Origin of the sequence: Mammaliicoccus sp. I-M35, assembly GCF_022386455.1 — a bacterium.
GTDB classification, from domain to species: Bacteria; Bacillota; Bacilli; order Staphylococcales; family Staphylococcaceae; genus Mammaliicoccus; species Mammaliicoccus sciuri_A.
This window is the reverse complement of the sequence record NZ_JAJNIL010000011.1, coordinates 1-57671: the sequence shown is the minus strand read 5'-3', so window position 1 is coordinate 57671 and position 57671 is coordinate 1. Positions and strand designations below refer to the sequence as shown.

48 protein-coding genes, 9 tRNA genes and 1 riboswitch (1 of these 58 running past the window's edge) are annotated in these 57671 nt (G+C 32.0%); of the genes, 42 read left to right on the top strand and 15 right to left on the bottom strand.

All coding sequences use genetic code 11. The features are described 5' to 3' along the window. Together ppx and LQ679_RS12265 are read left to right on the top strand one after the other, a co-directional pair. Positions 1-1476, top strand: the 3' portion of a protein-coding gene (ppx, locus tag LQ679_RS12270; RefSeq protein ID WP_239763134.1) for an exopolyphosphatase. The gene continues 51 nt to the left of window position 1, outside the view; 1476 of the gene's 1527 nt are visible here — the last part of the coding sequence; its start codon lies off the left edge, out of view; the stop codon is at positions 1474-1476. Between the two features lie 71 nt (positions 1477-1547). Beyond that, the gene (locus tag LQ679_RS12265) at positions 1548-3713 is read left to right on the top strand and encodes an RNA degradosome polyphosphate kinase (RefSeq protein WP_037589727.1); all 2166 of its coding nucleotides are present in this window, start codon (positions 1548-1550) and stop codon (positions 3711-3713) included. 47 nt (positions 3714-3760) lie between these two features. Here the strand turns inward: LQ679_RS12265 and LQ679_RS12260 are convergent, their stop codons facing one another. Continuing rightward, complete coding sequence (locus LQ679_RS12260; RefSeq protein WP_191836404.1) at positions 3761-4582, bottom strand: RluA family pseudouridine synthase; 822 nt, start codon at positions 4580-4582, stop codon at positions 3761-3763. Positions 4583-4686: 104 nt separating this feature from the next. On the opposite strand from LQ679_RS12260, the gene LQ679_RS12255 reads away from it, so the two are divergent. The 10 genes from LQ679_RS12255 to yhaM all read left to right on the top strand — a co-directional run bounded on the left by LQ679_RS12255 (position 4687) and on the right by yhaM (position 17378). After that, positions 4687-6225, top strand: a complete 1539-nt coding sequence (locus LQ679_RS12255; protein ID WP_239763132.1) for a bifunctional GNAT family N-acetyltransferase/carbon-nitrogen hydrolase family protein — start codon at positions 4687-4689, stop codon at positions 6223-6225. 17 nt (positions 6226-6242) lie between these two features. Then, the gene (locus tag LQ679_RS12250) at positions 6243-7352 is read left to right on the top strand and encodes a GAF domain-containing sensor histidine kinase (RefSeq protein WP_037589724.1); all 1110 of its coding nucleotides are present in this window, start codon (positions 6243-6245) and stop codon (positions 7350-7352) included. Between the two features lie 18 nt (positions 7353-7370). Further along, a complete protein-coding gene (locus LQ679_RS12245; protein WP_037589723.1) occupies positions 7371-8000 on the top strand; it encodes a response regulator in 630 nt (209 codons plus the stop codon). A 159-nt stretch (positions 8001-8159) separates the two neighbouring features. Beyond that, a complete protein-coding gene (locus LQ679_RS12240) occupies positions 8160-9437 on the top strand; it encodes a dicarboxylate/amino acid:cation symporter (protein WP_025904808.1) in 1278 nt (425 codons plus the stop codon). Between the two features lie 162 nt (positions 9438-9599). Continuing rightward, positions 9600-10058: an XRE family transcriptional regulator XdrA gene (xdrA, locus tag LQ679_RS12235; protein WP_025904809.1), complete on the top strand. Its 459-nt coding sequence runs from the start codon at positions 9600-9602 to the stop codon at positions 10056-10058. A gap of 75 nt (positions 10059-10133) precedes the next feature. Then, on the top strand, positions 10134-11264 hold the full coding sequence (locus LQ679_RS12230; protein WP_239763130.1) for a DUF445 domain-containing protein: 1131 nt from the start codon (positions 10134-10136) through the stop codon (positions 11262-11264). A gap of 74 nt (positions 11265-11338) precedes the next feature. Continuing rightward, entirely contained in the window at positions 11339-11704 is a 366-nt protein-coding gene (locus LQ679_RS12225; protein ID WP_025904811.1) for a YlbF/YmcA family competence regulator, read from the top strand. A 613-nt stretch (positions 11705-12317) separates the two neighbouring features. Continuing rightward, complete coding sequence (locus tag LQ679_RS12220; protein ID WP_025904812.1) at positions 12318-13502, top strand: metallophosphoesterase family protein; 1185 nt, start codon at positions 12318-12320, stop codon at positions 13500-13502. Between the two features lie 4 nt (positions 13503-13506). Beyond that, positions 13507-16440 carry an ATP-binding protein gene (locus LQ679_RS12215; RefSeq protein ID WP_239763129.1) on the top strand — a complete coding sequence of 978 codons (2934 nt, stop codon included), beginning with the start codon at positions 13507-13509 and terminating at the stop codon, positions 16438-16440. Next, positions 16437-17378 carry a 3'-5' exoribonuclease YhaM gene (gene yhaM, locus LQ679_RS12210; protein WP_025904814.1) on the top strand — a complete coding sequence of 314 codons (942 nt, stop codon included), beginning with the start codon at positions 16437-16439 and terminating at the stop codon, positions 17376-17378. Before LQ679_RS12215 ends, yhaM begins: the two co-directional genes overlap by 4 nt. Before the next feature lie 59 nt (positions 17379-17437). Here the strand turns inward: yhaM and LQ679_RS12205 are convergent, their stop codons facing one another. Further along, positions 17438-18199, bottom strand: a complete 762-nt coding sequence (locus LQ679_RS12205; protein WP_204189191.1) for an IclR family transcriptional regulator — start codon at positions 18197-18199, stop codon at positions 17438-17440. Between the two features lie 162 nt (positions 18200-18361). Between LQ679_RS12205 and LQ679_RS12200 the strand changes: the two genes are divergently transcribed. After that, positions 18362-19492: a saccharopine dehydrogenase NADP-binding domain-containing protein gene (locus tag LQ679_RS12200; protein WP_239763126.1), complete on the top strand. Its 1131-nt coding sequence runs from the start codon at positions 18362-18364 to the stop codon at positions 19490-19492. Between the two features lie 98 nt (positions 19493-19590). Here the strand turns inward: LQ679_RS12200 and LQ679_RS12195 are convergent, their stop codons facing one another. The 5 genes from LQ679_RS12195 to LQ679_RS12175 all read right to left on the bottom strand — a co-directional run bounded on the left by LQ679_RS12195 (position 19591) and on the right by LQ679_RS12175 (position 22742). After that, positions 19591-20562 (bottom strand): peptidylprolyl isomerase, encoded by a 972-nt coding sequence (locus tag LQ679_RS12195; RefSeq protein ID WP_037589717.1) that lies wholly within the window; start codon positions 20560-20562, stop codon positions 19591-19593. 71 nt (positions 20563-20633) lie between these two features. After that, complete coding sequence (locus LQ679_RS12190) at positions 20634-21197, bottom strand: DUF3267 domain-containing protein (RefSeq protein WP_025904816.1); 564 nt, start codon at positions 21195-21197, stop codon at positions 20634-20636. 38 nt (positions 21198-21235) lie between these two features. After that, entirely contained in the window at positions 21236-21781 is a 546-nt protein-coding gene (locus tag LQ679_RS12185; protein WP_025904817.1) for an HTH-type transcriptional regulator Hpr, read from the bottom strand. A 96-nt stretch (positions 21782-21877) separates the two neighbouring features. Next, positions 21878-22255, bottom strand: coding sequence for a YtxH domain-containing protein (locus LQ679_RS12180; protein ID WP_025904818.1), 378 nt, complete (start codon positions 22253-22255; stop codon positions 21878-21880). A 64-nt stretch (positions 22256-22319) separates the two neighbouring features. Continuing rightward, positions 22320-22742 (bottom strand): HIT family protein, encoded by a 423-nt coding sequence (locus tag LQ679_RS12175; protein ID WP_025904819.1) that lies wholly within the window; start codon positions 22740-22742, stop codon positions 22320-22322. Positions 22743-22870: 128 nt separating this feature from the next. Between LQ679_RS12175 and LQ679_RS12170 the strand changes: the two genes are divergently transcribed. Next, positions 22871-23608, top strand: coding sequence for an ABC transporter ATP-binding protein (locus LQ679_RS12170; RefSeq protein ID WP_037589715.1), 738 nt, complete (start codon positions 22871-22873; stop codon positions 23606-23608). Next, positions 23601-24821, top strand: a complete 1221-nt coding sequence (gene ecsB, locus LQ679_RS12165; RefSeq protein WP_126477946.1) for an ABC transporter permease EcsB — start codon at positions 23601-23603, stop codon at positions 24819-24821. Before LQ679_RS12170 ends, ecsB begins: the two co-directional genes overlap by 8 nt. 59 nt (positions 24822-24880) lie before the next feature. Here ecsB and LQ679_RS12160 read toward each other — a convergent pair whose 3' ends face one another. Continuing rightward, positions 24881-25408, bottom strand: a complete 528-nt coding sequence (locus LQ679_RS12160) for an antibiotic biosynthesis monooxygenase family protein (RefSeq protein ID WP_025904822.1) — start codon at positions 25406-25408, stop codon at positions 24881-24883. 166 nt (positions 25409-25574) lie between these two features. On the opposite strand from LQ679_RS12160, the gene hemE reads away from it, so the two are divergent. The 15 genes from hemE (at position 25575) to LQ679_RS12085 (ending at position 32307) form a co-directional block, all read left to right on the top strand. Continuing rightward, entirely contained in the window at positions 25575-26627 is a 1053-nt protein-coding gene (gene hemE, locus LQ679_RS12155) for a uroporphyrinogen decarboxylase (protein WP_037589713.1), read from the top strand. A gap of 40 nt (positions 26628-26667) precedes the next feature. Next, a complete protein-coding gene (gene hemH / locus LQ679_RS12150; protein WP_025904824.1) occupies positions 26668-27588 on the top strand; it encodes a ferrochelatase in 921 nt (306 codons plus the stop codon). 32 nt (positions 27589-27620) lie between these two features. Continuing rightward, positions 27621-29015: a protoporphyrinogen oxidase gene (hemY, locus tag LQ679_RS12145; RefSeq protein ID WP_239763123.1), complete on the top strand. Its 1395-nt coding sequence runs from the start codon at positions 27621-27623 to the stop codon at positions 29013-29015. A 776-nt stretch (positions 29016-29791) separates the two neighbouring features. Next, positions 29792-29866: transfer RNA gene (locus LQ679_RS12140), tRNA-Glu, on the top strand. An 87-nt stretch (positions 29867-29953) separates the two neighbouring features. Beyond that, a tRNA-Met gene (locus tag LQ679_RS12135) sits at positions 29954-30027 on the top strand. Between the two features lie 14 nt (positions 30028-30041). Beyond that, positions 30042-30117, top strand: a tRNA-Asp gene (locus tag LQ679_RS12130). Positions 30118-30127: 10 nt separating this feature from the next. Beyond that, positions 30128-30200, top strand: a tRNA-Phe gene (locus LQ679_RS12125). Between the two features lie 20 nt (positions 30201-30220). Then, positions 30221-30296: transfer RNA gene (locus tag LQ679_RS12120), tRNA-His, on the top strand. 20 nt (positions 30297-30316) lie between these two features. Continuing rightward, positions 30317-30390, top strand: a tRNA-Gly gene (locus LQ679_RS12115). A gap of 7 nt (positions 30391-30397) precedes the next feature. Beyond that, positions 30398-30472: transfer RNA gene (locus LQ679_RS12110), tRNA-Asn, on the top strand. A gap of 3 nt (positions 30473-30475) precedes the next feature. Then, positions 30476-30547, top strand: a tRNA-Glu gene (locus tag LQ679_RS12105). A 42-nt stretch (positions 30548-30589) separates the two neighbouring features. Next, a tRNA-Ser gene (locus tag LQ679_RS12100) sits at positions 30590-30678 on the top strand. A 453-nt stretch (positions 30679-31131) separates the two neighbouring features. Then, on the top strand, positions 31132-31341 hold the full coding sequence (locus tag LQ679_RS12095; protein ID WP_239763121.1) for a hypothetical protein: 210 nt from the start codon (positions 31132-31134) through the stop codon (positions 31339-31341). A 137-nt stretch (positions 31342-31478) separates the two neighbouring features. Next, positions 31479-31913, top strand: a complete 435-nt coding sequence (locus tag LQ679_RS12090) for a Panacea domain-containing protein (protein ID WP_345772996.1) — start codon at positions 31479-31481, stop codon at positions 31911-31913. Then, on the top strand, positions 31900-32307 hold the full coding sequence (locus LQ679_RS12085) for a hypothetical protein (RefSeq protein WP_239763118.1): 408 nt from the start codon (positions 31900-31902) through the stop codon (positions 32305-32307). The genes LQ679_RS12090 and LQ679_RS12085 overlap by 14 nt, the downstream gene beginning before the upstream one ends. A gap of 36 nt (positions 32308-32343) precedes the next feature. On the opposite strand, the gene LQ679_RS12080 is transcribed toward LQ679_RS12085, so the two are convergent. Next, positions 32344-33423, bottom strand: coding sequence for a 3'-5' exonuclease (locus LQ679_RS12080; protein WP_239763115.1), 1080 nt, complete (start codon positions 33421-33423; stop codon positions 32344-32346). A 290-nt stretch (positions 33424-33713) separates the two neighbouring features. After that, positions 33714-34154 (bottom strand): NUDIX domain-containing protein, encoded by a 441-nt coding sequence (locus tag LQ679_RS12075; RefSeq protein ID WP_206180572.1) that lies wholly within the window; start codon positions 34152-34154, stop codon positions 33714-33716. Positions 34155-34535: 381 nt separating this feature from the next. Here LQ679_RS12075 and LQ679_RS12070 point away from each other — a divergent pair, with 381 nt between their 5' ends. Continuing rightward, positions 34536-35210: a type 1 glutamine amidotransferase gene (locus tag LQ679_RS12070; protein ID WP_037589709.1), complete on the top strand. Its 675-nt coding sequence runs from the start codon at positions 34536-34538 to the stop codon at positions 35208-35210. Between the two features lie 78 nt (positions 35211-35288). On the opposite strand, the gene LQ679_RS12065 is transcribed toward LQ679_RS12070, so the two are convergent. Then, a complete protein-coding gene (locus tag LQ679_RS12065; RefSeq protein WP_239763112.1) occupies positions 35289-36158 on the bottom strand; it encodes a DMT family transporter in 870 nt (289 codons plus the stop codon). Between the two features lie 20 nt (positions 36159-36178). Then, positions 36179-36610 carry a GNAT family N-acetyltransferase gene (locus tag LQ679_RS12060; RefSeq protein ID WP_204189173.1) on the bottom strand — a complete coding sequence of 144 codons (432 nt, stop codon included), beginning with the start codon at positions 36608-36610 and terminating at the stop codon, positions 36179-36181. Between the two features lie 363 nt (positions 36611-36973). On the opposite strand from LQ679_RS12060, the gene LQ679_RS12055 reads away from it, so the two are divergent. The 4 genes from LQ679_RS12055 to menC all read left to right on the top strand — a co-directional run bounded on the left by LQ679_RS12055 (position 36974) and on the right by menC (position 41632). Then, positions 36974-37813 carry a DegV family protein gene (locus LQ679_RS12055; RefSeq protein WP_037589706.1) on the top strand — a complete coding sequence of 280 codons (840 nt, stop codon included), beginning with the start codon at positions 36974-36976 and terminating at the stop codon, positions 37811-37813. Positions 37814-37954: 141 nt separating this feature from the next. Continuing rightward, positions 37955-39121, top strand: a complete 1167-nt coding sequence (locus LQ679_RS12050) for an MFS transporter (protein ID WP_191836731.1) — start codon at positions 37955-37957, stop codon at positions 39119-39121. A 116-nt stretch (positions 39122-39237) separates the two neighbouring features. Next, a complete protein-coding gene (gene menE, locus LQ679_RS12045; RefSeq protein ID WP_239763110.1) occupies positions 39238-40647 on the top strand; it encodes an o-succinylbenzoate--CoA ligase in 1410 nt (469 codons plus the stop codon). Next, the gene (gene menC, locus LQ679_RS12040) at positions 40634-41632 is read left to right on the top strand and encodes an o-succinylbenzoate synthase (protein WP_239763108.1); all 999 of its coding nucleotides are present in this window, start codon (positions 40634-40636) and stop codon (positions 41630-41632) included. Before menE ends, menC begins: the two co-directional genes overlap by 14 nt. 178 nt (positions 41633-41810) lie before the next feature. Here the strand turns inward: menC and yidD are convergent, their stop codons facing one another. Together yidD and LQ679_RS12030 are read right to left on the bottom strand one after the other, a co-directional pair. After that, positions 41811-42035, bottom strand: a complete 225-nt coding sequence (gene yidD / locus LQ679_RS12035; protein ID WP_025905546.1) for a membrane protein insertion efficiency factor YidD — start codon at positions 42033-42035, stop codon at positions 41811-41813. A gap of 10 nt (positions 42036-42045) precedes the next feature. Further along, on the bottom strand, positions 42046-42831 hold the full coding sequence (locus LQ679_RS12030; RefSeq protein ID WP_239763106.1) for a hypothetical protein: 786 nt from the start codon (positions 42829-42831) through the stop codon (positions 42046-42048). Positions 42832-42897: 66 nt separating this feature from the next. Here LQ679_RS12030 and ytkD point away from each other — a divergent pair, with 66 nt between their 5' ends. Both ytkD and LQ679_RS12020 read left to right on the top strand, forming a co-directional pair. Continuing rightward, positions 42898-43362, top strand: coding sequence for an RNA deprotection pyrophosphohydrolase (ytkD, locus tag LQ679_RS12025; RefSeq protein ID WP_037589701.1), 465 nt, complete (start codon positions 42898-42900; stop codon positions 43360-43362). Beyond that, complete coding sequence (locus LQ679_RS12020; protein WP_204258613.1) at positions 43346-44122, top strand: alpha/beta hydrolase family protein; 777 nt, start codon at positions 43346-43348, stop codon at positions 44120-44122. Before ytkD ends, LQ679_RS12020 begins: the two co-directional genes overlap by 17 nt. A gap of 21 nt (positions 44123-44143) precedes the next feature. On the opposite strand, the gene pckA is transcribed toward LQ679_RS12020, so the two are convergent. Next, on the bottom strand, positions 44144-45745 hold the full coding sequence (gene pckA / locus LQ679_RS12015) for a phosphoenolpyruvate carboxykinase (ATP) (RefSeq protein WP_239763104.1): 1602 nt from the start codon (positions 45743-45745) through the stop codon (positions 44144-44146). 182 nt (positions 45746-45927) lie between these two features. Next, a riboswitch (SAM riboswitch) is annotated at positions 45928-46039 on the top strand. A gap of 103 nt (positions 46040-46142) precedes the next feature. Here pckA and metK point away from each other — a divergent pair. The 5 genes from metK to LQ679_RS11990 all read left to right on the top strand — a co-directional run. Continuing rightward, positions 46143-47336, top strand: coding sequence for a methionine adenosyltransferase (gene metK / locus LQ679_RS12010; protein ID WP_025905541.1), 1194 nt, complete (start codon positions 46143-46145; stop codon positions 47334-47336). Between the two features lie 879 nt (positions 47337-48215). Beyond that, positions 48216-49127 (top strand): nuclease-related domain-containing protein, encoded by a 912-nt coding sequence (locus tag LQ679_RS12005; RefSeq protein WP_239763102.1) that lies wholly within the window; start codon positions 48216-48218, stop codon positions 49125-49127. A gap of 59 nt (positions 49128-49186) precedes the next feature. After that, the gene (locus LQ679_RS12000; RefSeq protein ID WP_204189161.1) at positions 49187-50569 is read left to right on the top strand and encodes an NAD-dependent succinate-semialdehyde dehydrogenase; all 1383 of its coding nucleotides are present in this window, start codon (positions 49187-49189) and stop codon (positions 50567-50569) included. A 28-nt stretch (positions 50570-50597) separates the two neighbouring features. After that, a complete protein-coding gene (locus LQ679_RS11995) occupies positions 50598-51440 on the top strand; it encodes an aldo/keto reductase (protein ID WP_204189157.1) in 843 nt (280 codons plus the stop codon). A 235-nt stretch (positions 51441-51675) separates the two neighbouring features. After that, positions 51676-57671, top strand: a 5996-nt coding sequence (locus LQ679_RS11990) for a putative Ig domain-containing protein (RefSeq protein WP_239763100.1), incomplete at its 3' end; no start/stop codon positions are given.

The following is a 57671-nucleotide window of genomic DNA, read 5'->3' as shown; positions in this document are numbered from 1 at the left end:
ATTTTTGAATACTCTAAAGATACAGGTTTAAATGAACTACAAAACGTTAAAACACCAGCACGTTTGAGTCAATATTTAGAAGAAGATAAAACAATGAATAAAGATGGAATCAATATTTTAGTAGAAACTTTAAATAGTTTTAAAAAAGTTGCCGAAAAATTTCAAGTGGAAGAACTTGTCCCTGCAGCTACAGCAGCAGTAAGACAATCTAAAAATATAAATGAAATTATTAAAAGTGTAAAAGACAAAACGAAGCTTGATATTGAAATTATTCCAGAACAAGATGAGGCGTTTTACGGATTTTATGCAGCAACACATACTTTAAATATAAATAATGGTATTACAGTTGATATAGGTGGTGGTTCAACAGAAATTACTTATTTTGAAGATAAAAAGTTAAAAGAGGCAATAAGTTTTCCTTTTGGTGTTGTAACTTTAGAGAAAATGTTTTTCGCTGATAAAGATCATAATGATAAAAATGCGATAAAAAAATGTGAGAAGTATGTTAAAGAACAGTTTGCATCTGAAAAATGGATAAAAGATAAAAACGTTCCTATTATTGGAATTGGTGGATCTGCCCGAAATAATGCGCGTATACATCAGTCTTTAAATAATTATCCAATTGCTGGTGTACATGGTTATGACATGACTAAAAAAGGGCTTGAAGAAGTGTTTGATGTATTGAAAAAATCTGATAAAAATGAATTAAAAGATTTAGATGGATTAAGTAGAGACCGTACAGATATAATTTTACCTAGTTCTATTGTTTTTAATACATTATACGATATCTCAGATGCAAAACGTTTTACGTTCTCAAGAAAAGGTCTACGTGAAGGTTTAGTGATGACAAGAATTAAAGAAGAATTTCCAAAGGCATTTAATAAAAATAATGTCACAAGTGATGCATTAAAACATATAGCAAATGAATATAATATCAATGCTTCAAATGGTAAACAGCGCATGAAATTAGCTGAAGATTTGTTAAACAAATTAGAAGAAATCACTAGCTTCAAAATTTCAAAAGAAGATAGAGAAATATTTAAAGAAGCGGCATATTTATATTATTTAGGTTCATTTATTGATGCAGATTCTAGTTCACAACATACGTATTATATTATAGCCAATTCAAGTATTAATGGCTTATCGCATAAAGAAAGGGTTAAATTAGCACTTTTGGCAAGTTTTAAAAACAAGACGTTATTAAAGTTTTACATAAAGGGGACGCCTTGGTTTGATGATGAAGAAATCGAACTTATTCAAAAGCTTGGTGGCATCATTAAGTTTGCCCATGCTTTAAATGTTTCCAACACCGATTGCATCGAATCAATGGCATTAATAGAAAAGAAAAATGAATTTGAATTAAGAGCCAAATATGTTACAGACCCAATCGCTGAAGAATATCAATCTGATAGACAGAAAAAACATTTAGAAAAGTTACTACCGAAAAAACTTAATATTATATTTACACAAGATTAATAAACTTACGTTTAAATGAAGTAGTGTGATTTTATAATCTTGATTGGAAATTTGTAAAGGGTGAGATAATTATGGAAGCACAAGCGGAACAATTTTATTTAGACAATCCAGAATATTACAACAACCGAGAATTAAGTTGGCTAGACTTTAATTATCGTGTTCTTGAGGAAGCAATTGATCCTAACAATCCTTTATTAGAACAGTTGAAATTTTTAGCAATTCATAGTTCTAATTTAGATGAATTTTTTATGGTTAGAGTAGCGGGGTTGAAAGACCAAGTTAAGATGAATTTTAATGAACCAGAGAATAAAGCGCAATTGACACCTAAAGAACAACTTATCGGCATTGAAAAGAAAAATAGAGTGAACGTCGAGCTTCAATATAAGCGATTTAATGAATTAAAAGATTTGTTAAAGAGCTATAAAATATTTATTACACAACCAGAAAGATTGCCAGAACCTTTAATTGAGCAACTTCAGCATCAATTTAACACTGAAATATTACCAACACTTTCACCGTTAGGGATAGATGCATACAGGCCATTCCCAAAATTAAATAATAAAATGTTGAATTTGTTTGTAGATATTAGGTTAAATGATGGTGAAATTAGATCGGCAATCGTACCCGTTCCAACATTATTAGATAGAATTATTAAGTTAGAACATGAAGGCGTTAAATATATTGTATTTCTTGAAGATGTCATTTCATTATTTATAGAACAATTATTTAAGGGATATGAAATGATTAATACGTACACATTTAGGGTGACAAGAAATGCAGATTTAACAATTCATGAAGAAGGTGCAGAAGATTTATTAATAGAAATAGAACGATTTTTAAAAGAAAGAAAAAGTGGTGCAGCAGTACGACTTGAAATTGATAGTAGACATATAGATTCAGAAGTGAAGAGTATTTTCTTAATGAATGAACTTGAGTTATCAAATGAAGATATATACAGAGTTAATGGTCCACTAGATTTAACAGTGTTATTCTCTCTTGTAGGACAATTAGAAGATTTATTCCCAGAACTATTATTTAAACCTTATACACCACAATTACCTTCCTCATTAAGTAAAAATAATGTTTTTGAATTAGCATTGGAAAGAGATGTATTTTTCCATCATCCATATGAATCTTTTGAGCCGATTGTTGAATTTATAAAAGAAGCTTCAGAAGATCCAGATACACTTGCTATTAAGCAAACACTTTACCGTGTGAGTAGTGATTCACCGATCATTCAAGCTTTAAAAAATGCAGCTGAAAATGGTAAACAAGTTACAGTACTTGTTGAATTAAAAGCGCGTTTTGATGAAGAAAACAATGTTCAGTGGGCGAGAATGTTGGAGGATGCAGGCTGTAATGTTATATATGGTATGACATTTCTTAAAACACATAGTAAAATTACGCTAGTTATTAAGAAAGTTAAAGGAAAAGTGACGCCTTTCGTTCATTTAGGAACAGGAAATTACAATGATAAGACGGCTAAAATATATACAGATATGGGTATTATTACGACAAACCCAAAAATAGGGCAAGATGCGATTAACTTCTTTAATTATTTAAGTGGATATTCATTAAAGCCTGATTATAATGAGCTAATCGTCGCACCATTTGAAATACGAGATTTCTTTGTTGAACATATTGAACAAGAAATGAAGTCTCATAAAGAACATGGTAATGGTCTCATTATCGCTAAAATGAATTCGTTAACAGATAAAAAAGTAATTAAAAAATTATTTGAAGCATCACAATGTGGTGTTAAAATCAAACTGATTATTCGTGGTATTTGTTGTCTTAAACCAGGTATTAAAGGTGTAAGTGAGAATATCGAAGTCATCAGTATTGTAGGTCGATTTTTAGAACACTCAAGAATCTATTATTTCTACCATAATGGACAAGAAAAAATGTATCTTTCTTCAGCTGATATGATGACAAGAAATATGATTAAACGTGTAGAAATATTATTCCCAGTATTAGATCCTAATTTAGTTAAACGTTTAAAAGGTATAGTTGATTTACAACTCAATGATGGATTAAAAGGACGTATTCAAAATAATGAAGGTGTATATCAATACAATGATGCAGGGAATAAACATATGAACTCACAAGAAATGTTAATGGATGAGGCAATGTTAGCAGGGAAAGAAATGAGAAAGTCTCACTTAAATATAGGGAGACCTGTAACGAGTAAAAGAAGTAACTTAATTAATAAATTTAAAGAAAGATTAAAGCGATAAATAGAAAAAGCCAACAAAGTTAAAGCTTTGTTGGCTTTTCGCGTTATTTAATCGTCTAACGTAACTGAAATCATTTCATCTTTAAATGGATGTTCGAATTCTATTTTATAGCTGTGTAATTTTAATTTTCTCAGTTTACTATTGTTATAGAGTGGGTCACCAACAACTGGATGTCCAATTTCTGCAAGGTGGACACGGATTTGGTGTGTTCTACCCGTATCTAATTTTAATTCTACTTCTGCCGTATGTTCATCAATCATATGACTTTCAAGTATATGTGTGATTGCACGTTGACCTGTAGGTGATACACGTCTTTTGTTTGGATGGAACTTGTCTTTACCTATTGGCATATCAATTGTTTGTGGTTTAAGTGGTAATAAACTATCAACTTGTGCTTTATATGTTCTTGTAATTTCTCTATCTTCTAACATACGATCTAGTATTTTTTTAGCGATAGGGTGTTTTGCGACTAACAATAATCCAACAGTTTCTTGGTCAAGTCTATGAACAGGTTCAGCATAGTCTGAATCTAACGTATAGATTACGTGATTCATAAGTGTGTTTGCTTCTTTTAAATCGTTTGGATGTGTCTTTACACCTTTAGGTTTAACGACAATTGCTAAGTATTCATCTTCGTATTTAATTTCAGCTAATCGGTAACTAGAAACATATTGGCTTGTTTCGTCAAATAATGGGATATTGAGTTTATCTCCGGCATTTACTGTATCTCTTAATGTACATGCTTCGTCATTTATCGTAAGTTCTTTTGACATTCTTAAAAGGTGAAGTTCTTTCTTTGGTAGATGTAAAGATTTAAACATCTCTTCGATTGTTTGACCTTCAAATTTTGATGGTATTGTAATTTGCATAGCGTCCTCCAGGAATATTTCTCTCAAAATCGGGAAAAATTATATTATAACAAAAAATAAGTTATAATTATTATAACAAGAAAAAGAGATAAGGAGTATGTTTCATGTCAAAATCAATCGATAATAATGAATTTAACGTTAGTATTAATACTAGACAGATGACTTTTGATGATATTGATGAAGTTATTGAATTACAGTCTAAATGTTTTCCAGGGATGGAACCGTGGGAAAGAGGTCATCTTGAAAGTCACTTAAGAATGTTTCCGAGAGGACAAATTGTTGTAGAATTTGAAGGTGAAATTATAGGTTCATGTTCTTCTCTTATCATCAATTTTGATGAATATGATGATAAACATACTTGGGATAGTATTACGAATAATGGTTATATTACAAACCATAATGATCACGGTCACAATTTATATGGTATTGAAGTTATGGTTCATCCTGATTATAGAGGGATGAAAGTTGGCGCAAGACTGTATGAAGCTCGTAGAGAAATTGCTTATGAATTAAATTTAAAGAGTATCATTATAGGCGGTAGAATTCCAAACTATCATCAATATAGTGATGAATTAACACCACGTGAATACGTACAAGGTGTTATTAAACATCGTATTAAAGATCCAGTATTAACATTTCAATTGATGAATGATTTTACGTTAATGCGTATTAATCCAAATTATTTAAATGATGATGTTAAAAGTATGAAATTTGCTACTTTGATGGAATGGAATAATCCTGATTACATAGCAAGAAGTAATGTTCATTTTAAAACAAGTGAACCTGTAAGAATATGTACAGTAAACTATATGATGCGTAAAATTAATTCATTTGAAGAGTTTGCAAACCAAATTGAATACTTTATTGACGTTGCATACGATGCGGATAGTGATTTTATCGTCTTTCCAGAATTGTTGACGACGCAATTAATGAGCTTTGATGAACAAAGTAATCCAGCAGAATCTATTAGAAAATTAACTACTTACACATCACAATATATTGAGATGTTCAATCAGTTTGCGATGAAATATAACATCAACATTATTGGTGGTTCTCATTTCGTTGAAGAAGGTGAAGATATTTATAATATTTCATATTTATTTAGACGAGATGGCTCTATCGAAAAACAATATAAAATCCATGTAACACCAAATGAAAGAAAATGGTGGGGTGTATCACCTGGTAATGGCGTTGAAGTATTCGATACTGATTGTGGTAAAATTGCGATTCAAATTTGTTACGATAGTGAATTTCCTGAAATGGCTAGAATCGCAATGGAAAAAGGTGCCAAAATTATATTTACACCATTCTCAACAGAAGATAGACAAAGTTATTTACGTGTAAAATATTGTTGTATGGCACGCGCTATAGAAAACCAAGTTTACACAGTAACTTCAGGAACATGCGGTAACTTGCCACAAACTGAGAATATGGATATCCAATATAGTGCTTCAGCAATATATTCTCCATCAGACTATGGTTTTGCTCGTGATGGTATTGTGAGTGAAACAGGTGAGAATTTAGAAATGGTTGCTATCGGCGAAGTTGACTTAGAAGTATTAAGAAGAGGTAGAGAAAACGGAACTGTTAGACATCTTAGAGATAGACGACATGACGTATATAATATTACGTATAATCAATAATAATAAAGGTGATTGATATGGAAAAACCGACGCGTACAAGCCTTTTAAAAGAAATTGCAGAATTTTTAAATGAAGAGACTGAAATGTATAGTATGATGCATGGCGCACTTAAAAAATTAGTAAGCGGCAGTAACTTTCATACAGGTTGGATATTTTTTATTGATGAAGAAGGTAAACATGAACTTGTTGCAGAAGAAGCGTTACCGCCCGCTTTAACACATAATAGTTGCCAATACATGACAGAAGGTACGTGTTGGTGTGTAACAGCATATCAAAATAAAAAACTGACGAAAGCTTCAAATATTATTACTTGTTCAAGAATTGTAAAAGCAACTAAAGAACATCATGACAAGACGGATGGCATTACACATCATGCAACTGTGCCACTTCGTTCTGGTAATGAACAGTTTGGACTGCTTAATATTGCGACACCAAATACGAAGCGATATTCAGAAGAAGATTTAGAATTGCTAGAGTCTGTAGCATTTCAAATCGGCTCTGCGATTAAACGTATATTATTAACGGATCAAGAAAAAGAGGCAGCTCGTATAAATGAAAGAAATAGGTTAGCGAGAGATTTACATGATTCTGTTAATCAAATGTTATTTTCTTTAAAAATCACTGCACACGCAGCGAAAAGTCTTGATGACCAAGAAGCGGCTAAAAAAGCTTTTCAAACAATTGAAGAAACGAGTCAAAGTGCTGTCAATGAAATGAGAGCACTAATATGGCAACTGAAACCGATAGGATTGGAACAAGGTTTAATTTCAGCTATTAAACAATATAGCCAGTTAATTCATATTGAACCTGAATTCGAAGTTGAAGGACTTATTGATTTGCCAAATACAATTGAAGAGAATGTTTATCGCATTATTCAAGAATCATTAAATAATATCCATAAACACTCAGGTGTAAATAGTGCGAAAATATTTCTAGAACAAAATAAAAAGACGTTTAAATTTAAAATTGTAGATAACGGTAAAGGATTTGAAAGCCAAGATTTAGACAACAAGCTATCTCACGGTTTGAGAAATATTAAACAACGTGTTCAAGGTATGAAGGGACATGTAGATATCAAATCAAAATTGAATGAAGGAACAGAAATTGTGATTTCTATTCCACTTTAAATGTTAGGAGTATCACACATGAGTTATAATATAATCTTAGTAGATGACCATCATATTGTGCGACAAGGATTAAGTTTCTTACTAGATACTGTTCCAGATTTCAATATACAAGCTGATTTCTCAAGTGGTGTGTTATTGCTAGAATACTTAGAACAACATGAATCACCAGATATCGTTCTTTTAGATTTAGTTATGCCTGATATGAATGGCATTGAAATCACAAGTATCATGAAGAAGAAATACCCAAACATTAAGATATTAGTCTTAACAAGCTTTTATGATGAAGAACATGTCATATCAGCGATTGATAAAGGCGCAGATGGTTATGAAATTAAAGATGTAGAACCTGATTCGCTTATTCAAACAATTAGATCTGTATTAAATGGTGAGAAGAAAATTCATCCAAAAGTACAGTCTGTTATTTCTGAAAGTGAACGGAAACCACATAGAGAAAATAAATTATCCAAAAGAGAACTTGAAGTATTAGCAGAATTGGTGAAAGGTAAAACCAATAAAGAAATTGCAGAAACACTATTTGTATCTGAAAAAACGATCAAAACACATGTCAGTCATATACTAAATAAATTAAAAGTATCAGACAGAACACAAGCTGCCGTTTATGCAATGGAACACCAATTATTAATTTAATTACAGATATAATATTTTTACGAGTAAGTATTGTCATATTCAATACTTACTCGTTTTTATGTAAAATTACAAAAATAAATTTACAAAATGAAAGCCCTTAAAGTATAATATGTTACATGGGAGAAATGATTTTACTTACTTTATAGGGGGTAGTTTAATATGAAAGTCAGGAAAAACTTAACTTTAAAAATTGTTATCGCTTTAGTACTAGGTATAACAGTTGGTTCTATTTTTAATATGTTTGCCGGAACGGGTTTCGTTCAAGGTACAAATCAATACGTATTTAATGTAATTGGTCAAATATTCCTTAACCTCATATTCATGCTTGTAGTACCAGTCGTATTTGTTTCAATTGTATTAGGGGTTATTGGCGTAGGTGATCCAAAATTACTAGGTGGTATAGGATTAAAAACCGTTACATTCTTCTTATGTACTACGGCAATTGCGATTACTATCGCAATGTTACTTGCTTTAGTATTTAAACCAGGTGTTGGTCAATCAGATTTATTAAATAGTGATGATGTTAAAAAATATGGTGCTGAACAAAAAGCTAAATCATCAGATCAAGCTGCACCAGAAAATCAAACATTTGATCAAACATTGATTAATTTGTTCCCACAAAATCCAATGAAATCTATGGTGGAACAAGATATGTTACCAATTATTACATTTGCAATCTTTATTGGTGTAGGAATGATTGCACTTGGTAGTAAGGTTGAAGCGGTGAAAAAAGTCTTCGAGCAGACCAATGATATACTCATGTATATCGTTACGATGATTATGAATTACTTCGCACCAATTGGTACATTTGGACTAGTTGCAACAGCTTTTACAAACGCAGGATTTGGCGCAATTAAACAACTTGGTATGTACTTCTTTGTTGTATTATTAGCCTTAGCAGTGCACTTCTTTGTGATCTATGGTGGGGCTGTTAAATTATTAGCAGGTAAGAATCCTTTCTGGTTCTTCAAAAAGTTCTTCCCAGCTATGACAGTTGGCTTTAGTTCATCAAGTTCAAATGCAACATTACCTATCTCTTTGGAATGTACTAAAGAAATGGGTGTGAGAAAAGAAATTAGTTCATTCGTACAGCCTTTAGGTGCTACGATAAATATGGATGGTACAGCTATTATGCAAGGTGTCGCAACGATATTTATAGCTCAAGTATCAGGTATCGATTTAACAATTATGCAAATGGTAACTGTTGTTGTTGTTGCCGTTATTGCTTCAATCGGTACTGCAGGTGTTCCTGGTGTTGGCCTTGTAATGTTAGCAATGGTACTGACTTCAGTCGGATTAGACCCCGCAGCAATAGGTATTATTTTAGGTATAGATAGATTGTTAGATATGACAAGAACTTCTGTAAATATTACTGGAGATGCTGCATGTGCACTAATTTTATCTGAAAGAGAAAAGTCAAAATTTGTAAAAGAATAAACAATTTAGTGTATTAAAGGGGTAAATTGATATTAAATTCAATTTACCTCTTTTAATTTGGTTAAAAATGTATTATGATGTTACTTGTGCTTGAAAAAATCGTGTATTTTTGCAACATATTAAATCAATTAATATAAATATTAAAAAGAAAGGTAGATATAGATGGATAAACAAACATTTACAACAATAATCCAAACAAAATTCAAAATGGTTCGTATTGAGGCTGGATACACTCAAGATACTATGGCGAACACAGTAGGATTATCTAAGAAAACTTTAGTGCAAATTGAAAAAGAGAGAGTATTACCTAACTGGACGACATGTGTATCAATTTGTGCATTATTCAGAGATTCAGATGTTTTAAATACTACTTTTGGTTGTGACCCATTAGAAGTTATTCAAATCATATCTCGTCATCATTGTGCATATCCAAACCATGACAATACTAGCGATATTTACTGGGTAACACTTGATGCTAAATCTGGCTATATTTTACAATCTAATAAAAAATCAGATCTTTACAGAGTATTAAACGAAGAACGTCAACCAATCTTCGGTACTGCGAAAAAACGTGAAGCAGAAACTTATTTCTTACGTAAAACGCAATCATTATTTGTTTAAAATTTGTATAATATTTGTTAAAAGCTACTTCTTGGATTATTCTAAAGAAGTAGCTTTTTTAGAAGGAGAATTTCCATGACAACAATTATAACCGTATTTAGTATGATGGTAATTGGTGCGTTAATAGGTGGATTTACAAACTTTATCGCAATTAAAATGTTATTTCATCCATATCATGAAATTAGATGGTTCGGATATAAATTACCGTTCACGCCAGGCTTAATACCAAAAAGAAGAAATGAATTATCAGAAAAAGTAGGTGAGATGGTTACTAAACATCTCTTAACGCCTGAAGTATTTAAAGAAAAACTTGTGAATCCAAGTACGAAGAAAGTACTTGAAGACACGATTAAAGTTCAATTTAATACTTTGAAAGAGAAAAAATATACGATTCAAAACTTTGTGGATCGAATTGATTATCCACTAGAAGAGAAATTAAGTGAAACGATTAAATCTACTATTAAAGAAAAGATTGATCAATATTATGCTTCTCATAAGAATGACGACATTAAATCACTCATTCCAGAAGAAATACTTGAACAATTAAACATTCAACTGAATCGTGTAACACCAGAAATTTTATCAAAAATTGATGAATATTTAGTTTCTGAAAAAGGCGAACAAGATATTCATTCAATGGTTGAAGAATTTTTTGAACAAAAAGGTAGAATGGTTGGCATGATTCAAATGTTTATGACAACGGAAGACATCGTATATAGAGTTAAAAAAGAACTTAGAAATGTCATTAAACAAGAAAAAATCAAAAATATGATTGATCTACAAGTGCATAATCAATACGACAAATGGATGGCTAAACCTTTACAAGAAGTTTTAACAGACGAAAGAAAAGAAAAAGCCAAAACGTTATTCGCAACAGAGATTACAGAATCTATTAATGTTAATAAATATTTAAATACACCTTTAGATGAACTCGTTCCAAACTTATTTGTATATATGGAAGGAAGAGGAACAGAAAGATTTATTGACTATATGATTGGTAAAGTTGGCGATAATATAAGCTTAATTTTAGAAAGAATGAAATTAGCAGAATTGATTAAAGATCAAATTGACCGATTTGAATTATCTTATTTAGAAAAATTAGTCATAGAAATCTCTAATAAAGAATTAAAATTAATTACATTATTAGGCTTTGTATTAGGTGGAATTATTGGATTATTACAAGGAATAATCGCTATTTTTGTATAAGACTTAGAATTATGATACAGTATTATTGGAATTGATTTTCTAATACATTTATTTATTATAGGAGCGAATTAATTATGGCAGAAGTAAACATTTACGACAAAGCGAATGAACTAGAACAAACTTTACGTGCAAGTGAAGAATATAACAAAATTAAAGAACAATATGAAAAAGTTAATGCAAACCCAGAAACAAAAAAATTATTCGATGAATTCCGTGAAATTCAATTAGAATTACAAACTAAACAAATGCAAGGCGAAGAAATTTCAGAAGTAGATATTGCTAGAGCTCAAAAATCTGCACAAGAAATTGAACAAAACGAAACAATCGCTGAATTAATGCAAGCTGAACAAGCAATGAGTCAATTAATTCAAGATTTAAACCGTGTTATAATGAAACCATTAGAAGATATCTACGGTAGCCTTGAAGAAAACCAAGGTTAATTAACTTTTATGAGTCGACAAAGTCATTCGATTTTGTCGGCTTTTTTTGTGGAAATTTTTATGACGGATTATATAGAGTGGGGAATGTTTATAAGTGGAGGTGTTATTAGCAGTTTTGATGAGAAGTGCAAATAGTGGGGGCGTTATTAGCAGTTTTGATGAGAAGTGCAAATAGTGGGGGCGTTATTAGCAGTTTTGGTAAGAAGTGCAAATAAAGAGTGCGTTAGTAACACTTCGGCCGAGTTTTGTAATTAAGAGCCCTGTTATGAACAAGTTTGGACGAAAGTGTTCACAAGACCCCCGTTATGAACAAGTTTGGACGAAAGTGTTCATAAGGCCCCAGTTATGAACAAGTTTGGACGAAAGTGTTCACAAGAGCCCCGTTACGAACAAGTTTAGCCGAAAGTGTTCATAACGAATCCATTACAATCTCCCAAATTAACAATTCATATGTCGCTTTTTTGTTGTTTAATCTTATATGTGCGATGTATCGTATACGCGCGGAATATGGTAAAATTAAAGCATTAAAAATCTTTATAAATCTGATTATTCTATTGGTTGAGCTTGAATATAATAATTAAGAAATGAGCTAATATTGAAAGAGGTTAGGTATATGATTAAATTTATACATTGTGCGGATTTACACCTTGATAGTCCATTTAAGTCTAGACATTATTTAAGCCCTTCTATTTTAAGCGATGTAAAACAAAGTGCATATAATAGTTTTAGAAAAATTGTTGATGACGCAATTAAAGAGCAAGTTGACTTCATCGTCATTGCAGGGGATTTATTTGATCAAAATAATAGAACTTTGCGTGCGGAAGTGTTTTTAAGAGAGCAATTTCTTAGACTACAAGATGAACAAATTTTTGTTTATATTATACATGGTAACCACGATCCTTTATCAGTCGGTGTCCATACAGTTTGGCCAGAGAATGTAACAGTCTTCTCTGATAAAGTTTCTACTTATCAACTTATTACGAAAAATGGGCAAGTTGTTTATTTACATGGTTTTAGTTATCAAAAAGATCAAAGTTATGAGAATAAAATTGATGAATATCCTGAATCTACAGGTAACAAAGGGATACATATTGGTGTGTTACATGGTACATACTCACAAGCTTCAGGTGTGAAGCAAAGATATACTGAATTCAATATTGAAGATTTAAATAGCAAATTATATCATTACTGGGCATTGGGGCATATTCACGAAAGAGCAATGATTAGTGAGTTATCTCAAGTCCATTATCCTGGTAATATACAAGCCCGTCATTTTAAAGAAAAAGGTGAAAAGGGTTATTTACTCGTTGAAGGTGATGAATCTAAATTACAAGCATCATTCAAACCAACTCAATATATAAGGTTTGAAAAAGCAGTCATTGAAACTCAAGCTAAAGGTAAGCATGCATTATACGAAGCGATACAAAAATTCAAAGATAGCGTGAGAACTGAAGGTAAGGCTTTTTATCAATTAGATGTTTATGTTAAGCATGATGAAATTTTAAAACAAGATGAAATTAACCAAGTTATACAATTGATTCAAGAGTATGAAGAGAATCAAACGAACTTTATCTTCGTTGAACAGTTGAATGTATTCTTTGATCAAGATTCTGAAGTTGCATTAGCGAATGAGTTCAATGATGATATTTTACAAGATGAGAACATTCTTGAAGAAGCACTCAGTGATTTGTACATGAATCCAAAAGCAAATCGATTTTTAGAACCATTTAGTGATGTTGATAAACAAGCACTTATTGAACGTGGGGAAGCAATTTTAAAAAGAAGAATGAGAGGTTAAAGCGATGAAAATTAAATCTTTAGAAATTTATGGCTATGGCCAACTCATGTCTAGAAAAATAAAATTTGATCAAAGTTTTATGCAAATATACGGTGAGAATGAAGCAGGGAAATCAACAATACAAGCGTTTATTCATTCTATATTATTTGGCTTTCCAACTAAAAAAGAAAATGAACCAAGATTAGAACCAAGACTTGGGAACCAATACGGCGGTAAGTTAGTGTTAGACTTCGATGGTCAAATTGTTGAAGTAGAAAGAGTTAAAGGTCGCGTAACAGGTGACGTTAAAGTATATCTTTCTAATGGTAAAGTTAAAGATGAAGAATGGCTGAAACAAAAGTTGAATTTCATTAATAAACGAACTTATCAAGGTATTTTCTCTTTTAATGTATTAGGATTACAAGATATTCATAAGAACTTAACTGAAGACCAACTTCAAATGTATTTACTTCAAGCAGGTGCACTAGGTTCAACTGAGTTCACAGGTATGAGCGATTTAATGCAAGTTGAGAAAGATGCATTATACAAGAAGAATGGTAAAAATCCAGTGCTAAATGTTCAATTAGAGCAGTTGAATGATTTAGAAATTAAGATCAAAAACGAAGAAAAGAAACTTTCGGAATATGAAAGACTTCAAGATGAACGCGATAAAACATCTCGTAGATTAAATCAATTAAAAGAGAATCTCGGCAAACTTACTGATAGGTTAACGAGTAAAGAAAAAGAAATTTCACTACATAACGAAGTGGTTGAATGGAAGAAGTTAGAAAGTAATTTAAATATAGAACCATATGAATTTCCTGAACAAGGGATAGAGCGCTATGAATCAGCTGTACGTTCAAATGAAAGTATTAAACGTGATTTAACGTTAAGAAATGAAAAGCTTGGACAAGTCGTACATACTTTAGAAAATGTTAAAGTTATGTCTGAACGAGATGAAAAAGCGCTCAATAGTATTAGACAAAGAGAATCTGATATTAAAGAGAAACATCAAGAATTAAAACAATTAAACCAGCAAATCGATAATGCTGAACGTGATAATGAATTACTTAGACAAGATATCGGTTGGAATGAAGAATTTTTAGATGTTGATACGTCAGACGCGATGAAGACACATATAGCTGAAGTTAATCGCATTAGAGAAGAAAATGTTGCAGAACGCGAACAAATTAAACGTTCGCTCAACCAATTATCAATTGAACAAGAGCGTTACACTAACAATGTTGATAAATTGCATAATGATCTCGTATCCGATGAAAACTATGAACAAAAGAAAGTATATAATCAAAAAGCACTAGAGCTTGGCGAAAAGAAATCACTATACAAAAAAATGGAAGAAAGCTTTAATAAGCAAAAAGAAGAAAGTGAAAAGAGAAGTAAGCAATATAGACTTGCTTCTGGTATTGGTGGCATATTATTAATCGCAATTGCCATTTACGCGTTTATCGCATCACAAATCGTATTTAGTGCTATATTTGCTGTTGTAGGTGTCGTATTAGTTGGATTAGCCTTTATGATTAAATCTAAAGAGTTAAATCATGATCAAGCATTTTCTAAAGAAATAGATGAATTAGAAGAGAAAGTTCAACACTTAAAGCAATTTTATGATTTAGACTTTAATCTTGATGAACAAACGAAAATTAGACAAGAATTAGAAAGTTATTATCAGTCTCAAGAGATTTTATCTACTAAGCAAAGTGAATTGAATAAAGAACTTGAACAAGTAGAAGAAATTATTGAGACTAAAGAAAGAGCACTTAAAGAAACTAAAGTAAGTTTACATGTATCTAATCAAATATCATCACAATTATTAAATGATGCATTGTCGACAATTAGAAAAATTAAACAAAATAGATTAGAAATTACACGCATTACTAAAATAAGAGATGAGAAACAAGCAGCTTTAGAAGCATTTTATAGAGAAGCGGATAGCATTGTGAGTCATGCTGGATTACATTATCAAGAGATTTCACTATTTCATGATGTCAAACAAGCTTTAGACGAACATCAAAAAGAATTTAATATTCAATCACGTAATAACGACCAACAAGCATTATTAACCAATGAAATAAATGCATTAAACGCGCGTTTAGAAGAAAATAACAATGTGATTCAATCATTATTTGACTTTATTAGTGTATATAATGAAGAAGCGTATTATCGTCATCATAAAGCCTATGTGTCTTATCATGAGGATTTAAAACGATTTAATTATTTAACAGATTTATTGAACAATCAAAATTACGATTACGATAAAAATACACAACTAAGTTATATGACAAAAACAGACCTAGAAAATGAACGTACTCAGTTAGAAGGTCAAGTTGATGAATATAATGATCGTTATTTAAATGTTCAAGCAGAATTAAGTGATTTAAATGCGCAAATCAATCATATGGAAACGGATGAAACACTTTCAGCTTTAAGACATGAATACCATTTACTTAAAGATAAAGTGAATGAAACTGCAAATGATTGGGCTGCATTAAGTTATTTACAAAACTTAGTCGAAGCACATATTAAACAAATTAAAGATAAGCGACTACCTTATGTTGTGAAAGATGCTACAGATATCTTAAAAGCATTAACAGAAGGTAGATATAATCAAGTTATTTATGAAGAACAAAATGTTCAAGTGAGACATGAAAATGGACAAATATTCCATCCTACTGAATTAAGTCAATCAACGAAAGAATTATTATATATCGCGTTAAGATTTAGTTTAATTAAATCATTACAAAAATATTATCCATTCCCAATTATCGTTGATGATGCATTTGTGCATTTTGATAAACATCGTAAAGAAATTATGATTAAATATTTAATGAGTATGAAAGATGATATTCAAATACTTTATTTCACTTGTAATAAAGATCAAAATGTACCTCAGAAACAAACAATTACGCTGACAAAAATAGAAGGAGCTAAGAGCAAATGAGAACTATAGAGACATTGAAACCAGGAGACTCAGTAGATCATTACTTTTTGATACATCGAGCAACTCAAGGTGTTACAGCTCAAGGTAAACCATATATGACACTTTATCTTAAAGATAAAAGTGGTGATATAGAAGCAAAAGTATGGACGGTAACAAATGAAGATATTCAACTACTCGTACCTGAAACGATTATTCGTGTGAAAGGTGACGTAATTGATTATCGTGGAAGAAAACAAATGAAAGTTAATCAATTTAGAGTGGCTGTAGATGAAGATAATGTGAAATTAGAAAACTTTTTAGAAGCGGCACCATTATCAATCGACGATATGTCAGAAGAAATTATGACGTATATACTTGATATTGAAAATGCTAAATTACAAAGAATTACACGTATATTACTTAAAAAATATCAAAAAGAGTATTTTACTTTCCCAGCAGCTAGTTCACATCATCATAATTTTGTTTCTGGCTTAAGCTATCATGTTGTAACAATGTTAAGACAAGCGAAGGCATTGTGTGATATTTATCCAATATTAAATAGAAGTTTATTATATAGTGGTATTATCTTACATGACTTAGGTAAAGTTAAAGAGTTATCAGGACCTGTCGCAACATCATACACAGTTGAAGGAAACTTATTAGGCCATATTTCAATCGTTAGTGATGAAATTGCACAAGTTGCAAAAGAGCACAATATAGAAGGGGAAGAAGTCCTCTTATTGAGACATTTAGTTTTAAGTCACCACGGTAAATTAGAGTATGGATCTCCAAAATTACCTATGGTTAAAGAAGCAGAAATTCTTCATTTTATTGATAATATTGATGCGAGAATGATGATGTTTGAAAAACATCTTAAAAAAGTAGATAAAGGTCAATTTACAGAGCGCATATTTGCTTTAGAAAATAGACAGTTTTATAAACCTGAAACTTTAGATTAATCAAAAAAAGCTATGAAGTAACGTTTAACGTTTCTTCATAGCTTTTTAATTTTAGTATATTATTTCCCTAATTCTTGTGTTATCTTTACCCCATATTGCTTTACCTGAGTCATTAGCTCATCCAAGTTGTTAAGCTTATCTTCAGTTTTCACTCCTGCAATTGCAAGAACAGCTATTATATCTCCCCATTTATTTTCAATTGGAACCGCTATACTTATTGCACCTTCAATAGGATCATCTATTCCAATTGATATTTTATTTTCCTTTACCTCTTTAATATGTTTTATATATTCCTTCTGATCCATTATTGATTTAGAGGCATATTGTTGTAATGGATATTTTTCTATCCACTTAGAGATATTATCTAAATCATTTTCTTTTGACAAAAAAACTTTACCAAAATTCCCGTATGTTATAGGGTATTTTTCTCCGGCTTTTGCATACACACGTAATTGTCCATAACCTTCAACTGTTTCAATCACTAAAATATTCTCATGATCAATAACAGCTAATTGTACTGTTTCTTTCGTAGCATCAGCAAGCTTTTTCATATGTTCTAATGCGATATTTCTTAAATCATTCTGTAGAGATAAATGAGTACTTAACTCTAGGATTTTATATCCTAATGTATATTTCTCTGTAGACGAGTCTTTCCGTACTAATCCTCTTATCTCTAGTGTTTTTAAAATTCTATGTAATGTACTTTTGGTTATTCCCAAATCTTCACCTAAACTTCTAATTGACTTATTATTTTCACGGGATAAAATTTCTAAAATATCAACTGCTTTTTCAATTGAAGAAATTGTGTTTTTCTCAGTCATTTATACACCTCTATTATGTCATAAGTATTAATGATAATTATACATAAAAAAGTATTCAATTGTATATTTTCTGAAAAATTTGATTATTATCTTGAAATCCAATCTACTTTTATGTAATATAATAAAAAACGGGACATTGTCCCGTAAAAAAGGAGAATTTATATGAGTAAAGTTATGATTTTCGGTCTGGGAGAAGTAGGTACACATATTCTTCATTTTCTTGTGAGAGATCCAAAGTGTCCAGAACTCGTTTTTTGTGATTTCAATAAAGAAATATCGGAGAAAATAATTAACAACGCTTTAATTGGAGCTGCAATTACAAGGAATTATCCTAAAATTACATTTGAACAAGCAGATTTAACCGACATTAATCATACTGCAAAATTAATATCAGAATATAAACCAGATGTTGTTATTAACTGTGCAGTACTTCAAACTTGGCATGTAATTAGACAACTTCCTGAAAAGGAATACCAAAGAATTAGTTCAGCTACTTTAGGTGCATGGCTTCCATGCCAACTTAGTTTGGCTTATCATTTAATGCTTGGTATCGAACAATCTGGTCAAAAACCACATGTCATTAATACAGCTTTATCATGTTTAACAAACCCTGTACTTGCTAAAGTAGGTTTGGCTCCAACTATAGGAATTGGTAATGTAGAATTAATTGAATCTGCTGTACGTTTGAATATTTCTAGAAAGCTTGGAGTATCAATGGATATTGTTAAAGTTTATCTCATTGCTCATCATTTATGGTGGGTATATCCACGTGAAGCAGGTTATGAAAAAGGACCGTATTATTTGAAAATACTTGTGAATGATGTGGAGGTGACTGATCAGTTTGATACAGATGAACTATTATATGATTCAATAAAGCTGTACCCTCCAGGGACAGAATTTACAACTACATCCGCTATTTCTACTATCAAGAATATGTATGCATTACTAAGTCCAACACCTATTTTTACTCATTCACCATCACCAAAAGGATTACCTGGTGGTTATCCAATACTTTTAAGTAACAAAGGAGCTGAACTTGCCTTACCAGAGGGAATTACTGAACTAGAAGCTATTAAGATAAATGAAGAATCTTCTAAAATGGATGGTATTGAACGAATTGAAGATGATGGAACAGTAATTTTTGCAGATTATGCACATGAAATTTTAAAAGATATGATAGGTTTTGATAGAAAATCATTCAAACCTGAAGAAAGTCATGAAGTGGCATTAGAGATGATGGATAAATATAAACAATATTTTAATAGGATGAAAAAGGAAGGTAAACTAGAGTAGGTTATTAAGGTAATAATATTTATATGATAAGCACTTGAATTGAATAATCAAAAAAAGCTATGAAGTAACGTTTAACGTTTCTTCATAGCTTTTTAATTTTAGCTTGCTGATGATTGTTGTGCTGCTTGCATTTGTTGTTGTTGTAATGCTTTTTCGTTTAAGATATTATCTTCGATTGCTTTTTTAATATCTTTATCTTTGTAGTCAACTTTGTATTCGTCTAATAATTTTTTGTAAGCATTGATGATGATCTTAGGTTCTTTTTGGATTTTTAGTTGACGATATTGTTCTTTAAGGCTAGCTTTTTCTTTCTTAGATGGTTCGCCTTTATCTGCTTTTATAATGTGGTAACCATATTGAGATTTAACAACATCTGAAATTTCGTCATCTTTTTTAAGTTTGAATAATGCTTTTTCAAATGATTCATCCATTTGACCTTTCAATACAAATCCTAGAGCGCCGCCTTTAGATTTAGTACCTTCATCTTGTGATTCTTTCTTAGCGATTTTTTCAAAGTCGTCTGGATTTTTCTTAATTTGAGCTAGTAATTTTTCAGCTTTTTTCTTAGCTGCTTTATCACTTAAACCTTCATCAGAATCATCTGATTTAACTTTGATTAAGATATGTGAAGCCTTTTTAGTATTTTCATCGATCTCTTTGTCAGAAACTTTTACGGCATCGTTGATAAATTCTTCTTGATATTTAGAAGTTTTTTGAGATTCTTTAAAGTCTTTTATAGTTGCACCTGGTTTTTCTTGTTGTAGTGCTTCTTCAAATTTCTTCTTACCACCGTATTGCTCGATTTGTTTATCAACTTGTTCGTCTAATTTCTTCGTATCAACTTTGTCTTCGTATTTATCTTTTAAGACTTTGTTAAGTACAATTTGAAATGCATTTTGTGCGACTTCGTTACTACCCATTTTGTCTAGCACGTCTTGTGAAGTTACGTTTCCGGCTTTAGTTTCTACTAAAGTTTCTCCAGAATTATCTGAACCATTACCACAAGCGCCTAAAGTTAATACTGATGCTGAAAGTGTTACAGGTAACACTATTTTTTTAATTGATTTCATAAATAGAACTCCTTTTGTAAGAATACAATGATAAATATAGCATATTTGCTATTTTAATTACAAAAAATAACCTATAAATGTTCGGCATCCAGTGAACGTTTTGTTAACAATTCGATACCATTTTTTCTTTCTTCAATATAAGTACCTTTTTTTGTAAATAAAATAATCTTCAAATAAAGTAAATCGATAATCGATATGCCAATATTGATAGACATGATAAATAAAATGTAATGTCCATATTGTGGAATTATATTTACGAGTGCAATGGATAGGGTAGTTATCGTAACGAGCGGGCAAATAAGTGCAAAACAAAATACAATCTTATTAACTGGTTGATCTACTCTAATATTATATAAAGGTAAAGCACGTTTAGCTTTAGTCGTTTTGTTCATTTTAAATGACTTACGATAATACATTAATACAATCAAATGCAACAATTTATGAATTGGATAAATTAAGCAAAGGACGAATAAGAATAGTATAAACTTATCGTCCTTTAATGGTTCTGTTTGTATATAATTGAATATTTCGTAAGTGACGATAAATGTTAAGAATGAAACTAAAGCACTAATTAATACAATTCTCTGCAATCCATAACGAGACTGTATATTAATTGATTTAGAACACAAAAACATGATTAATGTCACCTTCTAAGATATGATTTATCTTGATATTATGCATCATCCTCAGACTGTTCGTCAAGTAGATATTTTCTTAATTGCTCATGGTTTTGTTCAATGTGATGAATAAAGTCGCTACCATATATTTGACCAACGATATATTTCACATCTGTAAATTCTGGCATATTGTACATGACTTTCTCATAATCTGCAGCAATTTCATATAATCTGTTCGTATCATTTGAATAGTTTAAATATGTCTTTCTTAACACTGCAAGACCTTTATCCGTTAATTCTAAATAAGTCGTACGCTTATCGTGCTGACTTTTAGGCATTGTTAAATAACCGCGTTTTTCTAAATTTTTAGCGAAATTGAAAACAGTAGATACGTGCATGACACCATATTTACTCACTTCAGAAATTGTAGCTTCATTTAAGCTTCTAATAATAATTAAAATATGATGTTCATTAATATTTAAGTCGAAAGGCTTAATCCACTGCTGCCAATCTTTCTCGATTGTCTTCCATAAAGCTTTAGATAACTGTGAAACCTTATGAGTAAATAACATTTTTTCAATCATGTCCAATTCATTCGACATAGTTAAATCCCCCTTTGATTGTATAATAAAAGCATGATACTAATGTATCATGCTTAGTTATAACACTTTAATAATATAATAATTTTAACACGTTTTCTAATTTTTTAGAAATGGAAGCTTAGTATTTTGAATTTCTTTTTGAATTTCATTGCCACGATTGCTAATATTTTCAATATTTTTCTGTATTTGTTCAATATTAGGGTTAATATCAGCTTTAAATTCATTAATCATCGTTTTAATTTCTTCACTTAATGATTGAATGGCGATTTGGCTTTCGTCTTTCGTCTTTAATACATAATCTTTTATTTCAATAGCATTGTCTTTAATTTCACTTAATTGAATTTTAGATCCGTCAGCAGTTGATTTTAAATCTGTCTTTAAAGCATCACCAGAACGGTCTGTATTTAAAATGGCTGTTGTAAATCCTGTAACAAATCCTACACCAACGCCAATTGCGAGTCTTGAAAATTTCATAATTATCCTCCTTGATTTCTCTTACTTAAATATATACCCTGAATTTTTGTAAACATGCAGTGTATTAAAAATGCTGTTGAATTGTTTGTGCGATTTCTGCTTTTTTCTCATCATCTAATTGATCTTCATTCGTATTCCAAATATAACCGAAACCATCGATATCTTCTTTATATCTAGGGATTAAGTGGAAGTGGATATGGAATACAGATTGTGAAGCATACTCACCATTGTTTTGAATAATATTTAAACCATCAGGATTGAAAGCTTTCTTGATGGCATTCGCAACGATCGGTAAAGCTTCAGCTATATGTTTCATTGTTTCTGGGTCTGTTTCATAAATATTGGGTGAAGCTTTCTTTGGAATAAGTAATGTGTGTCCTTTACTTACTTGAGAAATATCTAAGAATGCATATACATAATCATTTTCGTAAACTTTGAATGATGGGATTTCACCGTCGATAATTTTGCTGAATATTGTTTCTGACATACTATCATCTCCTATGTAAATATTAGTTTTATTATATCATGCTCGTAATATCATCTCACTGATTAAGATAATATTTAATGAATGTAACATTGAGAACATGCTACAATATATTTTGGAGGTGTGTTCACGTGACAATTAAAGTGAATAATTTAACAGGTGGATACGGTAAAAAAGCTGTTATCCATGATATCTCATTTGAATGTAAACCAAGCGAAGTCGTAGGACTTATTGGATTAAATGGTGCAGGGAAAAGTACAACAATTAAACATATACTTGGCTTATTAACACCACAACAAGGTGAGATGTCCATTAATAATATAGATATTAAAGCAGATATAGAATCTTATAGAAGAAATCTTACATATATACCAGAAAGTCCAGTTTTATATGATGAATTAACTTTAGAAGAACATATTTACATGACTGCAATGGCATATGGTATTGATAAAGATACAGCACTTGAAAAAGCAATGCCGTTATTGAAAAGACTAAGACTTGAAAATGAATTAAAAGTCTTTCCGATACATTTTTCAAAAGGTATGAAACAAAAAGTTATGATTGTTTGTGCATTCTTAGTTGAACCGACGCAATATATCATAGATGAACCATTCTTAGGGTTAGATCCATTAGGTATACAAACAATGTTAGATTTAATAGTAGAAAGACGTAATCAAGGCTCTTCAGTATTAATGTCTACACATATACTTGCAACTGCTGAAAGGTATTGCGACCGATTTATTATATTACATCAAGGTCGTTTAGTAGCGATGGGCAATTTAGAAGAACTGAGAGAAAAAACTGGACTTACTAATGCAACACTAGATGATATTTATATACATTTAACACAAGGTGAAGCGTATGAATGATGTAAATACTTTATATAAGGTTAGACAAAGAGAAGAAGTATTAGAGAAAATGAATTACAATAAATTCATCTTTAATGGTCATTTCTTAATATTTTTAACCATTATGATTGGCGCATTTGCGTTAGGATATAGTAATTGGTTAAAGGACATTCCACAAAATATTAACTATCGTTTAATCTTTTCGGTTATATTATCTATTTGTTCGATATTTCCGATGAGGACTTTCTTTAGAGAAGCGGATAAATTATATTTATTACCATTTGAGAAACACTTAACGCTATATATTAGAAAAGCTCTAACATATAGTTATTTTAATCGACTATATTTACCAGTCGTGATATTAGTGATCGGTTTACCATTATTCTATCAATTAATGGGTGGTAAATTTTATTTATATATTACGGTAATGGTTTTGAGTTTCATCTTTCCAATTCTAGGACTGATGATGAAATGGTTCTGGTTAAAATATGGTTTAGAAATATGGGGAATTAATGTATTACTCTTTATCGTATATGCGAGTGGATATTACACAACTTTAAAAGTAGGGGCTTTATCAGGTCTATTATCTATTGTCGTATTGATTGCTTTAATTATTTTATTAGAAAATATCAATAGAGGTACTTTTTATCAGTGGGAAACATTAATCGCTATCGAACATAATCATAAGATGAATTATTATAAATTCGTTAATATGTTTACAGATGTAAAAGTATTAAATGAACGAACAGTTCGCAGAAGATATTTAGATGTCTTCTTAAAAGTTCCGAGTCCTAAGAAATTTAATCAAAATTATATGTATAAATTCTTATTTGTAAGAAGTTTTGCAAGAGGGAAAGATGCATTCTTTATCGTATTAAGATTATTGATTATCGGACTTGTATTAATTTGGTGGATTGATCAGCCAGTTATATCAGCCATATTAGGTGCTTTAATCATGTACTTGTTGATATTACAATTATCTCAATTTTATAAACAACAGGCATACGGATTGTGGCCACAAGTATGGCCGGTTAGTGAAGGACAAGTTGTTAAAGGCTATCATCAATTTTTAATTAATATCATGATTGTCTTAGGTATTATTTTATCAATCATATATATCTTGAAATTTGTTACAGCGATTTATTTCGTTATATTATTCTTCATTGTTGGTTGGTTAACAATAGATTCTTCCATTAAGAAAATTAAAAAACATCAAGAGCTACTTAGAGATTAATAACAATAAAAAAGAAGAAATGACTCAGTGAGAATCATTTCTTCTTTTTTATTTTATAATTATGCTTCTTCGTTTTCTGTTTCTTCATCTTCTTCAGGTCTATACCAATACTTTGTATAATTTGCTGTTGAATATTGTTCAGCACCAGAGAATTTACGAGTAGCCTCTCTTGAGAAATATTCCGCATAGAAAGATGATTTTGTGAAATCTTCATATAATTCATTTGAATCGAAACCTACTAATATCATATAAGTATCGCCTTTTCGAGGTTTAAGTAATCTAAATGATTCGAACCCTTCGAAATTATCAAATTGACTGTCGATATCTACATAATGATTTTCGAATCGATGTTGCATTTCATCAGATACAGGAATGTAGCTTGCTGCTATAAATTCATGATTGATAAAAACACCTTTTGATTCTAATATTCGATATTCTCTTGGTTGTGCAAATACTGTATCACCATTTGTTTCATGAATAAGTACTGTCGTATCTTGTCTCGTATAATGATGAATATCTTCATCTGGATGTTTCTTCATTATACTATGCAGAAAATGATACGTACCTGTTGTTATATAACATTTCATAATGATATACCTCCTATATCTCTTTAATTAGATTATAAACATGTAAGCGCTAAAATCAACCAATTCATGAAATCTTTTGTATAATTTATGAATTTTTGTACACATAGATGTCTTTATAATAGAATATGTTAAAATAGATTGTAATGATTATAATGAGGTGAAATAAATGAGTGTACCGTTTAACGATACAATTTTAAAAGCAGCAAAGGGAGAAAAAACAACTCATACACCAGTTTGGTTTATGAGGCAAGCAGGTAGATCACAGCCTGAATATAGAAAAATTAAAGAAAAGTATTCATTATTTGAAATTACACATCAACCAGAACTTTGTGCATATGTTACAAAATTACCAGTAGACCAATATAATACTGATGCTGCAATTTTATATAAAGATATTATGACACCTTTAACTGGAATTGGTGTAGATGTAGAAATTAAATCTGGAATAGGTCCTGTTATACATAACCCTATTAAAGACATTTCTGATATTAATCGATTAGGTCAAATAAATCCTGAGGAAGACGTGAAATATGTCTTAGATACGATTAAACTTTTAACAGAAGAACAGCTAAACGTACCATTAATAGGATTTACTGGCGCACCGTTCACGCTAGCGAGCTATATGATTGAAGGTGGACCATCTAAAAATTATAATAAGACTAAAGCGTTTATGTATAAACAGCCAGAAGCTTGGTTTAAATTAATGGATACATTAGCTGATATGGCAATTCGCTATACACATGCTCAAATTGATGCTGGATGTAAGATGATTCAAGTATTCGATTCATGGGTAGGTGCGTTAAATGCTGAAGATTATCATTATTTCATTAGACCATCTATGAATAAAATTTTTGCAGCAATTAAAGAAAAAAACGTACCTGTTACAACATTTGGTGTTGGAGCAAGCCATTTAATAGAAGAATGGAATCAATTACCGGTTGATGTAATCGGGCTAGATTGGCGCTTACAAATCAAAGAAGCAAGGGAAAAAGGTATTACTAAGACGTTACAAGGAAACTTAGATCCAGCTATTTTACTAGCACCATGGGAAGTTATCGAACAAAGACTCGTTCAAATATTGGATCAAGGTTTAGTAGACCATAATTATATCTTTAATCTTGGACATGGTGTCTTTCCAGAAGTGCAACCTGATACATTAAGAAGAGTTGCTAAGTTTGTGCATGATTATTCAGCAAAATATAAATCACAACAAAGATAGGTTATTAAACAGCTTAATTTTATTAAAGGGAGTATAGAAGATGAATAAAAAAGTGGGACTTTTAGTTATGGCATATGGTACACCTTATAAAGAAAGTGACATTGTACCTTATTATACACACATTAGACATGGTCGTAAGCCATCTGATGAACAAATTGAAGACTTAAAAGGGCGTTATAAAGCGATTGGTGGTATTTCACCATTAGCAGGTACAACAGAGAAACAAGCCGAAAGTTTACTTGGCGCATTAAATGAAGCATATGAAGATGTTGAATTTAAATTGTACATTGGTTTAAAACATATTCATCCATTTATTGAAGATGCAGTTGAACAAATGCATAATGATGGTATTGAAGAAGCGGTTACGATTGTATTAGCACCTCATTATTCTAATTTCTCAGTGGGAAGTTATAATAAACGTGCTCAAGAAGAAGCAGATAAATACGGCATTTCAATGCATCACGTTGAGCAATTCTACAATGAACCAGCATTTATTTCTTACTGGACAAACATGATTGATGAAACATTACAAACGATTCCAGAAGAAAGTCATGATGAAACAGTATTAATCGTTTCTGCACATAGTTTGCCTGAAAAAATTAAAAAAGCAAACGACCCATATCCTGATCAATTAGAAGAAACTGCTAAAATTTTAAGTGAAGAATCTAACATTAAACATGTATCAGTAGGTTGGCAATCAGAAGGTCAAACTGGAGAACCTTGGTTAGGACCAGATGTTCAAGATTTAACGAGAGACTTATATAATGAACATGGCTATAAACACTTTATTTATACACCAGTAGGATTTGTATGTGAACATTTAGAAGTATTGTATGATAATGACTATGAATGTAAAGTTGTTTGTGATGAATTAGGTGTGAAATATCACAGACCACCAATGCCAAATATTGATCCTAAATTTATAGAAGCAATGGTATCAGCAATTAAGAAAAAATTCTAATTCGATATTCGAATAAGAAAGAAGTGTTAAGTATGTCAAAACGAATTGCAATAATAGGGGCAGGGATAACTGGGTTATCTGCTGCCCATTATTTAAGAAGAGATTATCCAAATGCAGAAATTGATGTATATGAACAATCAGACAGAGTAGGCGGCAAAATCAAAACTTATCGTAAAGATGGTTATACAATTGAACTAGGGCCAGAATCTTACTTAGGTAGAAAGAAAATTATGACAGAATTAGCTGAAGAAATTGGGATTGCTGATGATTTAGTAACAAATAAAACAGGGCAATCATATATTTACAGCCATAATAAGTTATATCCAATACCAGGCGGTTCGATTATGGGTATACCGACAGAAATCAAACCATTTCTTAAGACACAATTGATTTCACCAGCAGCTAAATTAAGAGCAGGTTTAGATTATTTCTTACCTGTTAAACCGATGCATACAGATATATCAATTGGTCATTTCTTTAGACAAAGATTAGGTGATGAAGTATTAGAAAACTTAATCGAACCTTTAATGGCAGGTATATATGGTGCAAATATCGATAAATTAAGCTTAAAAACAACATTTCCTCATTTTAAAGAACAAGAAGAAAAAGAGGGCGGCTTAATAAAAGGTATGATAGCTCAAAAAGCTAAAAATAATGCCGATAAAAAAGTAACAGTAAAACCAAAAGGTCAATTTAAACAATTTAGACATGGCCTTGAATCATTTATTCAAACTTTACGTGATAGTCTTGAAGATAAAGGCGTTCAAATACATTTAAACGCTCCAGTTCAAAATTTAGTAGAAAAAGATAATAAAACAATTTTGACGATAAACAATGAAGAACATGAATATGATGGTGTAATCGTTACAATACCACACCAACATTTCGTTAAATGGTTTGAAGATGACCTTAAATTAGATTACTTTAACTATATGCCTTCAACAAGTGTGGCAACAGTCGTTATGGCATTTGATAAAGACCAAGTCGTGAATGATAAAGATGGAACTGGATTTGTAATTGCAAGAACAAGTGATACAGCCATCACAGCTTGTACATGGACAAACAAAAAATGGCCACATACAACACCAGAAGGAAAAGTCTTATTAAGAGCATATGTAGGTAAACCAGTCTCAAATATTATACATCATAAAGACGAAGAACAATTGAAACAAGTCGCTTTAAATGATTTGAATAAAATCATGACGATCAAAGGAGAACCAGAATTCTTTATCGTAACGAAATTACCACACAGTATGCCTCAATATGAAGTCGGTCATATCGATCGTATTCGAGATATACAAGAACATATCGATCAAAATTATCATAACCTAATCATAACAGGCGCGTCGTTTGATGCAGTCGGATTACCAGACTGTGTACAAATGGCTAAGAACGCTAGTGACAAGATGATAGAGTATTTGAAGTAGAAAGTAGTAAGTAGAAAGTGCGCGGAAGTGCTAGGAAGCGTATGGAAGCGCATGGAAAAGCGTGGAAGCGGGACAGAAATTCTAATTTAACATTAGAATTTCTGTTTTTTTGTTGGAGGGGGAGGCTGAATATTGCAAGTGGAGGATGACAAGCAATGTTGGAGGACTGAATATTGCAAGTGGAGCGTGACAAGCAATATTGGGAGGCTGAATGTTGCTAGAGGGGTGTGACAAGCAATGTTGAGAGGCTGAATGTTGCTAGTGGAGGGTGACAAGCAATGTTGGGAGGCTGAATGTTGCAAGTGGGGTGTGACAAGCAATGTTGAGAGGCTGAATATTGCAAGTGGAGGGTGACAAGCAATGTTGAAGGACTGAATATTGCAAGTGGAGGATGACAAGCAATGTTGAGAGGCTGAATGTTGCAAGACTGAGCAAACAAGCAACATAGAGATGCTGTAAGTTGCAAGACTGAGTAAACAAGCAACATAGAGCTGTCTATAAAACTTAATGCTTACTTTATTAAAAACGTGGAATTTTAATTCATCTTTTTCACAATGACTTCGAAAAAACTACTTTATGATAATTTTTTTCTATAAAAATCATGAATAAATGACACTTCTAAAGTTAAAAAAGAGGGTGTTTTGAATGATTATTTCTCCCTTTAGTGACAATTGTCACATAGATGTTAAAAGTTCAAATTTTTTATTAAGAAAAGTAAAGAAATAGCATTGACGTTCTTTATATTTCTATATATACTTAAGTAGTTCTCAATTAGAGGCCCCTTGGTCAAGCGGTTAAGACACCGCCCTTTCACGGCGGTAACACGGGTTCGAATCCCGTAGGGGTCACCATTTTCAATAAAAATTTATTGAAATTTTATTGACATAATATTAATGAATGTGTTATATTAATAAGGTAGCCAAATTACTTATTATTAGCGCGGGATGGAGCAGTTCGGTAGCTCGTCGGGCTCATAACCCGAAGGTCGGTGGTTCAAATCCGCCTCCCGCAATACTTTTTAATGATGGTCCCGTGGTGTAGCGGTTAACATGCCTGCCTGTCACGCAGGAGATCGCGGGTTCGATTCCCGTCGGGACCGCCATTTATATTTTGGCTCAGTAGCTCAGTCGGTAGAGCAAAGGACTGAAAATCCTTGTGTCGGCGGTTCGATTCCGTCCTGAGCCATACTTTTTTAAACAAGTATGGCGATTGTGGCGAAGTGGTTAACGCATCGGATTGTGGTTCCGACATTCGTGGGTTCGATTCCCATCAGTCGCCCCATATATATATTATTTACTTAAGCGGGTGTAGTTTAGTGGTAAAACCTCAGCCTTCCAAGCTGATGTTGTCGGTTCGATTCCGATCACCCGCTCCATTATTATTCCACAGTAGCTCAGTGGTAGAGCTATCGGCTGTTAACCGATCGGTCGTAGGTTCGAGTCCTACCTGTGGAGCCATAAGGCCCCTTGGTCAAGCGGTTAAGACACCGCCCTTTCACGGCGGTAACACGGGTTCGAATCCCGTAGGGGTCATATAATCAGAGGTGAAATATCGCTTCTGATTTTTTTGTTTGTGGAGAGTTGTCCGAGTTGGCCGAAGGAGCACGCCTGGAAAGTGTGTAGGCGCCACAAGCGTCTCGAGGGTTCGAATCCCTCACTCTCCGTTTGTACCTTAATAATCAACTAATCCAAGACGTTGATATTGCTGGGTTTTCTTGCAATTGGTAAGTTAATCCATATGAGCAAGTGTCAAAAAAGTGTCTAGAGAAAAATTCTCTTACTTTTTGATACTTGCTTTTTTTATGTTCATATAGAAGTTGCGAATAAATTCCTAAAGTAATTGCTATATTTTAATGATCTGATTTAATGCCAACGAGCATGTTATTTTGGTGTTTTTAACGCCAACGTCAACATAAATTACATTCCATGACTAGGGAGAGAAGGGGATTACTATATTATAAACAAGAGTTTGTTAATTTTAACATTCTATATTGTGCCCAATTTGATTTTGTTGTAATATATACTTAATTAAACTAGAGAGTGGGAGTATATAAGGGGGTGCTTTTATTAATAGTGAATATATTACAAGATCAGAATTTCAGCAGCATGTAATAAATATGAATAATAGATTCGATGAAATCAATGATAAAATTTCTTTAACTAAAGACGTTTTATCAGGAGAAATAAAAAATGCTGTTTCCGAGTTAAAAAATGAAATAAGCGATAATAAATTTACATCAAAACGTTTCTGGATAGGTATTAGTATACCAACTATTTTAAGTCTCTTATCATTGATTATCACTATACTAGTAGCATTACTATTTTAACTTAAACTTACCTTGCAGCTAAAATATTATATTATAACTGAGATAGGAGTGATTTTAATGGCAGATGTAAAAGATGTTGCTAATTACCTTATATACTCATATGAACTTAAAACTGGTACTAAGTTTGAAAATAACGAATTAAACTGCAAAAGTTAATTTATTTTGCACAAAGAGAATCTTTAGCTTTAACGGGCGAAGTTCTATTTAATGATAGAATTGAAGGGTGGAAATTTGGTCCGGTTATACCTAAATTAAGGTATTATTTAGATGAAATGTATGAACCAAGCGATACTGATAAATTAAATGATACTGAAAAATATGTAATTAATAATGTTATCTCTCAATATGGCATGTATTCTGGTTGGTATCTAAGAGAACTATCCCATCATGAAAAATGTTGGAAAAAAAGTAGAATTAACTTGAACAATAATGAGGTAGGGAATAGAGAAATAACGCCAGAGGATATAATCGAAGATGCTAAAAGCGTTAGGCTATACGATCATGTTTATGATATGTACATAGATGAATTTGAAGATTTAAATGAGGAGGAAGTTCATCTTGGATTTAGTTAATACTCCTCGTGATTTAATTAATAAAATAGTATATGCAAGTTTTCCATATTTTGATTTAAAAACAAATAAAAAAGGCTATAAATTATGGCCAGTATTAATCATTGGTGCCGAAAAAGATTGCTTTGAATGTGATTTAACGATGTTACCAATATCTACTGTTTCTAATAAAGTGAATTTACATCCTATTTATGATGTAAATATTGGATTGCTTGAATGTCCAAGTCTTCATAGCATCTATAAAGAAATTTGCTATGTTAGAACACACAAACAATCCACTGTTTATTCTAAAGATATTGTTACTTCAAAAAAATTTGATGACTTATCAATAACTTATCAGGAGAAACTTGAAGAAATTAAATTTAAAGTATCGGAATTCAATAAGACTTTATTTTAACTCCAAAACGCTTTTTATATACTACTACTGTTATAATCACTGTCTACTCATCAATAGTAATAGTAAGTTCCCGGTTGCTCTACAGTCATTAATTGCGTTATGTGATTCGCCATCGTCTAAATTGAAATGTTCTTTTAAAGTTTGAAGTTTATGATTAGGTGTTTCTCTGATTAGTTTTCTTGAAAAAGTGAGTGTGTCAATAACTCTCAATTTCTCATATTCTATATTATTAATTTGAAGTTGGTAGAGTAAGAACTTCATATCAAATGGTGCATTATGTGCGACTATCGTTCTTCTTCTAATGATATTATATAATTCCTCTAATTTATCCTTTCCTAAACTAGGTTTATCTTCTAAAAACTCATTTGTAATACCTGTGATTTTTTCTATTCTTTTACTTATTGGTTTACTTGGTTTGAAGTATTCATTATATTCATTAATGATTTTTCCATCTTCATATTCAATAATCCCACACTGAATAATTTCGTTTTCGTTATATTTTAAACCTGTCGTTTCGAAATCTAGAACGATAAAGGAATCTGTTAATTTACTAACTTTTGTATAACTTAAATCTAGTAAATTATTTGAACGATTATAAGTTCTTCTTGGCGCACGATAGGGTGATGTATAAGATTTTTGATTTTCCATATTATCAAGAAGCGCGCGATTCTCTTCATTTAATTTATTAATTTCATTTCTTAATTGAAAATTTTCTTTAATCAATTGTTCATTTTTATGTTGAAGTGCTTTTATATCATCATTGTTAAAATGATTAATCTCTCTTTCTAACTTTAAAGTTTTGTAAAATACTTGAATTGCATGAACTGGATCACTCGATGTAAAAGAAAATGTTAACATTCGATTTTCACCATAATCTAAAATTAATTTACTAGAAATAAAGTTTTCTATTGTATCTAAAGAAACAACCTCTGACCATGGGATTTGAAAAGTTAAATTCGCTTTATGCTGCACTAATATAATTTCTTGTATTGTCACAAAAATTGAGCCTATTACATACTCTTTATCAATCTTAGTTGAAGTTTCAGATTCAAGTAAGACCTCAACTTCAGGGAATTTAGATTGAAACAACATTTTATCCATTTTTTTAGCTTTCAATTTCATTTCACCCTTTCTAATTATATAACGCTAGTAAACAAGAGTATTTATAAAATCATGTCAGTTTTCTTTCTTTTTAATACTAAAAATTAATAAAACAAGTGGAACACTAAACATTACAGGCATTATAAAAATAAGTGGCAAAGTCATAAGAGCCATGTATAAAAATGTGCTGTCTAATGTGTATTTGGACATGTGTATCATTCCTTTGAAATTAAACTTTTTTATTTTTCGTGATAAAATTTTTGTAAAATTGATTATGTATGACTTATATATGAATAAATAATGATTTAAAACCTCAAATCATCAATAAAATAATACTCTTTTTTGTCTTTAAATAAATAATTTTGTAAAGGGATTAAAATGTCTTCGCTGATTATATAATTTTGAATTTCGTTAAAGTTGACCCATTTTAATTCTACAATTTCATTGTCAGGATCATTAATTGATATTTCACCGTTGAAATTTAAGCACTTAAAATAAGTTACTAAACAATGAGCATTCTCATTAGGTATGTTATTTTCAGCTATATATGCTAGTTCATATTGATTTATAGTTAATCCTGTTTCTTCAAATACTTCTCTAATTAAAGATTCATATAAAAACTCACCTTGCTCAACTACGCCTCCAGGTAAACTCCATAAATATTCATTATTATATTCATTTTTAACTAATAAAATAGTATTTTCTTTAATTAAAATAGCATTTATGACTCTATAGAAATTTGTCAAAATTATCACTCCTTTATTTCTTAAATATATTATAATAAAGTTGTTAAAGTATGATAATTCAATGTGATAGATAACAGATAAATTCGCTAAGATCATACGTAATATAAGATTTGGAGTTGATCACATTGTCAAATATTACAAAAATTAGGATCAGAACGATTTTGAACTATATCACTGGTATAGCATTACTTGGTTTAACGTTTTATTTACTATTTTTATTGTAACCTTGTTACGAAATATGGGCAAAACAAAGGCTAGGACTTTTTACATAAGTCCTAGCCTTTGATTTTTCTAAAATAAAAGATTTTCACATTATTTTGCTTAAATGACTTATAATATAGTTATTAGAATTTGTTAATTATATAAGGAGTTGCTTATTTTATGAGAATAAATGTTTTACAACATACGCCAAATGAAGGTGTTGGATCAATAGGTGATTGGGCTAAAGAAAGAGGACATGATTTGTATATTTATCATCCGTATTTTTATAATGGTGTAATACCTTCTGCTGAAGAAACTGATTTACTAATTATTTTGGGTGGTCCAATGAGTCCGAATGATACAGATGATTGGATTTTTAAAGAAAGAGAGTTAATAAGAGAGTTATTGAAAGCTAACAAACCAATGTTTGGAGCTTGCTATGGTGCCCAACAAATAACAAAAGCAATAGGTTATACAGTGGGTAAATCACCAGTAAAAGAAGTGGGCTGGGATAAAGTTTATCTTGAAAGTGATACTATACCGGATCTACCGAAAGAATTAATGGCATTACATTGGCATGAAGAAACATTCCAAATTCCTAAAAATGCAGAATTGTTATTTTCAAGCGAGTACTTAACAAACCAAGGATTCTTATTGAAAGATAATGTTATTGGCTTACAATTTCATTTTGAACCTGGACCTTTTGATGTTAAAGAAATTGTTACGAATGACTTTTCTTATGCAGTAGATTCTGTATTGAATCAAACACCTCAAGAAATAATTGACTATGAAGTACCTAAAGAAAATAAAGATGTTATGTTTAAATTATTAGATTTTATAACAAAAAGTAAATAATATATTTATTAATATCAAATCAAAACAAAGGCTAGGACTTTTTTACATAAGTCCTAGCCTTTATATATCTTCATATTTTCACGTCACTTCAGTTTTCTGTGCTTTTAAGAAGAAATACACGCCTACGAGTACGATAATGATACCTAGTATTTGTACGTATTCTAAGTATTCTTTCAAGATAAATATTGCTAATATTGATGCGCCTACGGGTTCTAGTAGCATGCTCATTGATATGGTTGTTGGATTTATGATATTTAAGAGATAATTGAATATGACGTGCGCTATTGTTGGGAAAATGGCCAATGATATAAATAATAGCCATTCTTTCATTGAATAGTTTACTAATGTAGCATGCGTGATGATGTTATAAATGAGTAAAAAGACGCCTGCGAAGAAGAACACGATGATGCTATAAACCCAATGTGTGAGTTTGAGCATTGCATTCTTTCCTATCATTAGGTAACACACTATTGATATAACACTTAATAAAGATAATATATTACCAATCATTGCAGTTAAGTCAGTTATATTAAAGTCGCCCCAACTTACGATTACAACACCGATAAACGATATTAAAATTGTACTCAAAACTTTTAGTGTTATTTTTTCTCTATAAAATAAGAAACTTGCAATAATCGCAATAATGGGTTGTAAAGATAATATGACTGTTGAACTAGCAACGGTTGTTAATTTTAATGAACCAAACCATAATCCGAAATGAAGTGCTAAAAATAGACCAGCTAATACAAGATATAGAAAATCTTTAAGATTTAATTTGAAGATTTCTTTTTTATATCGATATGCAAAGGGTACTAGCAAGATGACTGCTATAAACATTCTGTTCATGCTTATTACGCTAGAAGGGGCGTTTGATAGCTTTACTAATATGGCAGCTAGTGAAATTGCAATGATTGAAATAAGTAATAACATATTTGTCTGTTTATTCATAAGCAAAACCTCAATTTAAATTATAATTTTAGATGTATGATTGGATAATCTCTTCCTTGTCCATCATGTGAAGATTCTTTATATGGTTTAAATCCATTTTTCATATAAAAGTTCAAGGCTTGCTCGTTATCTTTGTTTACGTCAACTTTTTGGATATGATCTTCTGTTAACAAGTGTTGAAGTATTTCAGTTCCAAATCCTTTTCTGAAATGTTCTGGATCTATAAATAACATTTCTAAGTTATCTTCGTTGATACCTGAAAAGCCAACAGCTTCTCCATCGTAAAGCCATAAATTTGCATCTACGTATTTAAAGTAGGTTGGTATTTCTTTTTTTAATGCAATTCTGTCTTCTTCTTTTAAAAAGTGATGGGTTGCGAGTACGGAGCGTTCCCAAATTTTTAATGCAAGTGGATAATCTTTCTCTTGTAGTTCAGTTTTTAATAAGCTCATTGTTATGACTCCTAATTAGATGTGAATATTAGAATGATAGCATATGAAGGTTAAATGCGTATAGGTTATTATGAATTTTTTGATAAACTTATTAATCTTATGATTGGTATATTTTAATAGTAAATTTCAATAATTTTTATAGAAATATCATTCGATTCATTGTTATGAAAGTATTGTAATTTCAGTATATCTATCTATTTATTATACTAGAATGATATTTGCGGTATTTATTATATGATTGCTTTAACTTATCAGTTCTTTTTTTAATTGTTTCAATATTGATTATATGTTATTAATTAAGTTAGGTTAAAAATACTTAGTTATAAAGTGAATGCATTTATTGTATATACAATGGAGGAAGTAATGAAATTAGCGTGGTTAATTGATACAACAACTTATATTGATCAAAATATGGATGATAAAGATTTATTTGTCGTTTCTTTATCTACAATTATTAATGACAAACCTTATAAAGATTCACAATTTGAAAGTTCAAAGTTATTTTTTGATATGTTAAAAGAAAATGGTAATGGTGCTAAAACAGCTCAACCTACACCTCAAGATTTTATAGAGACGTATGAGCAAATTCAAGAAGAAGGTTATACGCATGTTATTGCGGTTCATCCTTCTAGTAGTTTATCAGGCACATATGCATCATCGCTATCAACTGCACAATCTTTCCCAATGGAAATTCATGTAATTGATAGTGGAACAGGAAGCTTTCCTCAAAAAGAATTAGTCGAGTATGGTAGAAAACTTTATGACGAGGACTATTCATTTGAAGAAATCGTTAATAAGTTAGAAGAAGTTAAACATACAAGTGAATTATATTTGTTGCCACGAAACTTACAACAATTAAAGAATAGTGGAAGGGTTTCGAATAGCAAATATTTATTAAGTAGCTTACTTCATATTAAATTATTATTGAAATTAGAGAATAGTACAATCGACTTAGAACTTAAGTCTAGAGGCAATAAGAAAATAGAAGCTTATTTAATCACACATATTAAAGAAATTATTGATAAAGGTGTTACAAACATTGGTGTGTTACATGCTGGAAATGAGCAAGAAGCACATGTATGGAAAGAGCGCATATTAACTTTAAATAAAGATGTTAATGTATATGTCGAACCTTTAGTTCCAGTAGCATCTGTTCATACGGGATATGGCACGATTGGAATAGGTTGGATACAAACTCAATAATGAAAACGTTTAAAAATCTGAGAATTTAATTTCTCAGGTTTTTTTATATACAAAATTCAAAAAAACTCTTGTAATTGCATAGCAAAAGTACTAATATGGTTAAATCTGATTAAAATAATAAGATTAAAGGAGCGTTGAGACATGAAAAAATATCCTTTAGCGATTTGGATACTAAGCCTTGGTGCTTTTGCGATAGGTATGACTGAATTTGTAATCATGGGTTTGTTACCTAATATTGCAAGAGATCTTGATGTAACCGTATCTGATGCGGGTCAATTAATTACAGGTTATGCATTGAGTGTTGCAATAGGGGGACCGATTATAGTGTTAGCGACTTATAAATTACCTCGAAAAAATTTACTCGTCTTATTAATGGCTATTTTTATAATAGGTAACGGGATAGGTGGTATTGCACCTAATTATGGTTCGCTTATGTTAAGTAGAATTATTGCCGCTTTAGCACACGGTTCATTCTTTGGTATTGGATCTATACTAGCAGCAAGTATGGTACCGCCTCATAAAAGAGCAAGTGCAATGGCATTAATGTTTATGGGATTAACAATGAGCAACATCATTGGTGTACCTTTTGGAACATTTGTAGGGCAAATATTTGGCTGGAAAATGACATTTATTATTATTAGTGTTCTAGGACTATTAACATTAATAGGTATTATTCGATTTGTACCTAACCAAAAAGATACACAGCCGATTTCAATTAAAAATGAATTGAGTGTATTAAAAGATGTTAAACTTTGGTTGACACTAGGTGTAACACTGTTCGGATTCAGTAGTGTATTTGCTTATTTCACGTATATTTCTCAAATATTAATCAATGTTTCGCATATAGAAGAACGCTGGATTTCATTTGTCCTTATTATATTCGGTGTTGGTGTAACATTTGGTAATATTATTGGTGGGAAATTAGCAGACTGGAATTTAAATAAAGCACTGAATACGATATTTATCGTCTTCCCAATATATATCTTTATGATGTACTTTATTCAAAACTATAGCTTGTTAATGGTTGTCGGTATTTTTGTATTTGGTTTGATTGGCTTTAGTATGAGTCCATCATTACAATTTAAAAGTATGGTCATTTCACAAGATGCACCAATGCTTGCTAGTACGATGAACCAATCAGCATTTAACATCGGTAATGCGCTTGGTGCGTTCATCGGCGGTATCGTAGTAAGTCAATTAGAAGTTAAGGATCTAGCGTTAGTTGCACCATTTTTAACACTTATAGGTCTTGTCTTCTTATTACTTGAACGATTTGTTACGCAAAGAAGAGAAAAAGAAGCAATCTAATATGATGGAAACCTAGGTGAATTGATCGCCTAGGTTTTTTGATATTATAAAGCATTTTTTATGTTTAAATTCAAAAATATCGTTATAATGAATAATGGTATAAGGAGGTCCAAACGATGAAACATTGGATTGAACAGCAGGTGTTACGTGCACCACATAAAATTGCAATTCAACAAGGTGATGTTGAATTAACTTATGAACAACTATTTAATGATTCTAAAAATAAAGCACATTACATTAAACAACTTCAATTGAAAAGAGTTGGATTATATATCAAGAATGATATTAAACATGCATCACTTATCATTGCAGCTTGGTTAGCAAATGTAGAAGTGGTTATGATTAATACGAAGTTAACACCAGTCGAAATTGAACAACAATTGGACAGTATTGGCGTTCAAACGGTCTTTACGTTTAAACCACTAAATATCAAGCAAAATTGTATTGATATTGAGGATATTTATATAGACGACAGTAAACATGTGGATCATGATTTTACGTTTAATATGGATGATATCGCGACGATTATGTTTACTTCTGGTACAACTGGTCCTGCAAAAGCTGTTCCACAAACTTTTTCAAATCATTATTTTAGTGCAATGGGTTGTAAAGAAAGTCTTGGCTATGATGAATCAACGAGATGGTTGTCCGTCTTACCGATTTACCATATTTCAGGTTTAAGTGTGTTAATACGTAGTTTAATAGAAGGTTTTACACTTATTTTAGAATCGAAATTTGATGTAAATCGCGTAATGCATTTAATTAAAAATGAGAACATCACACATATTTCATTAGTACCTCAAACATTACAATGGTTGATGCAAGATACGTTAACACAACCATATCAATTAGAAAAAATATTATTAGGCGGCGCAAAGTTATCTGAAACGATGATTAATAAAGCGTTAGACTATCAATTACCGATATATAATTCGTTTGGTATGACTGAAACATGTTCTCAGTTTGTGACAGCAAGTCCAGAGATGTTACGTGAAGCACCAAGTACAGTAGGGAAAGTACCTTCAAATGTTCGCCTCAAAATTTTAAATCAAAATGAAGAAGGACATGGGGAAGTCGCTGTATATGGTGGCAATGTGATGAATGGTTATTTAACAGGTAGTCAGAATTCAGAAACATTTGAAGATGGTTATTTTAAAACAGGTGATGTTGGATCAATAGATGATGCCGGTTATGTATATATTTATGATAGAAGAAAAGATTTAATCATTAGTGGTGGAGAAAATATTTATCCATTTGAAATTGAACATGTGATATTGAATCATCCGGACGTTCAAAATTGTGTTGTTGTACCAGTTGATGATGAAAAGTGGGGGCAAGTACCTGCATTAGTGTATGAAGCGGAACAGACTATCCAAGATGATACATTTAAAAATATACTCAATTCAAACTTAGCAAAGTATAAACACCCAAAATACTTTTATAAAATAAATGAAATACCAAGAACTTCGACAGGTAAACTTTCAAGATACAAAGTAAAGGCGTGGGTCATGAATGAGAAAAAATAGTTTGCATTTCTATAGATTCAAAGCACCTTTCAGAGTACCGATACGAACACCTTTAGTAGAATTAAATGAACGAGAAGCATTAATTGTAGAATGGCAAGACATGAATGGGTCTACGTATTATGGTGAATGTAATGCGTTTAATAGTGACTGGTATCATTTCGAGACAATAAATAAAGTTGAAGAAACTCTATTAAAATGGTTCGAAAAACATGAATTTGTTGATTTTAATAGTTATCCATTATGTTGTGAATTAATAGATGAACTCATTGAATATCCGAATGCACGTAGCGTTATGTCTATGATATTCTTTCAGAAATTTCATGAGTTAAAGCCGATAGAAGTAGCATATGGTGCAACTATTAATCAAAATATTGAACAATATTTCAAGCAATATAATGGTGAATTACCGACGAGAATTAAATTAAAATGGCATGAAGAAGTTAATCGAGATATAGATTTTTTAACAGAACATTATCCGCAAATACAAAGAGCAATTGATGCAAATGGTGTGTTAAATCATGAGCATGTGTCTTTATTAAATACATTTAAAGATGAACAATTTATATATATTGAGCAGCCATTTTCTAAATATGAACACTATATAGAGCATGTTAGTACGCTCGAGTTACCAGTATTTATTGATGAAAGTGCTCTAAATTTAGAGCAAATTATTCAATTTAATCAGCATAATCTGATTGATGGCGTTGTGATTAAACCTTCACGTGTTGGAGGGATAGATAAAGCACTTAAAATTATTGAATATTGTCGCGAACATCACCTTAAATATGTCATAGGTGGAATGTATGAATTTGGGCTTAGTAGTTACTTTACTGCATACTTAGCACAGTACAGTTCATATCCGAGTGATGTGACGCCGAGTGATTATTACTTCACGGAAGATTTCGTTGTTGATAACGCAAAGACTGATGGTCATCTCATTAAATATGTGCCACCAATCGTTGATAAAGATAAATTAACAAAATAAAAGGGGAGCGGGACAGAAATCTAATTTGTATAAAAAGATTTCGTAGTCCCGCCCCGACAAGGATGACTAGAGTTGAAAAAAGCTTGGTACAAGCGCATTTTCAATTCAGTCATCTACTGCCAAGATACTATAAGAGGCTAAGACATTACATTATGTCCCAGCCTCCTTTTAATAAATGTTATGAATCTTTTTTAGGTGGAACAGGGTCGTAGCCGCCTGGATGAAATGGGTGGCATTTTAAGATGCGTTTCGTACCTAACCATGTCCCTTTAATAACCCCATATTCTGAAATAGCTTCAACTGCATAGTTAGAACATGTAGGTTGGAACCTGCATGTAGGTGGTGTCAATGGGGATATATATCGTTGATAAAGGCGTATTAATTTAATAAATACTTTTTTCATAGCAATGCTCCTATTTGTAATTGTTTTTCGTTAAGTTCTGGTATGGTTTAACATCAGTGGAATTGAATTTATAGAAATCTGTTGTCTGTTTCATATGGATGTTAATCGTTTCATTTTTAATTTTTCCAGTTGCTTTAATGTTAAAGGTTAACGTTTTTGGTAATGTTTTGTCTTTTTGGAATGTAAGCTTAAACTTACCACTTTTAATTTTTAAGTCGTTAATATTACTTAATGACGCTTGATCTGCCAATGGTGATTGACTAAACCCTAGTTGATAGAGATATTCCATAACTTTACCTGTACCTTCATATGAAAGGGTATCGTTTTCTAAAGTGACATCGTCTTCAATAGGTTTTAGTAAACTTTGATTAAAAGTCGTTAAATCGAACCAATCTTGTCCAATTTTTTGATAATAATCTATTTCGGCATTCTTTGCATGATAATTTAAATACTTAGATTTAGGTGAGGATTTGATTTCGTTTGAATCAATCCAAACACTTTTATTATGCACTGGAAATTGTTTTGTATTACTTTCTTGTTCGACATTAAATGTAAGTTTATCATGGTGGTTTGTTCGGCCATGTGACAGTTGTTTAAGCGTTGTTTTTTTATCTTGAAAATCAACTGTTGTCTCGTTACTAGATTTAATCGAATGTGAATCTACTTTTTTAATGTTTTTTTGAAAAGCTTCGATAGCATCGCTACTATCATCAAATTTATTTTGACCTTCTGGACTACAACTTGCTAGAATAAGAGTAATTGTTAATACTAAGGTCGTTAAGGTTAACTTTTTCAATATCTTCTACCTTCCTAATAATATGTATATACAGTTTATCATAATTGAAGAAAGAGGTCGTGTATCATGCGCTACAAAGATCCAAATGGATTGGATGTTGATTTAGCATATAAATGTCCAACAGATCAACAAAATGCGAAACATGTTCTAGGTATTCCGATTTTTAATAATGAATATGTGTTAACGCATCATAAGATAAGAGGTATTGAATTTCCTGGTGGGAAAGTTGAACCAAATGAAACGAATAAAGAGGCTGTTCAGCGTGAATTATATGAAGAAACAGGTGCGATCGCTAAAAATATAACGTTTATAGCTTCATATACTGTACATGATACAATCCCGTTTAATAAAGATGTCTATTTTATTGAAGTCGAATCTATGGATAGCAATAAAGCGTATTTCGAAACTTATGGACCCGTTATTGCTAAAGAAATCAATGATATACCTGAAGAAGAGAAGAGTTTTCTTTTAAAAGATACAGCAATATTAAAGTGCGTTGAAAGGGTGTATAAACTTGGATTTCTACAGTAAGAAAAAAATGCCAGTTTTCTTTAATCATCATCTAACTGAAGAAGTGATATATGAAGTGGATGAATTGAAAGTCAGAGGCATGTTGATGACACCAAATGAACGTGTTAATCGCATCGTTGTATATTTACGTGGTGGTAAAGGACAAGTAGGTAGAGTGAGGCCAGGTCGTATGGCGCAATTTAAAGATAAGCATACACTTGTCTTTGCACCTTATTACAGAGGTAGTAACGGTAGTGAAGGTAGAGATGAATTTTGTGGTGATGACTTACATGATGTTATAGAAGGGATAGAAATACTCAAATCACAATACCCAAATGTTCCTGTTCATATGATTGGATTTTCTAGAGGTGGTATTCAAGGCTTGCTTACGTACCAAAAAGTGAAAGCAACGAGTTATATTATATGGGGTGGCGTTTCAGATTTATTGATGATGTATGAAGAACGAATTGATCTAAGAGGAATGTTAAAAAGAATGGTCGGTCATCCTAAAAAACAATATGAAGCTTATGCACGTAGAAATGCATTGCAATCTATTCATAAAGATAGTCCGCCTATATTAATCGTACATGGTGATGAAGATAAGCAAGTTAATATTAATATGGCATATCATCTAGAAGAACATTTAAAGCAAGAAGCGGTAGATCATCAAACAATCTATTTAAGTGGAGAAGGTCATGTTTTAAGACCAGAAATAGAAAAACAAACATTGTTACAAATTAAAGAATGGATGTATAAATGTGAAAAGAGCTTGGACCAATAAGGCCCAAGCTCTTTTTGTATTTTATAAGCGGTTATATGTGAATCCGCCTTCTTCTTGAATATGCTCAGAAGACTCACCGAATTTACCGAAGTTTTCTTTAAAGTTCTTAGCAAGTAATTTTGCTTTTTCGTCATATGCGTCAGAAGATACCCAAGTATTACGAGGATATAATATTTCTGAAGGTACACCTGGTACATGTTTCGGAATATTAAGACCAAAGATTTCATCTTTAACAAATTCTGAATTCTTAATTTCTCCACTAATTGCACGACGAATCATTGAACGTGTATGTTTCAAGTCCATTCTTGAACCTACACCGTATTCGCCACCAGTCCAACCAGTGTTTACAAGATAAACGTCTACATTATGTTCATCGATTAGTTTACCAAGTAATTCAGCGTATTCAGTCGCATGTAATGGTAAGAAAGGTGAACCGAAACATGTTGAGAATACTGGTTGAGGACTTGTTACGCCTCTTTCTGTACCTGCTAACTTAGAAGTGAAACCACTTAAGAAATGGTACATAGCTTGAGATTTATCTAATTTAGAAATAGGTGGTAATACGCCAAATGCATCTGCAGTTAAGAAGATAATAGTATTTGGGTGACCAGCTATTGATGGTGTAATAATATTATCGATAAAATCTATTGGGTATGCAGCTCTTGTATTTTCAGTTAATGTAGTGTCGTCATAATCTACTGAACCATCAGGATTTACAGTAACATTTTCTAAAACTGTTCCATAACGGATAGCATCATAAATTTGTGGTTCTTTTTCACGGCTAAGACTTACTGTTTTAGCGTAGCAACCACCTTCGATATTGAAGACACCATTTTCATTCCAACCATGTTCATCGTCTCCGATTAATTTTCTATTAGGATCTGCAGATAAAGTTGTTTTACCTGTACCTGATAGACCAAAGAATAAAGCAACATCTTTGTTATAACCTACGTTTGCTGAACAGTGCATACTCATAATGCCTTTTTTAGGTAATAAATAGTTCATTACTGAGAATATACCTTTTTTCATTTCACCAGCGTATTCAGTACCACCAATTAATATGACACGGTGTTTGAACGAAGTAATAATGAATGTTTCAGAATTAGTGCCGTCTTTTTCTGGATCAGCTTTAAATCCTGGTGCACTAATAACAGTGAAATTAGGGCTGATATTAAGTGCTTCTTCTTTAGTTTCTGGGCGGATAAACATGTTCTGTGCAAATAAATTATGCCAAGGTAACTCATTAATAACACGTAAATCTAAACGTGATGATTCATCTGCACCTGCATATCCATTAAAGACATAAAGTTGTGATTTTTGGTTTAAGTAGTCAATAACTTGATCATATAAATTTAAAAAGTTACTTTCTGAGATAGGTTGGTTGATTGTTCCCCAATCAATATCTTGTTCAGTATCTTCCTCTTTAACGATAAATTTGTCTTTAGGAGAGCGACCTGTGTATTTACCAGTTTCCATTCTGATTGCGCCAGATTCTGTTAATACGCCTTCTCCTGCTTCTAGAATGTGATTGTACAATTCAGTTCTAGAAAGTTGCTGTAGTGTAGTGTCCTTCTTTAAAAGGTTTGAAAGTTCGATTGATTCGGTAATTGACTGTATTGCCATAAATGACGACCCCCATGTCTAATATTAATGTTGTAAGCATTTTCATGGAATTAGTATAACACATTAAAATATATAGTCTATACTAATGAGTAAATTTGTTATAAAATTTTTTTAGAAATTTGAATGTGTTTCGTTCCATTGACATATTATGAAAACTTTAGTATTATCATTTCTGACGGATTCTCTTATCCTGAGTGGTGGAGGGACATGGACCCAATGAAACCCAGCAACCTCTTTCTAATGAAAGAAAGGTGCCAAACCGTTTGCAGACCAATATTGTCTGAACGATAAGAGCGAATGGACGAGTGTGCCTTCTCTCTATATCTTTATTGAGAGAAGGCACTTTTTATTTGCGCTGAGGAAGAGACCGTACAACTTTATTTAAAGGAGATTTTTTATGTCAAAGAATAGAAGACTCTTCACATCAGAATCAGTAACAGAAGGGCATCCAGATAAAATTGCGGACCAAATTTCCGATGCTATTTTGGATGAATTATTAAAAGGCGATCCTAAAGCAAGAGTCGCTTGTGAAACAACAGTAACAACTGGTATGGCTTTAATTGCAGGTGAAATTTCTACTTCAACTTATGTAGATATTCCTAAAGTAGTTAGACAAACAGTAAAAGATATAGGATACACAAGAGCGAAGTACGGTTATGATTTCCAAACGATGGCGATTTTAACAGCTATTGATGAACAATCACCAGATATCGCACAAGGTGTAGATTGCGCATTAGAAGATAGAGATGATTTATCAGATAGAGAAATAGAATCAATTGGTGCAGGTGACCAAGGTCTTATGTTTGGTTTTGCTACAAATGAAACTGAAACATATATGCCTTTACCAGGTTATTTAGCTCATCAACTTGCGAAGAGATTAACAGATGTACGTAAAGACGGTACTTTAGAATATTTACGTCCAGATGGTAAGACACAAGTAACAGTTGAATATGACGAAAATGATAAACCAGTAAGAGTAGATACAATCGTTATTTCTTCACAACATCATGAAAAAATTGAATTAGAAAAAATTCAACAAGATATTAAAGATCATGTTATCTATCCAATCGTACCTAAAGAATTATTAGATGAAGAAACTAAATTCTTTATTAATCCAACAGGTAGATTCGTAATCGGCGGACCACAAGGAGATGCTGGATTAACAGGTAGAAAAATCATCGTAGATACTTACGGTGGTTATGCAAGACATGGCGGAGGATGTTTCAGTGGTAAAGATCCTACAAAAGTAGATAGATCAGGAGCATACGCTGCAAGATATGTAGCTAAGAATATAGTAGCAAGTGGATTAGCAGATAAATGTGAAGTCCAATTAGCATATGCAATTGGTGTAGCACAACCAGTATCCATTTCAATAGATACTTTTGGTACAGGTAAAGTAGAAGAAACTGTATTAGTAGAAAAAATAAGAGAAGTATTTGATTTAAGACCAGCAGGCATTATTCAAATGTTAAACTTAAGACAACCAATCTACAAAAAGACAGCAGCATACGGTCACTTCGGTAGAACAGATGTTCAATTACCATGGGAACAATTAGATAAAGTAGATTTATTAAAAGACTTATTAAAATAAATGATGAAGCTCTGTATTTAATCTTGCGGGATTTATGCAGAGTTTTTTATTTTAGGTTTGGTGGAAGTTGGGTCGTTATTAGCAGATTAGGCGAGAGGTGCAAATACTGGGGTCGTTATTAGCAGATTAGGCGAGAGGTGCAAATACTGGGGTCGTTATTAGCAGTTTAGGCGAGAGGTGCAAATACTGGGGTTGTTATTAGCAGTTTTGGTTAGAGGTGCAAATACTGAGGTTGTTATTAGTAGTTTTGGGTGAAAGTGCAAATACTGGTACCGTTAATTACACTTCTGAGTAGTTTTGTAATTAAGGTAGTCCATAGTAACATTTCAGCTGAGTTTTGTAATTATGGCGGTCCATAGTAACACTTCGACCTAGTTTTGTAACTATGGCTATCCTTAGTAACACTTCGGGTGAGTTTTGTAATTAAGGCCCTCGTTATGAACAAGTTTGGGCGAAAGTGTTCACAACGCCCCCGTTATGAACAAGTTTGGCGAGAAGTGTTCACAACGCCCCTGTTATAAACAAGTTTGGCGAGAAGTGTTCACAACGCCCCCGTTATGAACAAGTTTGGCGAGAAGTGTTCACAACGCCCGCGTTATGAACAAGTTTGGGCGAAAGTGTTCACAACGCCCCCGTTATAAACAAGTTTGGCGAGAAGTGTTCACAACGCCCCCGTTACGAACAAGTTTAAGTCAAGTTGTTCATAATGAACTGAATTTTTATAAAATATTTACTATTAAAGTGTGGTTTAACTACTCAAATGTATGAAGTATAAGAAATTACGTTATATTATCAATATATTTCATGATATATACTGAATTTATTTGTAATTTTTACTATAATGGAATTAATACATATGAAAGGGAGCGATCTACAATTATGAGTCAATTAGAACCGATTCATTATGGATTAATCGCAGCGATCGTTATTGCGATACTATTTATTATATTATTCTTTGTTTCATTAAAACAGAAACAAAAATCTTTGAATAAGATTCAAGAAGCTCATAAAAAAGAAAATGAGACGCTTAAATCTGAACATAAAGAAAAGTTAGATCATGAAAGAGTTGAAAATAAAAAGGTTCTAACGAAACAAGAAGAAACTCATCAAGAAGCAATTTCACAAAAAGAAAGAGAAATTGACTCATTAAAGTTATTTTCTAAGAATGAAGGGGAATATATAACTGATAGACATTTATTAGAGTTGAGAGACCAACTTGTTAACGAACGTAGAATTAGACCTGAAGATATGCATATTATGGCAAATATCTTCTTACCTAAAGATCCATTAGGTAAAGTTCGACAAATTGATCATTTAGTCTTAACAAGAACAGGTATATACGTAATTGACTCTAATTTAGTAAGTGGTCATATCTATCACGGTATTACAGAACAGCAGTTTAGTGATTTTCCAGTATTAGGACTAGTCTTTGAAACATTGGATTTAAACCCAAACAAAGAACAAACGTTATTACTTGAAAAACAATCAAATAATAAAACTGCAGCATTCCATTCATATACTGACGAAGTTAAAGAAGTTGATAATACAACTGAAGAATTACAAAGACAGTTAGAACTTAAATATACACCGACACCAATTATTTACTTCCATCCAAATGAAGTAAGTGAAGCAACTATCAGTAATTATTCTCAAGACCCTAACATTAAAGTGTTAGTTGGTGAAAAACAACTTCAACACTTCTTTAATAAATTTGTTTTCCATGGTAGATTCCAATACAGTGTGGAAGACCTTGAGAGAATTATGGATGAAATTGAAAAGTTTAACCCGTAATAACTAAGCGCTGCATTTTATGTAGCGCTATTTTTATACTAAAAAAGGTGGTTATAAGTATGGTAAAAGAAAATTTTGAAGTTAAAAATCCTGCAACTGGTGAAGTAATCGAAACGATTAAGAACAATACGGAAGAAGATATTAACAACAAGATTGAACAGGCACACGATGCTTTTCAAACATACAAAAAGAAACCGGCTCATGAACGTAGTGCATTGTTATATAAATGGTATGAATTGATTCTTGAAAATAAAGAAGAAATTGCTTTAATTATGACAAAAGAAAGTGGTAAACCATTAAAAGAAGCTTTAGGCGAAGTTAAATATGCGACAGATTATATATTATGGTTTGCTGAAGAAGCAAAACGTACTTATGGAAGAACCATTCCAGAACATGTTGATAACAAACGACTTATCGTTACACGTGCACCTGTTGGCGTTGTAGCAAGTATAACACCTTGGAACTTCCCAGCAGCAATGATGACTAGAAAAGCAGCACCAGCATTAGCAGCAGGGTGTACGTTTATATGTAAGCCAGCACAAGATACACCACTTACAACTATGAAATTAGTTGATCTTGCACATGAAGCAGGATTTGATCGTAGTGTTATCCAATACGTAAATGGTTCAGGTAAAGACGTAGGTGCAATTTTCACAAAGCATCCTTTAATTTCAAAAATAACTTATACAGGTTCAACACCTGTAGGTAAGCAGTTAATGGAACAATCAAGTTCAACATTGAAGAAAGTAACACTTGAATTAGGTGGTCATGCACCATTAATTGTTCACGAAGATGCAGATTTAGATAAAGCAGTTCAAGGAACAATTGCTTCTAAATTTAGAAATGCAGGTCAAACATGTGTATGTGCAAATAGAATTTACGTACATGAATCTATTAAAGACGCATTTGAAGATGCACTTAGAGCAGAAGTCAGTAAATTAAAAGTAGGCGATGGTCAGGATGAATCAACAGATATAGGTCCTGTTATTAATGCAGATGGTTTTGAAAAAATTAAATCTCATATTGAAGATGCTACAAGTAAAGGCGCTCGCGTGATTACTGGAGGAGATAGCTATAAAGATGGTGGCTATTTTATCACACCAACTGTTCTATCTGACGTTTCAGACGATATGAAAATCATGGTTGAAGAAACATTTGGACCAGTAGCACCAATTCAAACTTATAAAGATTTAGATGAAGTTATTGTAAAAGCAAACGATACACCATTTGGTTTGGCAGCATATTTCTTTACTGAAAACTATAGTAATGGTATAAAGTTGTATGAGAACTTAGATTATGGAGTAATTGGTTGGAATGATGGCGGACCAAGTGCAGCTCATATTCCATTCGGTGGAATGAAGGAAAGTGGATTTGGTAGAGAAGGTGGTTCAGAAGGCATTGAACCATATTTAGAAACTAAAGTTGTTTCAATTTTAATTTAAGTATCGTCTAAAATTAGGAGGCAGTAAAATGACACAGAAAATAATTGAGTTTTACAATGGCAATTCTATACCAGCTTTAGGATTAGGAACATTCAGAGTAGAAAATAATGATGAATGTAGAGAAGCGGTTAAACACGCTATTATAAGTGGTTATAGACATATAGATACAGCTCAAACTTATCACAACGAAGAAAAAGTTGGACAAGGTATCAAAGAAGGATTAGAAGCAACAGGATTAAACAGAGAAGATCTATTTATTACAACTAAACTTTGGATGACTGATTATGGTAGAGAGAACGTTCAATCAGCATATGAAGCATCTTTAGAAAGATTAGGTTTAGATTATGTAGATCTATATTTAATTCATTGGCCTGGCCAAGATAAAGAACTTATCACAGAAACATGGAAAGCTATGGAAGACTTATACAATGAAGGCAAAATTAAAAACATAGGTGTAAGTAACTTCCACGTACATCACTTAGAATCATTATTACAAGAAGCTTCTATTAAACCAGTTATTAATCAAATAGAATGTCATCCATACTTAACTCAAAAAGAATTAAGAACGTATTTAGAAGCACAAAAAATTGTTGCACAATCATGGTCTCCTTTAATGAATGGACAAATATTAGAAGACGAAGTTGTAAAAGAAATTGCAAATGAATTAGGTAAAACACCAGCTCAAGTTATTATAAGATGGAATATTGATGAAAATATTGTTGTTATTCCTAAATCAGTAACACCATCAAGAATTGAAGAAAACTTAAACGTATTTGATTTTGAGTTATCAGAAGATCAACTTTCAAGATTAAATGCTTTAAATAAAGATGAAAGAATCGGACCAGACCCAGAAGTCTTTACTGGTCAATAATTCATAAATAGCCAACGAATCATAGAGGTTCGTTGGCTTTTTTGATTTTAAGAATAAATATTTTGCTTAATAAAAAGTTTGATAAATAAATATTTTCATTTTAGAAAATGCCAATTTTTTGAATGTTAAGTATGTAATAATTTCGAATTTACAAAATAAGTATATTAATATCTTATATTTTTTGTTACTATTATAATAATTATTATTATATCCAAAATATGAGAGGAAGTATTTAATGTTTAAAAATAACAGGTATTCTATTCGTAAATTTTCTGTTGGAACTGGGTCAGTAATCATCGGTGCAATGCTTTATTTGAGCACACCAAATATCGTTAATGCAGAAGAATCAAATGTATTAAAAGAGGAAAGTAAGAGTACAGAATCGACTACAAATGCAGAGTCAAATAAGAATATAGAAACATCAAATGAAACTAACGAAACAAATACTAAAGAAGAATCAGCGCAAGACTTAACTCAGAAAACATCAACTGAAAATCCAACAACAGAAAATGATACAGCAGAATCAAATACTTCAGAAGAAAATGCTAAAGAAGATAAAGAGGAACAAAGCGACTTTACAATTGATCCAATAAACAATCAAACTGTGAAATCAAATGAAGCTATTAATCCTATAAAGATAAATGTAGAAGGTTCTGAGAACAATACGAATCAAGTACAAGGATTACCAGATGGACTTACATATGATTCAAGCACAGATACAATAACAGGAAATCCTACTACTGTAGGCAACTATACCATAACAGTAATTTCGAAAAATGATTCAGCCGTTCAAAAAGAGACTACTTTTACCATTAATGTAGAAGAAGGGGAAGAACCATCAACAGAAGAACCACAAACGAATAAAGATTCGAAATCAACTGAAGAAAACACGACTGAAGAGCCGACATCAGATGAACATAAATCAAAAGAAAATTCAACAAATGAAGATTCTAAAGAAGATAACAAAGATACAATAGAGGAACCAAAATCAACTGAAGAAGATTCATCGGAAGAACCAACAAATGATAAAGACTCAAAAACAGATCTATCTAAAACTGATGACAAGAATTCAACAAAAGATAAAACAAAATCAGATGAAAATTCAACAAATGAAGATTCTAAAGAAGATAACAAAGATACAACAGAAGAACCAAAATCAAATGAAGAAGAGACTTTAGAGGAACCAACAAAAGAAGAACCATTAGATAATAATAGTGAACAACCAGATACTGCTAACAATGATTTATCTACAGGTGACTCTGAAGATGATAATAATATAGACCCAAATGTTGATGCTACAGACTTAAAAACGACTAAGCCATTAACAGACAAAGAAAAAGAAGATATAGACCAAAAATCAAAAAATAAAAGTAAGACTGATAAAAATTTAAAAGCTTTAAGTGCATCTTCATCAAAAGTGGAAAAAGAAGCAACCAAAGCCGATGGTAGTCCATTAGGTGGAGATGATGTAAACAGCAAGATTAAATCTAGTAATGTTAAGTTTGAAGAGGGTACATGGAAAAAAGGTGCTGCTTTTGAAATAGGTTTTGATATATCTATTCCGAATGACGTAAAAAGAAATGATTATTTTACTGTACATATACCTAAAGAAATAAATCCTACATCTGCAGATAGAGATAATGGCATACTATTAGGAAATGATGCAAATAGTATTTATGCAAAAGGTACTTATAATCGTGCCGATAATTCATTTACATTCAAGTTTACTGATAATATAGAAAAATATAAAAACACTAGTGCACACGTTGATTTCTTAGGGTTAATCAATTTTAAAGAAGCAACCAAAACAGATAACTATAACTTGAATTTAAAAATTGGTGATTCAGAATATAATGCTATAAGAAAAATAGAATATTCAACTGATGCACGAAATTTAGATTTATATCAAGATTCTAGTGTTCAAGAAAAAGTAGATGATCATAATCCATATAACACAACATATACAGTAAACGGAAAAGCTAGGACTTTAAATAATGCCAAGGTTAAAATAACTCCATTTATGGGCAGTGAAAAAAATCCAGATGTCATTAGCCAATTTAATAAAGATATTACTAAAGTTCAAATTTTGAAAGTTACTGATAGGAATACATTGAATCAAAGTGGAAGTGATAAGAATGTCACTTATGTTGATGTATCATCATCACATAATATAATCTTTAATAGTGACGGCACTATAAGTATAGATCTAGGAAATACGAATAGCACATATATAATCGTAGTGAATTCTGAAACAAGTAAACCATTTGTTCCTGAAACTTTTATTGAAAGTACAATACAATTAAGTGCAAGCAATATTGCTTCTGGAAGTAGCCAATCTAAAATAGGAAAAAGTAAACCATCAAGTAATAACTCATCAGGTGTAATTGTTGATGATACGACACCACCCGTTGTTGATAAAGTTGATAATCAAACAACAGAAGTAAATTCGGCAATAGATCCAATTGTTATCAATGCGAATGATAATAGTGGTGAAAAAGTTCGAAATGACGTATTCGGTTTACCAGATGGTGTTACATATAATTCAGAAACGAATACAATCTCAGGTACACCTACAAAAGCAGGAACATATGAAGTAACTGTTATTTCGTCAGATAAAGTATATAACGAAACAGAAACGACATTTACAATTACAGTAGAAGATACAATAGCACCAACTGTGGATCCAATTGAAAATCAAACAACTGAAGTGAACACACCAATTACTGATGTTACTTTAAATGGCAAAGACAACAGTGGAGATCCAGTGACTCATAATGTAACTGGTTTACCAGACGGTGTGACTTATAATGAAGAAACAAATACAATTTCAGGTACACCAACAAAAGCTGGAAACTATAATGTGACTGTTATAACGAGTGATGAAGCAGGCAACGAAACAGAAACAACATTTACAATCACAGTAGAAGATACGACAGCACCTACAATAGATCCAGTAGATAACCAAACAACAGAAGTAAATACACCAATAACGGATATTAAATTAACTGGTAAAGATAATAGTGGAGATCCAGTGAGACATGATGTGACGGGACTACCAGATGGTGTAACTTATAATGAAGCAACACAAACAATATCAGGTACCCCTACAACTCCAGGAAATTATGAAATTACAATTGTAACAAGAGATGATGCGGGGAATTCTGCAGAAACAATATTCACAATTACAGTGGAAGACACATTACCACCAACAGTGGATCCTGTAGAAGATCAAACAACGGAAGTAAATACACCAATCGAGGACATTACACTTAATGGTAAAGATAATAGTGGCCAACCAGTCACACATGAAGTATCAGGACTACCTGAAGGTGTGACATATGATCCAGAAACGAATAGCATTTCAGGTAAACCAACAACTGTAGGTAATTATGATATAACAGTAGTTTCAACAGATGAGTCAGGTAATACGACAGAAACGACTTTCACGATTACAGTAGAGGATACTATTCCACCAACAGTAGATCCTGTAGAAGATCAAACAACAGAAGTAAACACACCGATAACTGATATTACATTAAGTGGAGAAGATAACAGTGGTCAACCAGTATCTCATATTGTAAGCGGCCTACCAGATGGCGTCGTGTATGATGAAGTTTCAAAAACAATTTCAGGCACACCAACCAAAACTGGTGATTATAATATTACTGTTGTAACAAGAGATGAAGCGGGTAATGAAACAAAGTCAACATTTACGATAACTGTAGAAGATACAACAGCGCCTGATGTTGATCCGGTGGATGACCAAACAACAGAAGTAAATACACCAATCAAAAATGTAACATTAAACAGTAAAGATAATAGTGGAAAACCAGTCACGCACGAGGTATCAGGATTACCCGAAGGTGTAACGTATGATCCAGAAACAAATACTATCTCAGGCACACCAACAACTGTAGGCAGTTACGAGGTAACAGTAATTTCAACAGATGAATCAGGTAATACAACAGAAACTACATTCACGATTACAGTGGAAGATACAACAGCACCAACGGTAGATCCAGTAGAAGACCAAACAACAGAAGTGAACACACCAATTACTAGTATCGAGTTAAATGGTCAAGATAACAGTGGAAAACCAGTGACACATGAAGTAAATGGACTACCCGAAGGTGTGACATATGATCCAGAAACAAATACAATAACAGGTACACCAACGATCGTAGGAAGTTATGACATAACAGTTGTTTCAACAGATGAATCAGGCAACAAGACAGAAACGACATTTACGATTACAGTAGAAGATACGACAGCACCTGATGTTGATCCGGTGGATGACCAAACAACAGAAGTGAATACACCAATAGAGGATATAACACTTAACGGTAAAGATAACAGTGGAAAACCAGTGACATATGAAGTATCAGGATTACCAGAAGGCGTGACATATGATTCTGAAACAAATACAATCTCAGGCACACCAACAACTGTAGGCAGTTACGAGGTAACAGTAATTTCAACAGATGAATCAGGTAATACAACAGAAACTACATTCACGATTACAGTGGAAGATACAACAGCACCAACGGTAGATCCAGTAGATGACCAGACAACAGAAGTAAATACACCAATCAAAGATGTAACATTGAATGGTCAAGATAATAGTGGAATACCAGTGAAACATGAAGTATCAGGACTACCAGAAGGTGTGACATATGATTCAGAAACAAATACAATCTCAGGCACACCAACAACAGTTGGTAGTTACGACGTAACAGTAATTTCAACAGATGAGTCTGGTAATACGACAGAAACAACATTTACGATAACAGTTGAAGATACATTACCACCAACGGTAGATCCAATTGAAGATCAAACAACAGAAGTGAACACACCAATTACTAGTATCGAGTTAAACGGTCAAGATAATAGTGGAAAACCAGTGACACATGAAGTATCAGGACTACCAGAAGGTGTGACATATGATCCTGAGACAAATACAATTTCAGGTACACCAACAACAGTAGGTAGCTATGATGTAACAGTAGTTACCACAGACGAATCTGGTAATACAACAGAAACGACATTCACAATAACAGTTGAAGACACAACAGCACCAGTTGTTGACCCTGTAGAAGATCAAACAACAGAAGTAAATACGCCAATCAAAGATGTAACGTTGAATGGTAAAGATAACAGTGACCAACCAGTCACGCATGAAGTATCAGGTCTACCAGAAGGCGTGACATATGATTCTGAGACAAACACAATCTCTGGCACACCAACAACGGTAGGCAGTTACGACGTAACAGTTGTGACAACAGATGAATCAGGAAACAAAACAGAAACGACATTCACGATTACAGTAGAAGACACAACAGCACCTGAGGTTGATCCGGTGGATGACCAAACAACAGAAGTGAATACACCAATTACAAATATTGAATTGAATGGCAAAGATAACAGTGGAAAACCAGTCACGCATGAAGTGTCAGGATTACCTGAAGGTGTAACATATGATTCAGAAACGAATACAATCTCAGGTACACCAACAACTGTAGGCAGTTACGACGTAACAGTAGTTACAACAGATGAATCTGGTAATACAACAGAAACGACATTCACGATTACAGTAGAAGACACAACAGCACCTGTTGTTGACCCTGTAGAAGATCAAACAACAGAAGTAAATACGCCATTCAAAGATGTAACATTGAATGGTAAAGATAACAGTGACCAACCAGTGACACATGAAGTGTCAGGATTACCTGAAGGTGTAACATATGATTCAGAAACGAATACAATCTCAGGTACACCAACAACTGTAGGTAGTTACGACGTAACAGTTGTGACAACAGATGAATCAGGAAACAAAACAGAAACAACATTCACAATTACCGTTGAAGATACAACATCACCTGATGTTGACCCAGTAGAAGACCAAACAACAGAAGTAAACACACCAATTACTAGTATCGAGTTAAATGGTAAAGATAACAGTGGAAAACCAGTGACACATGAAGTATCAGGACTACCAGAAGGTGTGACATATGATCCTGAGACAAATACCATTTCAGGTACACCAACAACAGTAGGTAGCTATGATGTAACAGTAGTTACAACAGACGAATCAGGCAACAAAACAGAAACAACATTCACAATAACAGTTGAAGATACATTGCCACCAACGGTAGATCCAATTGAAGATCAAACAACAGAAGTAAATACGCCAATCAAAGATGTAACACTTAACGGTAAAGATAATAGTGGAAA

Excerpts from the sequence above, each read along its gene's own strand:
- LQ679_RS12265 (WP_037589727.1), top strand. The coding sequence starts at position 1,548 with ATGGAAGCACAAGCGGAACAATTTTATTTAGACAATCCAGAATATTAC.
- LQ679_RS12260 (WP_191836404.1), bottom strand. The coding sequence starts at position 4,582 with ATGCAAATTACAATACCATCAAAATTTGAAGGTCAAACAATCGAAGAG.
- LQ679_RS12255 (WP_239763132.1), top strand. The coding sequence starts at position 4,687 with ATGTCAAAATCAATCGATAATAATGAATTTAACGTTAGTATTAATACT.
- LQ679_RS12250 (WP_037589724.1), top strand. The coding sequence starts at position 6,243 with ATGGAAAAACCGACGCGTACAAGCCTTTTAAAAGAAATTGCAGAATTT.
- LQ679_RS12245 (WP_037589723.1), top strand. The coding sequence starts at position 7,371 with ATGAGTTATAATATAATCTTAGTAGATGACCATCATATTGTGCGACAA.
- LQ679_RS12240 (WP_025904808.1), top strand. The coding sequence starts at position 8,160 with ATGAAAGTCAGGAAAAACTTAACTTTAAAAATTGTTATCGCTTTAGTA.
- xdrA (WP_025904809.1), top strand. The coding sequence starts at position 9,600 with ATGGATAAACAAACATTTACAACAATAATCCAAACAAAATTCAAAATG.
- LQ679_RS12230 (WP_239763130.1), top strand. The coding sequence starts at position 10,134 with ATGACAACAATTATAACCGTATTTAGTATGATGGTAATTGGTGCGTTA.
- LQ679_RS12225 (WP_025904811.1), top strand. The coding sequence starts at position 11,339 with ATGGCAGAAGTAAACATTTACGACAAAGCGAATGAACTAGAACAAACT.
- LQ679_RS12220 (WP_025904812.1), top strand. The coding sequence starts at position 12,318 with ATGATTAAATTTATACATTGTGCGGATTTACACCTTGATAGTCCATTT.
- LQ679_RS12215 (WP_239763129.1), top strand. The coding sequence starts at position 13,507 with ATGAAAATTAAATCTTTAGAAATTTATGGCTATGGCCAACTCATGTCT.
- yhaM (WP_025904814.1), top strand. The coding sequence starts at position 16,437 with ATGAGAACTATAGAGACATTGAAACCAGGAGACTCAGTAGATCATTAC.
- LQ679_RS12205 (WP_204189191.1), bottom strand. The coding sequence starts at position 18,199 with ATGACTGAGAAAAACACAATTTCTTCAATTGAAAAAGCAGTTGATATT.
- LQ679_RS12200 (WP_239763126.1), top strand. The coding sequence starts at position 18,362 with ATGAGTAAAGTTATGATTTTCGGTCTGGGAGAAGTAGGTACACATATT.
- LQ679_RS12195 (WP_037589717.1), bottom strand. The coding sequence starts at position 20,562 with ATGAAATCAATTAAAAAAATAGTGTTACCTGTAACACTTTCAGCATCA.
- LQ679_RS12190 (WP_025904816.1), bottom strand. The coding sequence starts at position 21,197 with ATGTTTTTGTGTTCTAAATCAATTAATATACAGTCTCGTTATGGATTG.
- LQ679_RS12185 (WP_025904817.1), bottom strand. The coding sequence starts at position 21,781 with ATGTCGAATGAATTGGACATGATTGAAAAAATGTTATTTACTCATAAG.
- LQ679_RS12180 (WP_025904818.1), bottom strand. The coding sequence starts at position 22,255 with ATGAAATTTTCAAGACTCGCAATTGGCGTTGGTGTAGGATTTGTTACA.
- LQ679_RS12175 (WP_025904819.1), bottom strand. The coding sequence starts at position 22,742 with ATGTCAGAAACAATATTCAGCAAAATTATCGACGGTGAAATCCCATCA.
- ecsB (WP_126477946.1), top strand. The coding sequence starts at position 23,601 with ATGAATGATGTAAATACTTTATATAAGGTTAGACAAAGAGAAGAAGTA.
- LQ679_RS12160 (WP_025904822.1), bottom strand. The coding sequence starts at position 25,408 with ATGAAATGTTATATAACAACAGGTACGTATCATTTTCTGCATAGTATA.
- hemE (WP_037589713.1), top strand. The coding sequence starts at position 25,575 with ATGAGTGTACCGTTTAACGATACAATTTTAAAAGCAGCAAAGGGAGAA.
- hemH (WP_025904824.1), top strand. The coding sequence starts at position 26,668 with ATGAATAAAAAAGTGGGACTTTTAGTTATGGCATATGGTACACCTTAT.
- hemY (WP_239763123.1), top strand. The coding sequence starts at position 27,621 with ATGTCAAAACGAATTGCAATAATAGGGGCAGGGATAACTGGGTTATCT.
- LQ679_RS12095 (WP_239763121.1), top strand. The coding sequence starts at position 31,132 with ATGAATAATAGATTCGATGAAATCAATGATAAAATTTCTTTAACTAAA.
- LQ679_RS12070 (WP_037589709.1), top strand. The coding sequence starts at position 34,536 with ATGAGAATAAATGTTTTACAACATACGCCAAATGAAGGTGTTGGATCA.
- LQ679_RS12065 (WP_239763112.1), bottom strand. The coding sequence starts at position 36,158 with ATGAATAAACAGACAAATATGTTATTACTTATTTCAATCATTGCAATT.
- LQ679_RS12060 (WP_204189173.1), bottom strand. The coding sequence starts at position 36,610 with ATGAGCTTATTAAAAACTGAACTACAAGAGAAAGATTATCCACTTGCA.
- LQ679_RS12055 (WP_037589706.1), top strand. The coding sequence starts at position 36,974 with ATGAAATTAGCGTGGTTAATTGATACAACAACTTATATTGATCAAAAT.
- LQ679_RS12050 (WP_191836731.1), top strand. The coding sequence starts at position 37,955 with ATGAAAAAATATCCTTTAGCGATTTGGATACTAAGCCTTGGTGCTTTT.
- menE (WP_239763110.1), top strand. The coding sequence starts at position 39,238 with ATGAAACATTGGATTGAACAGCAGGTGTTACGTGCACCACATAAAATT.
- menC (WP_239763108.1), top strand. The coding sequence starts at position 40,634 with ATGAGAAAAAATAGTTTGCATTTCTATAGATTCAAAGCACCTTTCAGA.
- yidD (WP_025905546.1), bottom strand. The coding sequence starts at position 42,035 with ATGAAAAAAGTATTTATTAAATTAATACGCCTTTATCAACGATATATA.
- ytkD (WP_037589701.1), top strand. The coding sequence starts at position 42,898 with ATGCGCTACAAAGATCCAAATGGATTGGATGTTGATTTAGCATATAAA.
- pckA (WP_239763104.1), bottom strand. The coding sequence starts at position 45,745 with ATGGCAATACAGTCAATTACCGAATCAATCGAACTTTCAAACCTTTTA.
- metK (WP_025905541.1), top strand. The coding sequence starts at position 46,143 with ATGTCAAAGAATAGAAGACTCTTCACATCAGAATCAGTAACAGAAGGG.
- LQ679_RS12005 (WP_239763102.1), top strand. The coding sequence starts at position 48,216 with ATGAGTCAATTAGAACCGATTCATTATGGATTAATCGCAGCGATCGTT.
- LQ679_RS12000 (WP_204189161.1), top strand. The coding sequence starts at position 49,187 with ATGGTAAAAGAAAATTTTGAAGTTAAAAATCCTGCAACTGGTGAAGTA.
- LQ679_RS11995 (WP_204189157.1), top strand. The coding sequence starts at position 50,598 with ATGACACAGAAAATAATTGAGTTTTACAATGGCAATTCTATACCAGCT.